This window comes from Paenibacillus sp. NPDC057967 (assembly GCF_042887015.1).
GTDB lineage: Bacteria > Bacillota > Bacilli > Paenibacillales > Paenibacillaceae > Pristimantibacillus.
Map to the genome: position 1 here is coordinate 173,015 of NZ_JBHVQB010000009.1, position 57,671 is coordinate 230,685.

Below are 57,671 nucleotides of genomic sequence, written 5' to 3' on the forward strand. Positions count from 1 at the left end.
CATGTTAATGGCCGGTGCAGTCAACGAGCAGGCTATCATTTCTCATAAGCTGACCTGCGAGCAGGCAGCCGAGGGTTTCCGTCTTGTCGACAAGAAAGAAGATCAATCCATGAAAGTGCTGGTCAAATTCGAGGACGCGAATTAATCGCGTCGATGCGAAGGGTATATCCGGGCGGCGCCTGCCGCTCCGGCAGCCATACATCATAAGACTAACTCATAGGGGGATGTATCATGTTCAAAAAGCTGGCAACCATCATGGTCATTACAGCGATGTTTATTACTGCCGCTTGCGGCAACGGCGGGTCCGCTTCCGGCGGCAATGGCGGATCGTCTGAAGAAAAAACAGTAAAGCTGCGTCTCGGCCATATTACGGGCGAAAGCGACGCATGGCATATTGGAGCAATGAAATTCGCGGAGCTGGTGAAAGAAAAAAGCGGAGGCACTGTAGAGGTCGATGTATTCGCAAGCTCCACGCTTGGCAATGACCGCGACTTGATCGAAGGCATGCAGCTCGGCTCCGTCGACTTTGCGCTTGTGGCAGGCGTATTGTCCAACTTCCATGAACCTTATTCGATTCTCGAAGTCCCATACCTGTTCCGTGACCAGGATCACCTGGAGAAAGTATTGTATGGCGAAGTCGGCGACAAGCTGAAAGCTGACCTGCTGGAGGATGCAAGCATTCGCGGCCTGGAGTTTTGGGTGCGTGGACCGCGTCAGCTGACGACTAATAAAAAAGTTGAAACGGTTGATGATCTGAAAGGCGTTAAAATCCGCGTACCGGAAATCCCGGCGTCGATCGAGGCTTGGAGCGCAATGGGCGCCTCTCCGATGCCGATGGCCTTTGGCGAAGTGTATTCCTCGCTGCAGACGGGCGTCATCAACTCTCAGGAAAACCCGCTTGCCTTTATCTCAAGCAACAAGATGCAAGAAGTTCAGGATTATTTGGTTATGACTAATCACGTCTATGGCTACGTGCAGCTAGCGATGAGCGACATCACGTATAAAAAATTATCAGAGAGCCAACGCAAGGCAGTGGAAGAGGCTGCCAAAGAAGCGACTCAGTTTGAAAACGCTTTAGTAGCGGAGCAAGAGGAAGAGCTAATGAAATCTCTGCAGGAACAAGGCATGGAAGTCATTGAAGTCGATACGGCTGCTTTTGCGGAGAAAGTGAAGCCGGTTCTGGAGAAGTTTGCAGCCCGTTATGGCCAAGAGCTGTATGACAGCATTATAGCTACGAAATAAATTTCATTTAAACCTGAATTTGGCCGGCCTTCATCCTCGGTCTGCGTCTGGAGGAAAGTCGGCCTATATTGTGAATTTTCCGTATGAAGACGGGAGGATATAGGATGAAAGCGATCATCAAAGGATTTGACGTGGTCAATAAGCTTGTCGGTTATATCGTTGGAACTATGCTTATGGTCATGTCAGTCTTGGTTATTGTACAGATTATTAGCCGCTTCGTCGTTGATGTTCCGATTCACTGGACCGAGGAGCTTGCGCGGTATCTGATGATTTACACTGTATTTCTAGGAGCAGCCTTGGCGCTGCGCCATCATAAGCTCATTGCCGTAGAGGTTCTGGCAGAGACGATAAAGCCGAAGCCGCGTAAAATCCTGAAAATTGCGGTCATGCTCATTACTATCGTCTTTATGGTCATTCTGACTGTTAAGGGTTTTGAAATGATGCCGATCGTCAGTAAGCAGACTTCCTCTGCGATGGGCATGCCGATGAGCATGGCCTACATGGCGATTCCAATCGGGGCGATCTTGATGATTATGAATGCGATTGTCGTCATTATGGAGTTTTTGACCAATGAGCATGTAGAGACAAGTGAAGCAGCACGCGAGCTGAAGGCAATTGAACAGCAAGAGAAAGGGGAGCAGCTGTAATGGGTCTGATACTATTTATATTTCTGCTGCTGTTTTTTGCAATCGGCGTCCCTGTTGCTGTCGCAATGGGCTTGGCATCTGCAGTGGCGATTTGGTGGGATGGCGGCACGCCGCTGATCGTTCTCGTTCAGCGCGCGTTCACCTCGATTGATATGTTCCCGCTCATGGCGATTCCGTTTTTTGTGCTTGCAGGCGTGCTGATGGAATTCGGCGGTATATCCAAGCGCTTGATCAACTTCGCCAATGCGCTTACCGGACACTTTTCAGGAGGGCTGGCATTCGTTACGATCGTAACTTCCATGTTCTTTGCTGCAATCTCCGGTTCGGCTGCCGCCACGACGGCGGCGCTAGGCAGCATTCTGATCCCGGCGATGATTCGGCGCGGCTATCACCGCAACTTTGCCGGTTCTGTACAATCGGTATCCGGAGAGCTGGGCGTTATACTGCCTCCAAGTATTCCGCTTATCCTGTATGGCATTTCGACCGAAACGTCGATTGGCGACCTGTTTATGGCAGGCTTTTTGCCTGGGCTGCTGATTGCGGCATCCTTGATGATAACCGTCGTGATTATTGCCAAGAAAAGAAAGTACCCAAGCGAGAAGAAGAAGTCCGGCAAAGAATTGTGGGTTGCGTTCAAAGAATCGTTCCTCGCTTTGCTTATGCCCGTTATTATTCTTGGCGGCATCTATGGCGGTATCTTCACACCGACTGAAGCAGCAGGTGTAGCAGTACTCTATTCGTTTATCGTAGGTGTATTCATCTATCGTGAGATCAAGTTCAAGCAGCTGATGCATATCTTCACGTCGTCTGTCGTTACAACATCCGCCATTATGTTCATTCTCTCCAGCGCGGGCTTGTTCGGATGGATTCTGACGCGTGAAGGCATTCCGCAGCAAGTGGCCCAATTCTTTATCAACTTCTCGGACAGCGCGGTCGTCTTCTTGCTGCTCGTTAATTTGTTCCTGCTATTCATCGGGATGTTCATGGAGACCAACGCTTCGGTTATTATATTGGCTCCGTTGCTCTTGCCTGTCGCAGTGCATTTGGGCGTTGACCCAGTTCACTTCGGCATGATTATGATCGTCAACCTGGCTATCGGCATGTGTACGCCGCCGCTCGGCATTAACCTGTTTATCTCGTCTTCGATTGCGAAGATTAACCTGCTGCAGATTACGAGGGGGATGATACCGTTCTACATCGCCATGATTATCGCCCTTATGCTAATCACGTATATTCCACAAATTTCGTTGTTCTTACCTAGTATATTGAAATAATAGGGGCGGGCAAGCAGTGGAACTCGCTCTCACTGGATATGAGGCGAATAAGTAACGAGAGGAGATGCTCCCTGTGCCGTCAGTCGACATCATCATGAAGCAATTGCAGCATACCGGCCAATATATGATGCAATACGGCCTTGCCTGGGGCAATGCCGGTAATATTAGCGCCCGCACAGAAGGGGACCGCTATATGATTACGGCTAGCGGAACTTTCCTGGGAGAGCTGGAAGATCAGGATCTCGTCGAATGCGATATGTCCGGTGCTGTTAATGGAACGGAGAGGAAGATGCCGTCCAAGGAGACGCCTATGCACCGCGCAGTCTATGAGAGCCGCCCGGAGATCGGTGCTGTCTTGCACGCATCGCCATTTTATAGCACGCTCGTAGCTTGCTCCGATATCGAGATTCCGTCCAATTGGTTCGTGGAGACGATGTACTATTTGGAAAAGATAGAACGTGTTCCTTATTATCATCCAGGCAGTGCAGCGCTAGGCGAGGGTGTCCGAGAGAAGGCGAAGCATGCGAATATATTGCTGCTTGAGAATCACGGCGTCCTTGTCTATGATACGTCGATCCGCGAAGCGCGCATGGCGCTCCAGACACTGGAGATGGCTTGCCGAATGCTGGTGGTTTCCCAATCGGCGAATATCGCGATGGCAGGGTTGTCACGTGACACGGAGATGGATTTTTTGGAGAAAGCAGGCTATAAGCCGAGAAGGAATTGGGATCTGTCTTAGCAGATTGTGACGTAAAAGATAAGGAGATGTCTCCATTAGGCCATAAGCCTGATTCGAGGGATCTCCTTTTTACGCAGGCGCATAACTCCATTCGTAATTTGAGCTGCTTGCATGGCTACACTTAACCCCATTAAGCATATAAGGGAAGAGATCTGGTCTCTCAGGCCAGGTCTCTTTCAGTTGACTTGGCTGCTCATGAATGGACGCTTGTCCGTCAGGGGGAACGTTATGATAAGTGATCCAGCTGCAGCTTGAGCTTTTGGACAAAAACGCTGGAAGCATGGGGAAGATGCTGCTCCTCTGAATGTATCCATCCCAGATAGACCGGCTTATTGCCCTCGATATCCAGCTCGATAGTCGTTATTCCTTTGGAGGAAGCGGACTGATCAGAGAAGGAGAAATTTAAGCCGACGGTAATGGCGGCACCGTCCTCCACCGCCTTAATAATAGCGTCTTTGTTGTTGGTGTAGAACAATACATGGAGAGGTCCATAGTGGGACTCGAAGTCTTGAATGAACCACTTCAAATAATCGTCGTTGTATAAGACTAGCGGCTGACTTCTTAATTGCTCGGAAGACATAGATGACTGTCGTGCGAAGGGGGAGTACCGGCTGACACCCGCGATCAGCTTGCCCTCTAGCAGCCGCTCGAACGATAGGCTCATATGCCGATGAAGCTCCTCGTTCCAAATAATAAGGCCGAGATCGATTTTGTTTTGCCGAATGTCATTTACAATTTCGGTTGTTCCTTTTTCGGTAATCTCCATTTCGACCCGGGGATAGTCCCGTTTGAAGCTGATGATCGTATCGACGAATAAGGAGAGGGGGACAGGAATCGCAGCCAGTCGTAACTGTCCGCTTAAGTCAGAGGTGTAGCTCTTGGCCTCATCTTCGATTTCATTAATTTTAGCCAGCACCTCGAATGCTTTCTGAATAATCGACTTGCCTTCCGCTGTCGGAATCGTTCCGGTTCGGGAGCGATTGAAGAGCGTGACCCCCAGCTCCGACTCCAGATTGGAGAGGGACTGGCTAACGGCCGAGACGCTAAGATGCAAGTTTTGCGCCGCCCCGGTAACAGAGCCGGTTTTGGCTACCTCTACAATACAAGCCAGCTGCTCCAGCTGCATGGTTACCGCCTCCACTTTCCTTTAGCTGAGCTTAAGGATGGTTTAATACGTTTAAATTTACTTGAATATGAAACGGCAGTACGATGATGACAAGGCCATATTCAATAAATGTTCACAACTAGATCAACGGGAGGTTGTTCAGATGACAACAACAAAACGTGTAGCGGTAATTACAGGCGGAGCCAGCGGCATTGGCCGTGAGACGAGCCTTCACTTTGCCCGCAAGGGAGACCGTGTCGTGGTAGCTGACTTTAATGAGACGGGCGGACAAGAGACGGTAGAGCAAATCATTAAAGAAGGCGGAGAAGCCGTTTTCATCCAAGTAGACGTATCGAAGCAAGAGGAAGTAGACGCGCTTGTCGACAAAGCGGTAGAGGCTTACGGCAGAATCGACGTCATGTTCAATAATGCCGGTATCGGAGGCGCAGGTCCCGTACTGGATCAAAATATGGATCTATACCATCGCACAATCTCCATTAACCAGCATGGGGTTGCGTATGGCATAATGGCAGCAGGCAGAAAGATGCGAGAGCTAGGCATCAAGGGCGTCATCATCAATACCGCATCCGTATTCGGCTTCCTGGCTTCGCCTGGAACGTTCGCTTATCATGCGACCAAAGGTGCTGTCATTATGATGTCCAAATCAGCGGCGCTTGATCTGTCGCCGCATGGCATTCGCGTCGTTGCGGTTGCTCCGGGCGCTGTGGATACGCCGATTATTCAAGGCTACAAGGATCACGGTATGCTGGACAGCATGAGAGCGAAAGTAATGGGCGGCGAGCTCACCAAACCCGAAGCGCTGGCTAAGACGGTATACCTGGTATCGCTGGACGATGCCGAAGCGATCAACGGCAGCGTCGTCATGGCCGATCAAGGCTACGCTTCCTTCAAATAAGTAAGGATTCTGAAGGCATCGGTTCAAACTTGTAACCAGAAAAAACACCACAACGCTGAACGGCATCCCATTTGTTCGACACATCTAACAAGTGGGGGCAGTCCATAACAGCGTTGTGGTGTTTTTCATGCAGGGCGGTTACTTCTCCTAGATGATCCGAGTGGATTCATATTGTTTCTTGGCCTAGTAGGAGAAGATGCTGGCAAGAGCGATCATGAGCGGAATGATCATCCAGAGAGAACCTCTTTCTATACAGTTGAACTGTATATAGAAAGCGGGCTATAGATTTTTGGGTGTTCAAGTGCTAGGCTGAAGAGAGGGTTTAGTGCGTGATCCATGTCGCGAAGGAGGCAGCTCATGAATGCGAACGGCTTAATATTGGAAGGCGGAGGCATGCGCGGGATTTATACGGCGGGCGTGCTGGAGTATTTTTCAGAGCATGGACTTTATTTTCCATATACAATCGGCGTGTCGGCTGGCGCCTGCATGGGAGCGAGCTATTTGTCCCGGCAGTTGGGACGCAATCGCATCGTGAATGTGAACTGGGTGAGCGATCCCAGATATATATCATGGGGTAATCTGTTGAAGAAGGGTCAGCTGTTTGGGATGGATTTTATATTCGATGAAATTCCGAACAAGCTGGTTCCGTTTGATTATGAGGCTTTTCAGAATAGTCCCGAGGAATATGCCATCGGCACGACGGATTGTATGACAGGCGAGGCAGTCTATTATCATAAGAATGATCCCGATTATGACTTGTTAAGGCTGTTAAGGGCTTCAAGCTCGCTTCCCTTTATTGCCCCGATCGTCGAGTTCGGCGGCAGGAAGCTGCTTGACGGGGGCATTGCCGATCCCATCCCGCTGCGAGAAGCGGAGAGACAAGGCCACAAGCGCAATGTGCTCATTTTGACGCGCAATAGCGACTATCGTAAATCCCGCTCGCGGTTCCCTTGGCTGATGAAGCGCGCTTATGCCAAGTATCCGAAGCTTGTGGAGACAATGCTGCGCAGGCATGAGGTCTACAATGAGACTTTGGATTATATTGATAAGCAGGAGAAGTCGGGGAACGTATTCGTCATTCGGCCCCAAGAGACCTTGACCGTAGGCAGAATGGAGCGGGATAAGGAGAAGCTGGATGCGCTCTACATGCAGGGCTACCGCGATGCGGGCAAGTTGATGCCGTCTCTTCAGGAATGGATGGGCGATTATTAACTGTATCGTTAATCATGAGAAATTTCATGATTTTCCCTAATTCGCCCCAGTAATTATGAAGGATAGCTTTTATACCGAGAGACATGAAGTCTATAAGAAACGCTGGAGTGAAGAAGGGGTGTCTTCTTATCCGACTGTAGGAAACCTAAGTATCGGACGGATGGAGCAGAATGCGGTAAAGCTGATTTCGGCTTTAATGAGTTTTCTCGGAATAATTCAGAGATTGAATTATTCAGTTGGATTGGTAGATGTGAGTAGAGTGGATCACTGCTTATTTTTGTTGTTATTATTGAAGTACAATCTATATATAATTACAACTAATAGAGTGATTATTATACCTATATTTAATTGGTTTATAAACAAAAGTCCTGACATGCGTTCTAATGCAGTTGTAATCATGGCAAAAGCAAATGGGAATAATATAGCAAGAAATACAAGAAAAATGTTGTTGGGTCTGATATTGTCCATCTCCTTAATATGCAACATATCCAGCCTGCCTTAACAAAGAGCAGGCTGGATATGTTGTACGATTACTATTGTTTATCTTAAGCTGGCAATACCTAATAATTATATCTTATATTTCTACTGTTTTGCATAGTATATGTGCTTGTACCAAACTCTAGCTTTGCTTTATTAATAACATTTATACCAGCTAGGGAACTGCCTGCAGACGACCATGCGATTCCTGGTTGAATTCTGGAGGGGCTTGGCATGGTATATTCAGTATTATGAAAAGGAAAGATACCTGGCTTGAATAGCTTCCAGTGGATGTTTTTTGTAGCACTATCCCCACTGTTCGTAATCTTCATCGTATCAGGAGAGACAGTGAATGCCCAAGATACATTCCAAGGGAGTCCAACGGTTATTAGACTTGATGTAGTTGTGGCTGATGGGCCCCAAGAGAGAAGTTGATCTGCTGGAAAGGGTAAAATATGATTTGCTTCAGCATTTTTCATAAGCCCACTATTATAGGATGTGGTTTCAACATTATTTCTCAAATAGAAATAATCATAATTTGGATCAGTATCACTTCTTGTATTTTGAAATAAAATCATTTGGGAAAGTAGTTTACCTCTCAGGATAGGTTGATTACTTGCATTTACTACGTAGGTGCTATCAACTATGTCACCTGGGTTCCAGACTATTGTATCCGACCCATAATTCAAGGGGCTGACAGTTGATTCATTAGAACTTTTAATATTCAATAAAATGGAATGAACAAATGAAGATGCAGGAGTTTCTAGAATCGTACCCTCTAAATCAAAAACATTAATTGATGCATTAAGAACAAGTTTTTTATCCTTGAAAGATATCAGGTTATACTGTGGATTATTTTCAGCAAGAGATGTATCAATTTCCTTTAGGTTTTTTGTCACTGTTTGTTCATCATCATAATGTTGAAGAACCAACTTTATTAAGGAATCTTCCCCGTAAAAATACAAATTTGCACCACTTTCAATCATTGGAAAAACTCGATTGATATTTTCTCTGAATTCACTAATATTGTATATAAAAATACCGTCATTAGAGTTGTTAATTTTGAATTTTTTATCATCGTTAACGTCAATTCTGTGCAAATAATCGGATATTTTAGAAAAAGATTCATCCACAGAAGATAATTCTTTTAAAGAAACTAATAAATCATCATTTTCACTGTCAATTAGAGTTATTTGTAAATCATGGTTTAATGTGATTTTAGTGCCCGTTGATGCTATAACAGTGGAAGCATTTAGTGTCAGTGTGAAAACTAATAGTAAACTCAAGTAGATTTTTTTCAAAAATGACATCTCCTTTTAAAATGGATTAATATTCCTTAGTTTGTTAATATACATGAGATACAGCCATTATGCAGGATAGTTTGATAAGATGATTTCAGTCTAAGCCTCGTTCGTAGTAAAGGAAACTATGTCAGAATGGTAGTATATAATCCCTCCTTTCATATTGTCCATCTTAAACATAATAACACAATTTAGTAGTATATACATATTTTTGGTTAATTTAGTTCAGTCTACAAGAATGCTTGGTGGCTATCGGCGATTGAGATTCATTTCGAAGCCTGCTCAACACTGCGAAGCTGATGGAGGAGAACGGAACGCTGTACAGGCTGAAGGAGCTGGAGTATCTGGAGAAGATATGCGATCGGGTAGGCAGCATTTCGCTTACCGGCGGGGGCAACCTGCTGGAGCAACTGAACGCTTTGGTCGGCGCGAAGAAAGCCGGAGATCATTCGTGATATAATGATCTCTGGCTTTTTTATTGATTAGAAATATCCCTATAAAGGAGAATTCTCTCATGCCGGTTTATCATAAGCTTGTCCGTGACCGTATCCCTCATATGATTAAGGCTAAAGGCGAGAGCTGTCGTACGCGAATTCTGGAGCCCTCGGAATACAGCAAGGAATTGAAGGCCAAGCTGCAGGAAGAGCTTCGCGAGTATCTGGAGGCAGCCGAGCCTGCCGATGCGCTGGAGGAGCTGGCGGATATGCTGGAGGTTATACGCGCCTTGGCACTGCTGCACGGAAGCGATGCCGAGGAGCTTGAGGCGATCAGGGCGAGGAAAGCGGAGCAGCGGGGCGGCTTTGCGGATCGCGTTTATCTCATCGACACAGAGTAGTCATGCAGCGGTGAAAGGAGGATCGGACCCGTGGAAATAGACAAAATAGTCCGTGTGAACAGTCCATGGAACGGAGAAGCTGAGCGGATTACCTTGGGCATGGGCTGCTTCTGGAGCCCTGAGGCGCGGTTCGGCGCCATGCCAGGCGTAGTTCGCACACGGGTAGGCTATGCGGGTGGCACGACCGATAAGCCGATATACCGTGAGATGGGGGATCATACGGAGTGCGTTCAGCTTGAATATGACAGCGACACAGTAGCCTTTGAGGAACTGGTTGCAATCTTCTGGGAGCGGCATCAACCCGTCAATATTAATGGTTATAAAGGTAAACAGTACCAATCGCTGCTCTTCTATGAGAACGAAAGCCAGCGGTCGGCGATTGACCGGGTGCTGCTTAAGCGGGAGCGGAGCGGGCTTGGCAGGCCAGAGACGGACATTGTGCCTTGCAGCGCCTTCTATGCGGCAGAGGAACGTCATCAGAAATATTACCTAAAGCGGTACCCGCAAGCGATAGAAGCGCTCAGCACCCGATATCCTACGCAACCCCAATTGAATGATTCCACGATTGCCGCCAGGCTGAACGGGTTGGCAAAAGGCTATACCAGCATGGAACGCATCAAAAATGATATAGAGACATGGCAGATTAGCGATGCGGAAAGAAGCGGCATTTTGGGTTTGATATCCTCCATCCGGTGGTAATAACAATAGCTGGGCCCGATAAGAAATGCTATAATTTGTTAGCATTAATCCAGCAATCGAAGGCTGAGGGCAAACGGTGTGCTCAGGTTTTCGTTATCCGCGAATAGGGGAGATACACATGAAGGTTTATCTGATTCTGACTCAAATCGTATATGTCATTGGTTTGCTGCCTTGGTTTGTGTTCTGGGGCTTGTCTTTCATGAGCTTTGACAGCGGCATCGGGGTTGCCAATACGTCTTTTGTGCTGGCTATTACCGTGTATCCTATTGCGGTCGTGGCATGCTCCTTAATCGCTTGGTTCATTCATAAGCAGAAGAAGCGGACAGCGGTTATCGTCAATTTGATACCGATGCTTTGGGTGCTGGGACTGGGATTGCTTCTCATATTATAAAAAAAAGATTCTTTCAAACCGCTAGGGTGAGGAACTCACCGCTGGCGGTTTTTTTGATAGCCATCTATTACTTGTCACTGCCGGTTGCTGCATCATTTATGGCGTTAACTGCTAAGAGGTCTGGTGACATTCCACACTTGCAGACGCGGGGGAATGCGTTATTGTTCTTTTGCCGAATGGCTTGTCATCCTTCCCTGATCATAATACAGTTAAGGTAGTGAACTAATTCGGAGGCTAATCATCGATGAACATGCCGCGCGCAGAGGTTAAGAATCGTTTTGTAGGACGGGCAAGGGAGAAAGCATGGCTGGAGGAGTGGCTGGATGATGCGGAAGCGCCGCTCTCCTTGCTGGCCATTACGGGAATCGGCGGAGTCGGCAAGTCGACGCTTCTGTCGGAATATATGCGCATAAGCTCGGAGCGAGGCGTGCTGTGCCTATGGCTGGACGGGAGACATCTGCTTCCTTCTCCACTGGCCTTCATGGATCATTTGACAGCGGCGCTTGCACTGGAGGCTGGGGGCTATCATGCTGCGGCTCCGTTGGCTCCTCTCTTAAAGGCAACGCCAAAGAAGCGCGTTCTGGTCTGTATCGACAATTATGAGGATATGCGGATGCTGGAGCGATGGATGATGGACGCTTTTATTCCGAAGTTGTCCAGGCAAGGTGTAATGGTCGTGCTAGCGTCTCGGCCCGCATTCTCCATTGACTGGTCAAGCCATCCGCAGCTTGGGGAAGCGTACAGGTTAATTAAGCTAGAAAATTTCAACCGTGTCGAGACGGAGCGCTATTGGATCACAGTGGACAAGGGACAAGGGGATCATCCGCTTCGGGAAGCCAGCTTATATGATCTAACGGACGGCCATCCGCTAACGCTGGCGCTTACGATGGATACGCTCGGACAGAATGGGGAGCTGCATCTGCTTGCGCAAGGAACATGCCATATCTCCAGCCAGCTTAGCGCACGGATGTTGCAGGAGCTGGCCGGTTCCGGCCTGCTTCCGCTTGTGGATGTATTGTCTGTACTGCACACCGCGAATCAGGAGGAGCTGGTGCATGTAAGCGGCAGCGGAGTTTCCATAACAGAGTTCCAGGCGCTTGCAGGGTTTTCGTTCATTCGGCAGACACCGGGAGGCATTACGCTGCATGACTCTGCGCGCCTTCATCTTCTGCGGGACTTGAAGCTGCGCGAACCCGGCCGGCTGCATGCGCTGAGGGATCGCGCTATGAGCATGCTGCATAGCCGATTGCAGCAGTATGAGAATCCCGCCATGCGGCTGCGAATCGCTACCCAGATGCTGCAGATTTGCAGGGAAGCGCTGCCCCTGCTGAATCGTCAATACGCGGATATTTCAGCGGAGCCTTTCACCGGGAGCCTGGATTTGCCGTGCAAGGAAGATCTGCCGATGCTTCATGAGCTGCTGAGGCAATGGTGTGAATATAGCATCGATCCCGAACAAACCGTGAAGTATTATAGGTTGCTGGATGAGCTGTATCTCCATTCGCCGGAAAGCATTGCAGTGCTTCGCGATCGCGAAGGAGAGCCGATCGGCATGATTATCGTGACCCTCCTGCACCGGGAGACCAGTGCGCTGCTGGCGCGGAGTGAGTTCGATGAATTGGAAGAATGCGAGGCGGTGATGGATGTCTTTGTCACGCCGGAAGAGGCTGATACGCATCTGGCTGTCCTGGTTGCTGCCCGGGGAGATCATCCAGGTTATACGAGAGAAGAGCTCATCGGCCATATGATTCTGGACCGGCTGTCACTTCTAGGCGAAGGGACAAGAGTGCTGCTCGTCGCAACAAACAATCATTTGAAGGCATTCTTATTGGGATTAGGGTTCGTAGCGAGCCCTGCTGTCACCGGCAAATGCGATACGTCATTCGCCGAATCCGAGCTGTTATCGCTCGACCACCGGAGCGGAGGATTCGGCATTTGGGCGATGAACTTTTGGCGGAAGGCCCATTCAGCCGCCAAGGAGCCAGCTGGCTTGCCGCTTGAGCTGACGGAGCGAGAGAAGGAAGTGCTGCAATGGATGGCTGAAGGCGCCTCCAACAAAGAAATTGCGACCAGGCTGATCGTGACGAGCGAAACCGTGAAGACGCATGTCCGCAACATATTCAGAAAGCTGGATGTCGACCGCCGGATGAAGGCGGTAGCGAAGGCTGAGAAGCTGAATTTGCTGAAGCCTTAAGCGTGCCCAAACAGTTATAGTCATTTATTACATTGAAGCTGCGAAATGCATGAAGTATGATTGCTCTATTACATTTGGAAAGGGGGCCGAGGGCCGTGATCGTAAAGTTGATGAGAACACGCAAAGCAAACCGAAACTTCCATAATTTTGTCCTTCGGCCTCTACGGGCCTGAGCTGAAGCGGCAGCGCGCATCCAATCGGGTGGCGCCCTTGTGCCGGTTTATTCTTTATGCTTGAAGACCGTAAGCTACTGGGCTTACGGTCTTCTTTTTTATTTTTCCAAACAAGAGAGGATACACGATTATATGAATAACAATCAAGAAACCTATTATCGACAGATCGACCTTCCGGCTGGCGATCTGCATATCTACGCCAGCGACCGGCTGTTCCGCGACATGGGAGCCAAGGTGCTGGAGATGGCGAACAACAATTTGCAAATCCCGAATATCCGCTATATGAGCTATACGCCGGATGCGCATGTAGGCGTCGGAACCTGCATCGGCACAACGGCGGTATGGGGTGAGGCAGATGGCTTTGTCTCTCCTTCCATTGTAGGCAGCGACATTGGCTGCGGCATGCGTGTCCATGTGACGAATCTGAATGCGGAGCAAATCAAGGACGTCAGGCTGCGGCGGAAGCTGGTGAAGGCGATCGAGCGGCTCATTCCGGTGGAAAGCCATACGAGAGGCCACTTCTCCGACATCAGACTGGAGCATGTGCTGCGCAAGAGCCTCCATGGCCTGCCGGGCAAATATGTGCCGGATGCCTATACGCCAAGACGCGCCACTTCGCTTACTCATGTGGAGAGCAGCGGCTTCCGCTATGACGAGAACGCGCTGAACAGGCTGCCCGAGCCGGTATGGCACCGGGCGCATCGCCAGCTTGGCACGCTGGGCGGAGGCAATCACTTCATCGAAATTCAATCGTTGCAGATCAACCCTGAGAATCGGGAGGTCGCCGAGCAATGGGGTCTCTTCGACGGGCAAGTCATCGTCATGATTCATAGCGGGTCCCGGGCCTGGGGCGGAGCGGTGAATCAATATTGCAGCACCGATGTCGCCAAGACGATGCGCAAGCTGGGCCTTGGCACAGCAGATCCCAAGCTGCAGTTCGCGCCGCTGGACAGCGAGGCCGGGGATACGTATACGAATCTGATGTACTCCGCACTGAATTATGCTATTGTGAATCGCCACTTGCTGGCTTATGCGGTGCGGGAGGCGTTCCGCGACGTCCTTGGTCCTGCCGTGGAGCTGAAGACGCTGTATGATTTGATGCACAATTATGCTTGCAGCGAGGGCCAGAAGGATCGTTATTTCGTCCATCGGAAAGGAGCGACAAGGGCGCTTCCGGGGGGGCATCCCGGCAATCCGGCGCCTTATGCAGCGACTGGCCATCCCGCGCTAATTCCGGGTTCGATGGGAACCTCCTCTTATCTGATGGTAGGAGCGCCTGGCGGCGTAAGCAATTACTATTCCATCTGCCATGGAGCAGGACGCATCCGTTCCCGGAACGCGACGAAGCAGCTGGTAACCGTCGATGAATTCGCAGCCGCCATGCGTGTGGGGCAAGAGGACGAGATCGTCGTCAACCATCGCGCACTGGAGTCAATTCTGGACGAGTCTCCCCAAGCCTATAAGGATGTTGACCAAATAATCGAAAGCGTCGTAGGAGCCGGCCTTGCCACTGTCGTGGCCAAATGCAGCCTGCTCGCGACAGTAAAAGGAGTATGACGATGAGAGCAACCGCACCATTCACACAAGCCGTCATAAACGCAGCCACCAATACCGATTCCGTCCCTTTCCTTGCCCCTCGGGGCAAGGGAGCTTCCTTGGCAGGGAAGGTGTACTTTGACTATCCGGAGACCGTGCGCCGTATCTTCCACTTTCTGCAGGAGCGGTTCGGCTGTCCGTTCCGCCTCTATTATCAGGAGGACAGCAATGATATGTGGGATTCGCTTGAGGAGGATATCCGCAGAGCGCATCCCGGCGTCGAGCATGCAGCCAGCTTGTATGATCTGGTAGAGACTGATATGTTCCGTTATGAATCGGACCCGGCCTTGGCCTTGCGCCAGGGCGCATACGAAATCAGGCCGTCCGTGCGCAATAATCTGTTCCTGTACCCGGACTTTAAGGTCGCGTTCGCCCGCATTCCAAAAATGCTGAATCACGGATTGGGCTACGAGGATCTGATCTTCGCCGAGCATGACGAAGGGATGACCGCCTTCCTGTCGGATATGAGGGAGCGACAGCTCGCCAGCCGGAAGATTATGCTCTACAGCGATACGAGAGACGGGCTGGAACGGGAGCCTATTAGCGCGACCACTCCTGTCGAGCGAACCGATGTTTTTATGGACGAGACGCTGAAGACGCATATTTACCGCTCGGTAGACGAGTTTTTTAACGAAGAAGGCTCTTTCTTCGAGACATACGGCATTCCATATAAAAGAGGGATACTGCTCTACGGCAAGCCTGGCAATGGCAAGACGACGCTGGTCAAGTCCATCTCCGGCACGGTGGGAGCGCCGGTCGCCTACTGGCAGATTACGGAGTATACGAACAGCGAATCGATCAGCGAAGTGTTCTCGGCAGCGGTACGGATGGCGCCGATGGTGCTCGTCATTGAGGATATCGACTCCATGCCGGAATCCTGCCGCTCGTACTTCCTGAACATTCTGGACGGCGTCGCTTCCAAGGAAGGTGTCTTCCTGATCGGCACGACCAACTATCCCGAGCGGATCGACCCGGCGCTGATGAATCGCGCCGGCCGCTTCGACCGGGCGTACGAGGTGAAGTCGCCGGACGAGCCCCTGCGGCTTGCTTATATGCAGCGCAAGGGAATCGAGAAGCTGGTAGACGGCGAGACGATGCGCGAGGCGGCCAGTCGGACGGACGGCTTCACCTTCGCCCAACTGAGCGAGCTGTATGTGTCGGCGGCGCTGCAGAAGCATTACGAAGGCGAAGTGCGGCTGATGGGCATCATCGACGAGATGAAGTCGGACTATTCGAAGAGCCGCAGCGGCGATTGGATGAAGGAAAGAGGCTCCGTAGGTTTTATGTAGGATGTGAGAGATCATCTTCACCCGTCTTATCGTTATACATGTAGGATCATACAAGGCCATGCAGGGAAAGTTCCGCTGTATGGCCTATTAATCGTTAATTTGTCACCTTATTCGGGCTGAAGTTATTTGCTACCATGGAGGAAGAATGCAATGCAAGACGCTAAGGAGAGTTGCGGATGCAGTGGATAGACCGCTATCACGAACTGATGGACGAAGAGCTGGTCCGGCTTGCGCAATCCGGCAGCGACACGGCCTACAATGAGCTGATCCAGCGGCACCGCGGCCGTATGCTGCGATGGTCGCTGGAGGTGACGCGCGAGACATACTTGGCCGAGGATGTGCTCCAGGAATCGATGCTGCGCGCTTATATGATGCTGGGCACGCTGCGCATGCCGGAGAAGTTCCTCGGCTGGATGAAGCGCATCGTGCGCAATCGCGCTTATCGGGCGGTCCGAAGGGGAGGGCCGTATGCCAAGGAATTGCCTTTCGCCGCCTATGCGAATGGAGACGGTTCCTCGGGCTATGACGAGGAGACGACGGAGTGGCGGCTCCATGCACGGCTGTCCGCATCCGGTACATTTCAGCTGGATGACAACCCGCTTGAACGGCTGATGCGCAGGGAGAACGAGCAGTCGCTGCATCGTCTGTTGCGCCAATTAAACCGGAAGGAGCGCGGTATGCTGGAGGAATTCGCGTTCTATCAGCGTACTCCGCAGGAAATCGCAAGTCTGTATGACACCTCCTCTAACAATGTATACACGACGTTGTCAAGGTCGCGCCGCAAGCTGCAGATGCTGACCTATCAGACAAAGCTGACTCATTACTTGAAGGAGAGATCCGGCGGCGGGGAGACAGGGCGCAGCAAACAGCTTGGCATCGACAGCCTGTATTTCGGGGAAATTTGGGATTCATTCGCCCTTTGCGTGCTGCATGCGACCCAATATAAGGAGAACGTCCCGTATACACTGCCCCAGATTATGGGCCGGACGGGCCTTGCCTTCCGACTGCAGGTGAAGCGTACGGTCATTGATGACAATGCCGTGAAGGGCATTCATTGGCCTGCCGTATACCAGAAAGCGCTTCGGCGGCTGGGTTTCCAGCCTGCGAGCATCGGAGACGGGCAGAAGGTTTCCTCAGCCAGCGATAAGCTAATGGAAGCTTATTCATTCGTCCAGCAATCGCTGGACGGAGGGCATCCCGTTATCGTATGGGGGATTCGAGTGGGATATTTTGCCCTGATTCACGGGTACGATGACAACCTCCGCTGCTTCCATATGACGGGGCTGTTCGAGGGGACGCGCATTCCGTACGAAGAGCTTGGTCCTGCGGGCAGCTCGGAGCTGTTCGTGTTGTCCCTTGGCCGATATGCGGGAACGGCGCAGCAGGATACGCTGATTGCGGCCTTGACTGATATTATCGAGCATGCGGAAGGGATGGAAAGCTCGCGTTACCCGGAATATGAATACGGGCTTGCTGCCTACAGCGTCTGGATGAGCGGGCTGGCCGCAGGGAAAGCCGACCCCTGCGAGCATGCACATCTCGTCTGGAGCACGGCAAGCAGCCGTTATTTTGCTTATCAATTTTTAGTGGAATTGAAGCAGGAATGTACTCGCTACAGAGCGGTAGGCACCAGACTCGCAGAGCTGGCCGGCGAAGCGGCAGCGGCATATATGGAAGCGCTTTCCGATTATCAGAAGCTGAAGCGGCTGTTTCCTTTTCCCCATGGGGGGCTGATCGATCGGCATGAGGTCAGAGATGAAGGTGTCGAGTTGCTTCGGTCTATTCGGGAAGCAGAATGCAGGGGGATCAATAAGCTCAAGTTGATGCTGCAGCTTTTGTCATAAAAAAAGTGTAAGAAAATGAGCCGTGCCGGGATCATCCTATTGGGCGCCAATGCGCTATTGATGACGATGGAGGGATACCGATGGCGAAGAAGTGGTTGGTTATACTGGCGATGTGCGCGACGCTTGCTGCGAGCTGCGCAAAGGCTGGCGGCGAATCGGCTGTGCAAGACGGAGCGAAGGGGCAGTATCGGGGAGATTTGCATAATACAGGCGTATTCGAGGTGAGCGGTTTGCCGGAGCTGACGGGCGAGAAGTGGCGCATGCAGCTGGGAGGGAAGACAAACAGCTCCCCGGTTCTGGCGGGAGAGACGTTATATATCGGGGATGAAGCGGGCGCGTTCTATGCGCTGAATGCCGACGATGGGAGCGAGATATGGACGTTCCAGGCGCAGGGCGGCATACGCTCCTCTGCATTTGTGGCGGGCGGATATGTCTACTTTCTGGACGGGAAGTCCAATTTGTATGCTTTGGATACGCGAGAAGGGAAGCAGGCATGGTCGGTGGAGCTGGATAATCAATTTGCAGAGAAGAACAAAGACTACTGGGATTACTATTACAGCTCGGCCGCTGTGGCTGGCGATACGCTGTATTTGGGTTCGGAAGGCAGCTTATTTTATGCGATTGACCGCAAGGACGGTTCGGTTATTTGGTCATATGCGCTGGGGTCTACCGTACATGGGAAGCCGGTTGTGACCGAGGACCAGGTCTATGCCGCTGACAATCAGGGCAAGGTGACAGCGCTGGATCGCAAGACTGGCGAGCTGGTGTGGTCGGTGACGCACGGATCAATACACGGAGGGCTTGCCTATAAGGACGGCGTACTGTATTACGGTTCCCGGGACCAATATGTCTATGCGACGGATGCCAATACCGGCAAGCAGTTGTGGAGCTATCGCTCGCCGAGCGGCTCCTGGCTCGGCTCGTCAGCTGCCGTGAGCGAGGAATATGTCACTATTGGCTCTTCCGATGCCAAGGTGGTGCATATATTCAAACGGCTCGGCGGCGAGCATCACCTTGATTTCCGGCTGCCCAGCAGAGTATTTGGCTCGCCGTCCATCGCAGGCAAAATTGCCTACTTCGGCTCGGCGTACACCGATAATTCACTGGGTATTGATGCGTTCTATGCTATAGACTTGGAATCCGGTCAGGAGCTATGGCGTTTCGACGGGACCAAGGCGCCTATTCTATCATCCCCAGCTATCGGGGACGGCGTGGTTTATTATGCTTCACAAGACGGCTTTGTGTATGCGTTGCATTAAGACATCGGGATGGTTTTTTTCATCTACCAATAGGCATACGCCGTGCAGCGGGCATTCGCCCGTACATATGCTGGCGGTAAGCATCATTTCTGTGAAGGGAAGGTAATGGCGTTATGGCTAAGAAAAAAGTCCCCGAGCCGGAGATTTCCTTATCGGACAGCTTGCTTGTTCTCTCGGCTCTGGTACTGGTCATCTCCGGCGCATTTGCAATCGCGGGATTAGAGAAGGCGAGAGAAAAAGAGGATACGAGCATTGTTGCTCCTATTGCTGCGACCCTGTAATGGCATCAATTCTCCATGCGTCAAGCGGAGATAGTCTTCCCAGATGAAATATTCTCACGGACTTGTTCACGCATCGGCCTCCGCGCGCCTGGCAAATCTCAACCGGGATGTCAGCCGCCAGCGCCGTGTCTGGAATATCCTCAGGTTGTATAAACTGATGGCGAATAGCGGCTTCCTCTACGCCGAAGTGTCTGGTATTTGCTTGGGGAGACAGACTGTCGGTAAAAACGCTGCGCATGAGCGCCCGATCACCGTATTCATTGGCCAGGAAGAACGCATTGACCGTATCATACGGATCAAGCGCGCCTATAAAGGGTTCAAGCGTCCCCGATGCCTTGGCGACCATAAGCTGATGGCCTAGATCGATATTCCCTTTGCCATGCGTAGCGCTGCCCTGGAAGTGGATGCAGAAGTGACCGCTAAAGCCATTGTCCGGAATGCCGTCTCCGCCATGCGGCATGCCATGCATGGAAGCAGCGAGCGTACGGCCATGGGCAATGACAAGGATCGCCCTGCGGTGCCAGCTCCACTTGCCGCCGTAGATTTCCTTCATTGTCTCGCTGTCTGCTTTGGTCAAAGGCTGCACATCCGCATGGCTGCTCCCGGCTCTGCGCTGGGCGTTGAAGCGAAGGCCGGTCTCCAGATCGACGACTGTCAGGTTGGCTTTTCGCGGAATGACCGATTTCGCTTCCTGCCATGGAAGCAGCTCGCCATAATGCTGGGTGCGCAGCTGCCGGGCCTCATGCAGGAGCTTGCTGCGAGCTGCAGGCCGCAGGAGAAGGATTTGTCCGTCTTCACGGTGGAGATTGCCAAGTGTATCTACGGTATAGATGAGGGTACTGCTCCCTTTAGCCTGAGGGACCGAAAGATAGAGATCGGAGGCAGTTTGCGGCCCGCTCCCAATGCTCATCGCTCCGTCCAGCAGCGTGGGCGGCAGAGGCTTGACGGATTCATGCCGGGCATCGGGGGAGGACCGGACATGCAGCTCTGCGCGGGAAGGCGCAGCGATTGCATAATTGGCAGAGTAGGCCAGGCAGATGATGACGGAGAGAAAAGCGAATAGGGCCGTTTTCCGCGTCACGGATTGTAAGCTTTGCAATGAACGGTTCATGATCATTCTCCTTTGTAAAGTATAGTTTTGCGCTGAACAAGGCAATCTACTCGTTAGGCATCTTGAATCGACGAGTAGGAGTGAGTATGGTGAAATGGAAAGCGGCTGCGGCTCTATGCTGCGTTATGCTGATGATGTCTTCGACTTCCAACGCAAGCCCGGCAGCAGGTGCGAAGGAGCGGAAATATTATGAGACAAGAGGCGAGATCGTCTGGGAAGTGCCAACGGAGGAGAAGGTGATCGCTCTCACGTTCGACGATGGACCTAGCCCGGAGGATACGCCTGAAATCTTGAAGCTGCTGGCGGAATACGATGCGAAAGCCACGTTTTTTATTATTGGAAAACATGCGGAGCGCTATCCAGATATCGTGAAACAAGAGGTGGAAGCAGGGCACGAGCTGGCGAATCATACGTTTAATCATCCTTTTTTCAATAATCGCTCTTCTCTGGACGCCATGAAGAAGGAAATCGAGCAAACCGAGGAGACGCTTACGCGTATTACAGGACAAAAACCGGCCTTATTCCGTCCTCCAGGCGGCTATTACAGCGACCGGCTGATTGATGCGGCGAAGGCTTTTCACTATCAGGTCGTATTATGGTCCTGGCATCAGGACACGGAGGACTGGAAGCGGCCCGGCGTACATAAGATTGTGAACAAGGTGCTTCGTAATGCAAGGAACGGAGATATCATTCTCTTCCATGATTTTGTGGGCGGGAAGTCCCAGACGGTGTCTGCACTAAAGCAAATCTTGCCTGAGCTGAAGGAGCGAGGCTTCCGGTTCGTAACCGTATCCGAATTGATTGGTTATGATCAAGTGCCGCATGTAATTCAGTAGCGCAAGCGGAGGACCCGGCGGAAACGCCGGGTTTTTTCGTATGGGCCGTGATGAAAGCTGGAGACTGATGGCAAAGGAGGCGATGTGCGAGAATGACAATGCCCATGGTATGATGAAAGGGACTAACACGATGAGAGAAATAACGCTGTCATAGACGAGTCTCGGTCAAGGTTGATGACAAGCTGACAAGTGCATTACGCATTGCTGGGGGGAGAGCAAGTGTCTGCGACATTGCTGTACATAGAGGATGATCGGGAGATTGGGGAATTCGTAAGCGGTCATCTGGAGGACCGCGGTTATGTAGTGAAGTGGCTGAGAAGCGGAGAACGGGCGCTTGATGAAGCGCCGAATTGCGACCTGGTTATTCTGGACGTTATGCTGCCGGGACTAGATGGATTTACAGTGGGACAGAGGCTGAAGAAATCGCTGCCCGCGCTGCCTATTCTGCTGCTGTCGGCCAGGACGGCTATTGACGATAAGCTGCAAGGGCTGCAATTCGCGGATGATTATGTCACGAAGCCATTCCATCCGGATGAGCTGACCGCCCGCATTGAAGTGTTGCTGCGCCGCTCCGGTTCGGCGGCGCCTGAATGTCTAGTCGTTAAGCATTTGCTGATCTATGAACGGGAGAATCGGATCGTAAATCAGGATACAGGCGAGGAGGTCGGGCTTACCGGAAAGCAGTTTCATATATTCCATTATTTGCTGAGGCATCTGAATCAGATTATGACAAAGGAACAAATCTATGAGGCGGTATGGGGGGAGCCATATCTCGACGGAGATAAGACGCTGATGGTTCATATCCGCTATTTGCGCGAGAAGATTGAGAGAGAGCCGGCCGCCCCCGAGATCATCGAAACGGTGCGAGGCATCGGCTATCGGGTGAGGGCGTGAGCGGCCGCCAGGCTCAGGGCAGAAAGCGGGGCTGGCTGTCGCGGCAATCCTTGCTTACTCGGTACCTGTTTATCGTGCTGGGAGCGTTTCTGTTTATTCCGATTATCATTCCGCTCGCTAGCGTGCTTTACATGCTCGCGCAGGTGGCGATGGACCCTGATGCGACAAGAGAGATGAAGTACGGGGGTGCGAGCGAAGTAGAGTCCGCATGGCATGCCGAAGCAAGAAGGATGGACGGCTTGTCGTACGCTGAGATCGACGACCGTCTGCACGCGTTGGCGATCAATTATCCGGACGCCACGCTTTTCTGGGTCGACCGGGAGGGCAGAACCCGGTTGGAGCTCCCGGAGGGAGCTGCGAGAGGAGAGCAGTGGACAGTGGATGGTGCAATCCGGTTCATGAAAGCGAGCATTAACGGGGATCCGTTCACCGTTGTCTCCTTCCTGGGCAAGGAGAACGCTGATACCGCCTTTATGGTGCTGCAATTGCCGCGAAGTGAACTTCATGCATCTACCGGCTCTGCGTCGGGCACACCATTCATCGTTGGCTTTATCTTTCTGATGTTTGCCTTTCTGGCGGCGGTATCGCTGCTGTTCTTCATGCATATCCGCAAGCGTCTTCTGGCGCTGCAGGCAGCCATGTCGCTGAAGGATGAGCATGGATTGCCTGCTCCTGTAGAGGAGAAGCGGCAGGATGAGATCGGCGGCCTGGAGTCCGCCTTTAATGGCATGGTGGAGCAGTTGAAGGAAGGCCGAATCAGGCAAGCGGAGGAGGAGGAGCTGCGCAAGCGGCTTATCTCGAATTTGTCGCATGACCTAAGAACGCCGCTAACGGTGATGAGAGGGCATCTCTATACGCTCAAGAACGAACCGTTAACCGGCAAGGGCAAGGAAGCGGTAACCGTTCTGGAGCAAAAGACGGAAGGGCTCGGAGGCCTGATCGATAATCTGTTGTCGTACACGCTTATGACCAGCGGGCGATACCAGCTGTCGCTGAAGCCACAGGATGTGCTGCGGCTGACGCGCGAGAGCGCTGCATCCTGGTACCCGGTATGGGAGAATGCAGGGATTGAGGCGGATATCAGGCTGCCAGAGGAACCTCTTATCTGGAGTGTGGACCGCGAGGGCTTCCGCCGCATACTGGATAATCTGTTCCAGAATGTGGTCCGGCATGCTGCCGAAGGCCGTTATGTCGGGATCGGTCTGGGCCAGCGCAACGGCCAGACGGTTCTTATCATTGAAGACCGGGGGCCCTGCCTTGATGCAGGTAACGGTCATGATGCGGCCAAGGGAGCAGGCATTGGGCTTGCGATCGTGGAGTATTTGCTGCGGGAGATGGGGCTTTCGTGGCAGCGGGATAGCTTGGAGCAAGGGACGCGTATCTTGATCTATGAATCTCATACAAGTAATGAAGCCGGGGGCTGATGCCGGCTTTTTTTAAACCAAATTTAAACTGGGCCGTCTCTTCATTTAACCTGGCGCCGGTATGCTGGTAGTCGAGGTGATGGAGATGAAGGAATGGATTATCGAGACGAGCGGTCTTAGCAAGAGATATAAAGGACGTTATGCCGTCTCTAACTTGAATTTGAAGATCGGCAAAGGGGAAATATTCGGTTTTCTCGGACCGAACGGAGCGGGCAAAACGACGACCATTCGGATGCTGCTTGGCTTGATTCAGCCAAGCGGGGGGAATATTCAAATCTTCGGTCAGCCGCTGCGCCGCAATCGTATGCACATTCTTAGAAGAGTAGGCTCCCTGGTCGAATACCCGTCCTATTACGGGCATCTGAGCGCAACGGACAATCTGGAGGCCATTCGCCGAATTATTGATGCGCCGAAGAACAGAATTAGCGAGGTGCTGGGCATTGTCGGTTTGGCGAAGGAAGCGAAGCGGCCGGTCAAAGGGTTCTCGCTCGGCATGAAGCAGCGGCTCGGCATCGCCAGCGCCTTGCTCGGCAGCCCGGAGCTGCTGGTGCTGGATGAGCCGACCAACGGCCTGGACCCTGCGGGCATATTGGAGATTCGCGAGCTGATTAAGGCGATGCCGCGCGAGCATGGGATTACGGTGCTGATCTCCAGCCATCTGCTCAGCGAGGTGGAGCAAATGGCGAATACGGTAGGTATTATCCGCCAAGGCGAGATGGTATTCCAGGACTCCATGGAAGGCCTGCAGGAGCAAGCGCAAGGCAGCATGGCGCTGCGCGTATCCGATTCGATGGCGGCGATGCGGGTGCTGGCGCGCAGCGGCATCCAATCGGAGCATGACGGCTCCTTGCTAACAATCGGGAGAACGGATGACGAGTATGTCGCGAAGGCAGTCAGGGAACTGGTAGCAAGCGGTCATGCTGTCTATCGGGTGGAGGAGAGACGGAAGTCGCTGGAGGAGCTCTTCCTGCGCATTGTCGGGGAGGGACGGGGCTTATGATACTGAAAGCCATGCGTTCCGATTGGCTCAAACTTAAGGGAAAAGGTCTTTGGTTTCTCGTCTGTCTCGGTCCCGTCGGCCTTGTCGCGATGCAGGCGCTTAATTTCGGCTTGCGCTACGACTACTTGAAGAAAAGTTATGCGGACGACCTATGGGGCGGCTTGCTTGACAATATTGCTGTTTTTGTGCCGATAGCCCTGCTGATGGGCATTACAATTCTATGCTCGCTTATCGCGAATATCGAGCATCATACAAGCTCGTGGAAGCAGCTTCTGGCGCTGCCTATCTCGCGGACGGCTGTATTTTTCTCCAAGTTTGCAGTTGCCGTCATTATGCTCGGCGTGTCTTGCATGCTGCTTGCGCTCGGGAGTGCGGCGCTTGGGCTGGGACTTGGCTTCGGCTCGCCGCTTCCTCTGGCTGATCTTGCCAAGCTGGGCTTCTACCCATTCATCGCAGCGCTGCCGCTCCTGGTCTTGCTGCTCTGGATGTGCCTGACGCTGCGCAATCAGGCGATTCCCATTACGCTTGGCGTCGTGCTCGCCGTCTTGTCCATGTTCGCCATCGCAGAATGGCTTCCCCTCACCTGGCCGCTGCTTGCCTATAAGGCGCAGAAACAAGAGATTTTTTTGGCGGCAGGGGCTCTGGGCGGATTCATTGTGCTGCTTGCGGGAATGGTTCATTTTGCGAGAAGGGATGTGAACTAGATGAAGCTGAAATCCTTTATAGGGCTGCTGGCCTCCGAGCGGCTGAAGCTGGGGCGTTCCCCGATCTGGCTGCTTATTCCGGTCAGCCCGGTGATCGGACTTGTCATCGGCATGCTCGCATCGCTTGATGGCATGACCGCTGCAGAGCAGTATGCCGTCCTTCAATCGGCCGTGCTTACGCTCCACGCCATGCTGCTGCTTCCGATTCTGACCGGCATCTTCGCTTCGTTCGTATGCCGCTTCGAGCATGGAGGCGGTGGATGGAAGAGCATGTTGTCACTTCCCGTAACGAGGACGGGTCTGTATATGGCGAAGTTCGTGACGGTAGCCGTGTTGCTGGCTATTACGCAGCTGCTGATTGTGGCTGCGCTGGTTCTGGCAACCTATTATCATGACATAGCGGGCGGGATAGACTGGGCAATCGCGTGGCCTTCGCTCCTCAGCGGATGGATAGCCTGCCTGCCACTTGCGGCTTTGCAGCTGTGGGCTTCTATCGGCTGGAGCAGCTTTGCCGCTCCGCTTGCGATCAATGTGGCGTTTACGCTGCCGAATATACTGATCGTGAACTCCGCAGATTACGGTCCGTTCTACCCGTGGGCTCAGCCTGCACTAGCGATGCTGTCAGTCAACGGCGGAGGCATGGACTTCGGAGCGTTTACATTGCCGCTTGAAAATGTGCTCTTCACAATCGGAGGAAGCTTCGTCGTGTTTCTGCTTGGGGGCCTGGCTCATATGCAGCGCAAGGAAATTTAAGATATCTATCATTGGAAAAGAGAAGCTTTTCAATTCATCATTGAAAAGCTTCTCTTTTTCATTTAGACTGGACATTGAAAGACATTGATAATCATTCTCACTAATGCGGCATAACACCGTCATTTTCTTATACAACTAATCAGGAAGGAGCCTTTCTCGTGATCGATAGAGACAAGCACCTGTTAATGTGGAATTATGCCTATATCAAAATATTGGACATTCGGCATATTCGGATGGAGAGGGGCCAAACGCTGCCCCTCTATCACTTGCCAGCCCATTCATACATCTTTGCCATTAATGGATCGGCTTATATTGATTTGGGCGGCGAGCGGCATAAGGCGAGCAGCTTTCAACTGCTGCATGGCGGCAAGGGGCTGGCGATAAGCATTGAGGCTTTAGACGATTTTGAATACTACATGATCATGTACAAAGCGATACTGCCGTTCACCTTCAGGGCTGATATTATGCAGCTGTGGCAGAAACAGAATCCATTCTATGACCACTATGCGATCCAGCCCAGCCATCCGCTGCCTCTATACAACCTTGCAGAAGGCATGTTCAATCATTGGCAGTCCAGCCATTCCTGGCACAGGCTGCAGGTCAAATCGTCCATGTATCAATTTGTTGTCGAGTTGATGGATCAATTGGAGAAAGACAATACGGCGGTCATCAAGCCCGATCTGCTTGCTCACGTACGGAACTATATGCATGATCATTATTATGAGCCAATCTCTCTGGATTCGATCTCGACAGCGACAGGCTATAGCGCCGGGTATATATCCAGGCAGTTCAAGGAGCAGCTGAATATGAGCCCGATCCATTATTTGGGCAAGGTTAGAATCGAGCATGCCAGCCGGCTGCTCCTGCAATCGAATGCTACGCTGCAACAGATCGCCGAGCAGGTCGGATACCCGGACGGTTTTACGCTTAGCCGCAGCTTCAAACGTTACAAAGGGGTATCGCCCGCCCTGTTCAGAGAACGGAAGAGCGTTCAGCATGATGAAGAATTGCTATACAACAGATCAAAAATTGCTATTCTCCCAAAACGTTCAAACCGCTATAGTGTGTTTGAGGGTGATAATCATTATCAATTAAAGGGAGATGTGAGTAAGACCATGTATAAGAGCTTTAAACGGACAGCAATGACAGTTATGCTGTGCATTACATTGTTATTGAGCGCGTGTTCCAGCGCTGCCAATAATACGGTGAATCCCGGAACGGCAGTGAATTCGCAGACCAGCGATCAAGGAGGGCAAGAGCAGAAAGACCCTGCCCAGCAGAAGGCGACAAGAACAGTATCTACGCCGAGAGGCGATGTTGAGGTTCCGCTCAATCCCGAGCGCGTTGCGGCGGATCAATATATGGGCCATTTGATTAAGCTTGGCATTATGCCAATCGGCGTCAGGGAGGATATGCTGGATGAAGCCTGGATGGAGAAAGCAGGCTTAACCGACGAGATTCTCTCCAAGATTGAGAACCTTGGCGCCTTCCCGATGAATCCGGAGAAGCTCATTATGCTTGAGCCGGACCTGATTATCGGTTCCATCGAAGACAACATTGAACAGTATCAAAAGATCAGCACGACTGTATTTGTCCCATACTGGGAAGAACTGTCGACGGCCGGCCCGATTGAGAAGTTCAAAAATATTGCCAAAATATTCGGCAAGGAGCAAGAAGCCGATGAGTGGGTCAAAGGGTACGAGCAAGAAGTAGCCAAAGCAAAAGAGCAAGTCGCCGGTGTGATCAAGGAAGGCGAGACGGTGTCGGTTGTACAGCTCGCTTCTAAGGCTATCTATGTACTGGCTGCCGACGGCGGCAACTATGGCAGCTCTACCATTTATCAAATGATGGACTTGCCTCCAACGGAGCAAGCGAAAAACATGCCACAAGGCTTTGCAAACATATCTCTCGAGGCGTTGCCGGAATATCTAGGTGATCATGTCTTTGTCTATATCAATACGTTGGAGGATGCGAAAGATATTATGGATAGCGCGGTGTGGAAAAATGCCGAAGCGGTCAAAAACGGCAACGTCTATATGTACGGCGAGTTCGGTGACGAGTTCGTCATGGAAGATCCGTTCTCCCTGGAGATGCAGCTGCAGAAAATCACTTCGTTATTGCTGGAGAAAAAGCAATAAAGCCGTCTGATTAACAAAAGGAATTTGTCCATATGGAGGGAAGTGGTTGCCCTAGCAACAGAGCTCCGCCTTCCGATAGGAGCAAATTCCTTTTTGTTTTGCACGTCGTATCAGGTCGGAGTCGACGACTGCAGGGTGGCGGAACAGCCCACCATATCCTTGCGCCTATACACGCTGAGCATAAGACCGACCAAGGCGAATTCCAGGACGGATACGGAGCTGAGATGCAGGAACGGCAATTCAATGCCCATGATTGGCAACAAACCGAGACACATGAGCAAATTCCAGAAGAGACGAATACCGAACACGGCGCATAAGCCGATGACGAGGCCTCTTCCGTAGAAATCGTTAGTCTTGAAGCCCATGCGGACAATACGAACGATAAAAGCCAGGATCAGAAGGGCAATCGCAGCTCCGAATACCCAGCCGAGGCTGTAGACGAGGTAGGAGTACATCATTTCGCTGTGAGAAAACGGTAAACGTGTATAGGGCGCGCCTAGTCCTTGTCCCCACATGCCGCCAGATTGGATGGCTTCGATGGAGCGTACGGTTTGGTAATTGGAATTGGTTTCTTGCCCCCATAATCCTGCAATTCGCTGCCAAATATAATGCAAGCGATAAGGGTTCAAATCATTCAAAAGAACAAGAAATACACCTGTTGCCAGTGTAGCGATAGACATCCATAGAAACCGAAGTTTTCTGTAGAGAATGAGCAGGATGATCAAACTGAAAGAATATACGATGAGCTGAGCCAGCCCAGGAGCGCCTATGTACAAATAGGCTGGTATCAGGATAAAGGTAACAAGTTGTTTTATTCCTTTAATGAATTGACTGTATCGACCAAGGCTTGCACCAGGCATTGCGTTTTCCTTTTGCCTATAGAGAATGCCTGCAAGTGCTATGATGAGCAAATAAGGAGAGTGGGAAAAGATATTAAACCCTACGTTACCTATTAAGATCCATTGTCTCGAACCATTAATTTGAGGCCCGTACAGTTGGGCAAATGCCATCAATAGGATAGTTACCCAATACAGGGGCCACGACAACTTCAACAGCTTGCGATAGTTAGCGAAGTAGAGTACAACCAGCAAGAGGACTCCTATTATACTAAAAACTACCTTTGAGTAAATAAATGTGCTGACTTGCGTCGATTCCGGCAAGGCGAATAAAATTGTAAACAACGCAATGCCAATCATAGCCGCGATAATGCCGATAACGCTCCATTCCGGCTTCGGCTTATGCGCGGCATTAAGGCCAACGCCCACCTGCTTGGCGTCGCCCATTTGCTTAACAGCTGCCTTGATGGCTTCTTCCTCGGATAATGACTCGGCTTCCATCAGCTCTTCGATTCGTTCAGTGAGATGCCCAAGCAGCTCCAGCTTGATATCCTCATGCACATCTCTGGCTCTCACATGAGCGCAAATTTCTTCTATGTAAGCGACAACCAGAGGGCGGCTGGCAATATGGCCGGTCATAGGCTGCCCTCCCCGATTACGCGGTCTACCGTTGTGCGGAACAGCGTCCATTCCTTATGCTTCTCCTCCAGCTGGCGCCGTCCTTCCTCTGTGATGCGATAATATTTGCGTTTTCGCCCGCCTTCCTCGTTCCAATAGGCCTCAACCATACGCTCCACCTCAAGCGTATGCAGAATCGGGTACAGCGTACCTTCCTTGAAGGTGAACACATTGGCCGAGCTCCGTTCGATTTCCTTCGTCATTTCATAGCCGTACATATCCTTCCGGCCAAGCAACGACAGAATCAGGATGACGGTGCTTCCTTTCATCAATTCCTTGTTAATTTTCATGGTTACGTATCATCTCCTCCTACACCTATATTATCAATGCATCGAATATCTAGGTATAAGTATATAACCATGATAAAGAGATTTCAAGCCATAATAAGGTGACTGTATCTAAAAGCAAGAGAGACATGTCTGGAGCTAACCGGAGGGCGGAGGTATTAACAGCTAGGAGGGAGCTGGCGCTCCTGTTAGCATATCTTGCACGCAAAGTTGTTTTGACAAGAATGAACCCGATCCGGCAGATGGAGGGATCGGGTATGATCGAGCGGTTCCCGGCTTTATCCGATGCGAATAAATACGCGAACCGCTCACTACTACAGGCATAATTAGCCGCCGACGAATGAATCTTTAGCCGAGCGGCTGCCTGTCCGGGTTTTGGCTGCATCTTGTGCCCCCTAGGCTGGATGCCAGGCCAGAGATGGGGGCGTGCGAATGAAGACGCCGTAAGGAGAGTCATTTGGCATGAAGTTCACCATTCTGAGACTTTCGGTTGCACTAATACGCTAGAGGAATGAACATCCGCTTCATGAATGAAAGTTTGTTGGCATACGATGACAGAATGAATGGAGCGTCGTTAGACGAACCAGCCACTCGGCTGTCCCATCCAGACGTAGATCGCCATGAGGCCGAATAATAGCAGCGCGAACGATACAAGCACGCTCGTATGCCGCAGTATGGCGTTAGGCACAAGGCGATGAAGCGTTGTGGAGGCGTCTCTGCCGCCGATGATGAAAACAAGGAGAAGCGTGTGGACAACGGCATGGCCGATAATTTCGGTTACGCCGAATATCATTGTAGTCGTCAGGAAGAGACCCGTTAACATAAGCGCGCTGAACCGATTCAACAAGCCGGCTATAAAAGCCCAAGCCAGTCCGATTTCAATAAAGGCGCTGATCAAGACAAAATCTTCTACCGTAAAACCTAGAGAAGGAATGCCGTATTCATGCATCAGCGAGCAAGCGAGCTTGGCGAGCGTGAATTTCTCCATTGCCAGCCAGGCGAGCGAGATTCCCGAGAAGAGATAGAGTACGATGGGGTAGGTGTAGTGAAAGCGGGTATTCGCAACGAACAATGTGTAGATGATGCCGAGGTAAAACATATAGTCGAACGCATGGAACAATCCATATTGTCGTGAAACGATAAGGTAAAGCGTAAGAATAGCGGCCCCGCTTATGACAAGCGTTCGCTTGTGTACCAAACCTAATATGGCGATCGTTAGGATGACGTAGACGCCGGGGTCATTGGATACAAGCGTCGGCGCCAGGTAGGTGCCGGTGGCCAGCTGCATAATCAGCCCGATGCCAAGGCCTACGCGAAGGACGGTAAGCATATGGGGCTTAAGCCGGTTCATAAAGCGGTCGATGGCCACGCTCCATGGATGGCGGTTAAAATAAGGGGTGCTTAAAGAAATGATTAACAGTACTAACAGGGTAAAGCCTAGCCAAAAGAGAAACGTAGGGGTTATAACGCGAGAAATAGCCTGCGGTGTCCAGTCATGGTCCCGAATGAACCATTTTACGTGTAAGAGTACCGGGACATAGGCCGGCGAAGCAGGGAACATCTTGTATACCTCCTTCAATCATCAGATTCGAGCATAGATGGAATGATCGGCATGGTTTATACATTATGTTGGACTCCCTCTGATGGTATGGACCGTGCAATCCGAATACGCGAAAGCACTCCCTCCTTTTCAAAAAACAGTTATAAAAAAACGTAATTAGCATACCTCCTATACAATGCCATTTTCAACCGCTAAAATGACTAATTCATGCAAAATGATTGAAATTTCCCCCAATTCTCACAAAAATCTCCCTTACAAAAGTCGGATGCATTCACTACGATAGGGGTGGGACATGTGTAATGGATATATGTCCAAAGGCCGACATTGAGCGGGGGGTGTTTGACAAGTTGAATGTTGAAATCATTGTATTGAACATACCATCCGTAATGGGGATGGATGATTATAACTGGCTGCTTAATCAAGTATCTGAGGAGAAGAGGGGGAGAGTAAAGAAGCTGCGGTTTCTGAAGGATGCATACCGGACACTGCTGGGCGAAGCGCTTGTGCGTGCTGCAATTGTGAGCCGGCTTGGGCTGGGCAATGAACATATTCGTTTTGCAAAAAATGAATACGGCAAGCCGTCATTAGTCAGCCATGGCTCCTTCCATTTTAACGTGTCTCATTCGGGAGAATGGGTGGCGGTGTTCGTAAGCCAAGCCCCTGTGGGCATTGATGTGGAGGAGATTAAGCCCATCGATATGAATATTGCGGAATCGTTTCTGTCCGAAAGGGAATATCAGCGGCTGATGTCCTATAACCACGGTGAGCGATTGCCGCACTTCTACGAATTGTGGACACTCAAGGAAAGCTATATTAAGTGCAAGGGGGAGGGGCTCTCTATTCCGCTTCATTCCTTCTCCATTATGGTGAATGAAGATCGCAGTATAACGTTGGAGCCGGAGGGCGAGCATTATTTCTTCAGGACGTACGAGCTGGATGAGCATCATAAGCTGGCGGCTTGCTCTGAGGCTGATCGTTTTCCTCCGAATGTGAAAAGATGGAGCTTCGATGAGCTTCGCATGATGCTGGAGTTGGACTGGTCGAAGGGGATTATCTGAAGAGGAGCAGCGATAGCTGGCATATCGGGCTTTGACTTGATGGATCATTTAATGAATAAGAGCCTCGCCCGTTAAGGGAGAGGCTCGCTTGCTTCATATCTCATGAGTGCCTTAGTGGAGGCCTCCAGCATCCGTCTTCTCATATAGCCTTGATCAATCACTTTGACACGGAGCCCCAGAAAACGGATTTTGGAAAGCAAAAATTCGCTTTCGTCCGCGAGATGCTGAATATGGATGCGGTACGTATACGTTGCTTCCTCATAGGACACATTCTTATCAAAGCAGGAGAATGCTGACAGGATACGGGACAGCTCCGCATTGTACAGCGGATTGACCTCGACGAGTGCCGTTCGCTTGCGCGCCTCCAGCAGTTGGAGAAGTCTTGCTTTGGCTGCTGCTGTACGCTCTGCTGGCAGCTCCCACGGATGCAGATCGACAATATTACGAAGCTTGGTGGACATGAGGTTATGCTGCCTTGTGCCGTACCATAGCAGGTACCACTCCCGTTTCACCATGGAATACTCCAGCTTGTAAGGAATGCCGGTCTGATCGGCTTTATGTCCTCCGTGCTTAAGCTTGGTAGTCAGCTTTATGCCCTGGCCCTGAATGATGCAGCGTCGAAGCTGGCGCAGCAGGGGATGGTATACATGCCGATCCTTGTTCCGGCCCTTCTCGACAATGATGCGCTGAAGATGAAAGGGAGCCTCGTTCTGCAGCAGAGCATTCAGCTTATCCAGCGTTTCCGGCGTAAAGGCATGCCCGGCTGCATCCAGCTCAAGCATGGATTTGAGCCATATCCGCTCCTGAGAGGTAAGGGCGAATGCGCCGCTCTCATTCAGACGCGATAGAATTTGATAGTTAAATATCTTCTCGAATGGGTTCATAATACGACTGGATCTCCTTCCATTCCGCGATGAATTCCTTGCGCAGCCATAAGGGGGCGAGAACCTCGCAGCTGGAGCCGAAGCTCCTGAGCCAAGGCTTGATCTCCGTTATGCCATTCACGATAATCTGATAGATAAAGGTTGTCTCCGACTCCTCCGTAATCGTCCCCCACTGCCCCTGCGACTCTACACGCTCCCGGACAAAATCATGGGCTGAGCCCTCCGGCCGGAAGAAGCGCGCTTTGATGGGAATCGGCTTCATAGAATCGATCACCCAGCTTTGCTGCAGCTGCATCTCGGCATGGGCAAGCCGCATATTGAATTCTTCTTCTGCCACGGCATCGCTTAATTCCACGCCCGTTAATCCTTCCATACGGAATTTCATGACGCCTTGCTTGCCATGGGCGATTAAATACCATCTGCCATACTGATGGTCATAGATCGCACGGAGCGGCAGGACGGTCAAAAGCAAGCCCTCCGATTCACGCTCGAAGAGCGGATTCGTGTTTTTGGCGGCGTACCGTTTCTCCTTCTTGGGTGACAGATAGAGGAAAGTCAGCTTGCGCCTTGCCTCGATCGCTTGATAGATCGTATAGAGATGCGCCTCGTCCAGAATGCGGGAATGGTAGTGGTATTTGTACACATGCGACTCAGTGATGTCCGTCTCAAGCCCTCTTAGCCGCAGCGCTTTCTTAAGCGTATCCCGCAGCAGATAGCCCTGTACGGATGGGATCTGCGTATTCGCTAATATATCAACATAATCATAGAGATCGATTAATTCGTCATCTGACAGCGCATCTACAAGTTCGGTTGAAGCGCGGTAGCGGTAGGGGCGTTTGCCGTCTGCACGGTAGATGACCCCGATCTCCTCCAAATATTTCAGATCCCCGCGAATCGTTTTTTCATCGGGAACCGGATAGTCAGCTGGCATGGTATCGCTACATAGGTCCATCAGCTCCATAACGGTTAACGCTTGCTCGCGCATAGCTGAGAGCAGCAGGGTGAGACGCACGCTCTCCGAAGCTTTAATGGACTTCGCCCGATATAGAAACAGCAGCAGCGGGTCGGCCGATTCATAGTGGTTGTACCTGATGGCTTCGGTCAATGCTATGCCCTGTTCATTCGTAAGGCCTTGTTGGTTGGCGTTCATCATTTCCTTCAAGTACCGCAGCGTTTTGTCATAGGTATGTACGGAGATGCCGAGCCGGGCGGCGAATTGCTGCCGGTTGTACGCATCCCCAGTCAGAGCGAGCAGCCGAAGAAACTGGATTTCCTTATCGAAGCTCTCTCTTGCCATAGCAGCATCTCCTCGCTGGTTGAATTGTTGAACGGTTTACGCTTTATTCTATCAAAAGGATGGAGTGGTGGAAATGGAGGTTTTTTCTTCGGGTCGCCATACTTTCGCCCTGTTCGCGCACGCGTAGATGAAGGACAATAGGGTCAACAAGAAGAAGCGAATGGACGGGAGAGTGGGTACAATGACCGAAATGACAACGAAGATTAGACGCGAGCTGGAGCGGCTGGAGCAAGAGGAAGGGATTCGTATCCTCTATGCGTGTGAATCGGGCAGCAGAGCGTGGGGCTTTCCGTCGCAGGACAGCGATTATGATGTGCGTTTCATCTATGTACGTCCTGTTGATTGGTACCTCTCCATCTTTGAGAAGCGGGATGTGATTGAGCGGCCGATCAGCGAGATGCTGGATATAAGCGGATGGGATCTCCGAAAGACGCTGAACTTGTTCCGCAAGTCCAATCCGCCGCTGATGGAGTGGCTGGACTCACCGATTATTTATTCCGAGGCGTTCCAAACGGCGGACCGGCTGCGTGAGCTCAGTTATGAAGCGTATTCGCCGAAAGCGAGCATCTATCATTATTTGCACATGGCGCGAGGCAACTATCGGACCTACCTGCAAGGCGAGGTCGTTCGGATTAAAAAATACTTCTATGTCCTTCGGCCGATTCTCGCCTGCGAATGGATATTGCGAATGGGCAAGATGCCTCCCATGGCATTCGAGAGCCTGGTAGATGAGCTTCTCCCAAAGGACGGCGAGCTCTACCGGTTGATTGGGGAGCTGCTTGCTCGCAAGAAGGCAGGAGACGAGCTGGACGATGAGCCGAGGCTTCCGTTGCTCAATGAATATATTGAAGATCGTCTGGCTTCATTGGAGCAAGCCGCAGCGCAATTGCCGGGCGCAAAGTCCGATATTGACGCTAAGTTGGATGAACTGTTCCGCGAGTTGTTGAAGGAAGCGTGGAGTGAATCGTTATAATAATTCCTATAATGTATATGTAGCAATGAACGAAAGTATCTAAATTAAGGAGAGAAACAAAATGGCTTACCAAACCATAGACGGCGTGCGCGTATGGGGCAATCCCGAGGACGGCGCGCTGTCGCAAGCGAAAACCTGCGCCGAGCATGGCCATGTCGTGCAGGCGCTGCTTATGGCCGATCATCATAAAGGCTATAGCCAGCCGATCGGCGGGGTCGTCGTGTACGACGGACAGATCTCGCCATCGGGTGTCGGCTACGATATTGGCTGCGGCAACAAGGCGGTCCGTACCAATCTGATGGCGGCAGATATCTTCCCGCGATTAGACGGGATAATGAACGAGCTGGCTCGCACCATCTCCTTTGGTGTAGGCCGCGTGAATAGTGAGCGGGTGGACCATGAGCTGTTCGATGATCCCGATTGGAGCGTCTACGCGCAGGTAGGAAAGCAGGAGCATGACAAGCTGAAGGCGCTGGCTCAGAGCCAGCTGGGAACAGTAGGCAGCGGCAATCATTATGTCGATTTGTTCGTGGAAGCGGAGAGCGGCAGACTATGGGTGGGCAATCACTTTGGCAGTCGGGGCTTCGGCCATAAGACGGCAAGCGGATTTCTGAATCTGGCAGCGGGCCGCGAGTTTCTGGGCAAGGCGCCGGGCGAGAGCATGGATCAAGCTCCCGTATTGCTCGATCTGGACAGCGAGCTTGGCGACATGTATTACCGCGCTATGAAGCTGGCAGGCAGATATGCTTATGCGGGGAGGGACTATGTCATCCGCGAGGTGTTATCCATACTGGGGGCAGAAGCCGATTTCGAAGTGCATAATCATCACAATTATGCTTGGAAGGAAACCCATGAGGGAGCTGAGCGAATCGTCGTCCGCAAGGGCGCAACGCCTTCCGCGCCGGGACAGCTAGGTTTTATCGGAGGCAGCATGGGCGATATCTCCGTCATCGTAAGGGGCAAGGATACAGAGGAGAATAAGGATTCCTACTATAGTACGGTGCATGGCGCCGGACGAATCATGAGCCGGACGCAGGCAGCGGGTAAGATGAACTGGAAGACGCGGAGCCGCTCAGGGGGAGCGATCTCACCGGAGCAGATGCGTGGCGCTGTACAGCAATACGGCGTTATGCTTAGAGGCGCCGGCACGGATGAAAGCCCGTTCGTCTACCGCAAGCTGCAAGACGTGCTCGATGCACACGCTGAGACGATAGACGTGCTCCATGTACTGAAGCCGATTGGCGTCTGCATGGCAGGGGCGGATGAGTTCGATCCTTATAAGGATTAAGAAGAAGCCTCTAGGGGCTTCTTTGTTATTTTCCTTTACTTCCCAGAACTTTTTGTTACTATGGTCTTAGGACATAGGTATGGTGTGCTAGGTTTTCACATGCTTATATGATGTTTGCCGTAGGAGATGAGCTGGTGTACTTAGATTGGATGAATAAGGATCTCTTCAATAAATTACAACACTTGAATGAAGAGATCCAAGAATTGAAAAAAAATAGCGATACGATAGGCAATAACTTTAAGATTGAAAGTATTGCGGATCTGAATCGAAGTTACCTTCATTCACACAAAGAACAGATAACTGAGCTAGAGAATATAGCCAGGGAAAAACAAAGTATGTTCGGCTCCCAAGCTAAGCTATATAAATCCAGTCCTATGCAAATCATCAATGGCTTTGGACAGGTCGTCAGAGATTCCTTGTCCTCCGGTATTAGTATTCGTTTAGGAGATGGTTTTTCGCTACGGTTTATTTGGACAATCGATAAGAATGGTGCTCAACTTCAATTTGGACACTTTCTATCCCCAAATTCTGTGAGCAAAAGTTTTCAGTTGTTAGATCATTTTGTCAATGTATTAATCTCTCAACAGAATAGAATATTGACTTTGCTAGATAACGGCTATCAAATCGAACATATAAAGTCGAAGCGTGTAATCCGTTTTGATAAATACATAGACGGATTTAAATATGACGGAAACATAAGAAATACGGCATTTGTTTATCGATTAGATAAAGAACAGCTCATTAACAACCCTGATTTGTTTGTTAGGCAGATCAGATGGATGATTGAAGAGTTCTTTCCTGTTGTTGATGACATGCTACGTTTTAACAGATATATGGAAGACATGTCATCACCCGATATTCCAAATATCCCTTCTAATCTAATGGAAAAGATAGAACGAGTAGAGGTAAGAGAACTAGCATCCACTAGCGAGGCTACATTAGATCAAAGAAGCCATACTTCAGGCATTCAATTAACGCCATATTTAAGCGATCAGAATTTTCGTCAAGATCTACTCAACATTGGTGAAGATGTAGGTTCTCTTGCCCGGTTGGTATCGATGCGGGATGTGGATAACATGGCGATCGGTTTATTTGGATCCTGGGGTGCGGGCAAGAGCTTCTTTATGAAGCAGATGCAGCAGCAAGTGACGGAGTTGTCGCAGCGAGAAGATAAACTTTTTCATAAAAAGATTGTTCAAATCGAGTTTAATGCATGGCACTATATGGACACTAACCTATATGCAAGTTTAGCCGATCACATATTTAAGAGCATTCATGAATCCTATTCCGACCATAACGATTCGGTAGACAAGCTTTTCGAAAGCTTACCGGTAGTTAGTAAGTTGAACGAGGAATTGAAGGAGCTTGAACAGAAGAAGCAAGAACAAAAATTAAAGGTAGAAGCGAAATCCCAAGAATCTGTGTGGGGCAAACTGGCTGCCAGCAGCCCGCAATTTATTAATGAGCTGGAAGCAATTGATCCTCAAATTCGGCTTAAGGACCATGTGCAGAAGGTAATCGAGTTGAGGGAAGCTGGGAGGCAGTGGTCTTCCGACCTCAAAGAGAATTTCTTGAAAGCCCAACTGATTTACAGGTTTATGCCTAGATGGGTTTGGGGCATGCTTTTGGTGCTCTGTTTGTTAATCCCTATCGCTTATATAACGCGCCCTCTTTGGGGAGACATAGTGACGAATGCATGGCATCAAACGATACTTTGGTTCTCTCCAATTGCAGCAACCATGATGTTTCTCATAAACCTTTGGAATAATAAACATGTCAAGGTTATGCGGAAGAGTTGGGGATACGTTTTCGACTCCCTTGCGGCACAAGCCAAGGAACGTGAGGAGCTTCATTCCGAAATGGAAGCGATAGAGGAAGAGCGGCTGAGTGTGGTTGCTGAGTTAGACGAAATTAAGTCAGGCAACATTATTAAATATTATCTGGAGGAACGATTGACCTCCGAAGCTTATAAAAAAGAACTGGGCATTATTCATATTCTCCGAAATGATTTTGAAAAGCTGAGCCAATTTATGCAAACCACGCAGGGGCAAAAAAATAGCGTTGACCGTATCGTATTATATATTGATGATCTGGATCGATGCAGTCCACAGAAGGTCATCGAAGTGCTCCAGGCTGTTCATTTGATGCTGTCTTCAAATCTGTTTATGGTTGTTGTAGCTGTGGATATTCGTTGGGTTACAAAATGCTTAAAAGAAGAGTTTAAAGTATCCTTGGAGAATCATGAGAACACGCATATTGCTTCAGCATTCGATTATTTGGAGAAAATTTTTCAAATTACGTTCCAAATAAAACCGCTAACCGAAGAAGACGGTCGTACTTATTTACAGGGGTTATTTGAGTCTGATAACCGTCAGACCATGAATGATGAGGATGTAGAAGAGGAAGAATCCGAGATCATCGAGATGGACGATGAAGAATATGAAACCTTTGAGTTTGATGACGATATCATTCATTCGGATCCCTCAGTCCAAGAGACCGGCGGTGCGTCGGATGACTATAAACGTCTGCATCTGAGTGAAACAGAGATCATTAGCGCTTCTGCTTATGCTGCACTAATAGGTTCATCACCTAGAACAATGAAGAGATTTGTGAACATATACCGATTAATGAGATCCAGATATTTTAATGATTTTAGTCAGGAAGCTGCGTTGTTCATGCTTTCATTAACGCTGGGTTATCCGCAAGTGTCTCGTGAGTTGGTGGTCTCCATTCAACAATCGGCAGAACAAATAAGCTTATTAGAAGCATTAAGTAAATTGGACAGTGCTTTAGACGGAATGAGTCGCGTGGTTTCATTTGTGGAGGACCGCGGGTTAAGAAGATTACCGAGTACCGATGTGCTGAAGAGTGCGGTAAGAGTAAGCCGGTATACATTCTATTTGAACGAGATTTAAATAAAATCAATAAGTTGAAACGGTCGACGCTATTCTGAAACAGGCGTCGACTTTTTATTTTCATAAGGTAAGGTAAAGCTGGAAATAATCAGAAAATTACAAATATATCCTGTTGCCGAATGATAGAAATTATGACATATTGGTGTATACGTTAAGCGGTTTCATTAAAACAGGCATAGCGGAGGCGAAATCGGATGGAGTCTAGTCTGCGTGAAGGGGCAATTCCGAAGGAAAAAGTAAAATTAGCTCAAAAATACCCCCTTATTGTCGTAGAGACAGTCGGTGTCACGAGCCTCTATCAGAGGCTGCATTGGCATGATGTGCTGGAGATCAACCTGATCAAATCCGGGACAGGCCATTACATCATTAACGGTCAAAGCTATCCATTTCAGCAAGGCGATATTTTCCTCATGAACTCCAACGATCTGCACTGCGCGTACGAGTCGAATGATCTTGTGATGCTGGTCATCACCTTCGACCCCTCCTGGTTTATCCACGGCCTGCGCATCGACCCGGAATTGCTTAGTCCGTTCCGAGAGATGGGAAGGCACTTCACGAATCGTCTCGATCGAGACCATCCACAAATGGCCATGCTGCGAGAACTCCTTCTGGAGCTTCAGCAAGAACATGATCAAGAACGGCGCTCCTACGCCACTTTGGTGCATTCCATCATGCTGCGCTTCCTCGCGATTGTGAACCGCGACTTCCGCAGCGACGGCATCCATCACCATGATAACGGCATCAGCGAGCAGCAGCTGGAGAAGATGAGGCAGGTCATTATGGTCATGGAGCAGCATTACGCCCATCCTTGGACGCTAGAGGAACTCGCATCGCTTGCCTTTCTCAGCCCCTCCAGGTTCAGCGATCTCTTCAAGCGATCGGTCGGTATGCCGCCTCTCTTATATCTGATCCAGATCCGGCTGGAGAGGGCCGTGACCCTGCTCGAGAACGGGAGCATGAAGATTACGGATATCGCCCTTGAATGCGGTTTCCGTACCCTCACCAATTTCAATAGGCTCTTCAAGAAGCATGTCGGGGTCACCCCGAAAGCGTCGAGAAAGCACCAATGTTAAAAACCAGTGAAATAGTGCTGGTTTTTAATTGTTTAGGCAGAGAAACAGGTGAAGGTCTCCTTTACAATAAAAATACAGACATCACGAGATTATGTCATGAATGCTGACGCTAATCTCACTTGTTAATAAGAGAGGGGGAAGCCGATGCCACAAGCCAAATTGGTTGTTGAGAGGCAGACGCATCGCAAAAAGAGTCCTTTCATTCGTTTTCTGAAGCAGTGGGACATTCAACTGATGGCATTGCCGGCTCTGCTATTTATTTTTGTTTTCAGCTACATTCCGATGTACGGTGTCCTGATGGCATTCCAGGACTACAGCTTGTTCAAAGGTTTCCTTCAGAGCCCGTGGGTCGGGTTCAAGCATTTCGAGATGTTCTTCAACGCACCTGAGTTTTGGACGGTTATGCGCAATACGCTTGTCATTAGTATTCTGAAGCTTTGTATTGGCTTTCCGGCTCCTATCCTGCTGGCCCTTATGCTTAATGAGATTGGCAGGCGGTTTTTCAAGCGGATTGTTCAGACGGTCAGTTATTTGCCCCATTTCTTGTCGTGGGTTATCGTCTCGGGCTTTGTCACATCCATTCTGTCTACGGATAACGGCAGTCTGAATTTGCTGCTGCAGAAGCTGAGTCTGATCGACGATCCGATCAACTTCTTGTCCGAACCGAGCTACTTCTGGAGCATTTTGGTCGCCACGAATGTATGGAAGGAGATTGGCTTCTCCTCCATCGTATATTTGGCAGCGATTGCAGGAATTAATCCTCATCTCTACGAGGCGGCGTCGATTGACGGGGCCAGCCGGATCAGACAGATTGTAGCCATCACGATTCCTTCTATTATGCCGGTTGTGATCGTCTTCTCCATTTTGGCTATCGGCAACTTCCTGAATGCGGGCTTCGAAGATATCTTGTTGCTTGCGGGCAATCCTGTACTGCGAGAAGTCAGTGACGTTCTGGATACATACGTGTACCGGATCGGCATTCAGAACAGCAGGTTCTCGTACGCCACGGCGGCCGGATTGTTCAAGGCTGTCATCAGCGTAGCGATGCTGGCGGGAGCCAACTACTTGGCGAGAAGGTCGGGGAACAGCTTATGGTAGCAGGAAGGGGCGAGTGGCAATGAAGCTGTCTTACGGAGACCGATTATTTGTTGGCGTAAATTATACATTGTTGTTTTTACTTGGTTTTGTTGCGTTCTATCCGTTCTGGAATGCAGCCGTCATTTCATTCAACTCCGGCAGCGATACAATGCTGGGCGGCATTACGTTTTGGCCCCGCGAATTCACGCTATCCAACTATGAGGTTGTGTTCAAAGACAAGCGTTTGATCGACGGGTTCGTCATTTCGGTCCTTCGCACGAGTGTCGGGACGCTATTGTCCATTATCGCAACGGCGATCTTCGCTTACGGGATGACGAAGCGCGACATGATGGGACGCAAATTTTATATGGTCATGTGTATTATTACGATGTACTTCAGCGGTGGTCTCATTCCAAGCTACCTGCTGATCCGCGAGCTGGGACTGATGAATTCCTTCTGGGTCATGATCATTCCAGGCATTATCAGCGTGTGGAACATGATCATCTTCCGGACCTTTTTCAAAGGCATTCCGGCTGGTCTCGAAGAGTCAGCATCCATTGACGGCGCTTCGAACTGGGGGATCTTCTTCCGGATTGTGCTTCCGCTATCCGGCCCTGTTATTGCGACGCTGTCGCTATTCACGGCGGTTTATCACTGGAACGACTGGTTTGCGCCAAGCATCTACATTTCCAATGTCGATCTGCTGCCGATTCAGACCAAGCTGCAGCAAATCCTGAACTCCAACATCATGCTGGAGCAGATGCAGAACATGGACTCCGCAGCGCAAGGCCGAATGGGTGCAATGAGAGCTGTGACGACCAAGTCACTGTCGATGGCAACGATGATGGTGGCAACCGTGCCAATTCTATGCGTGTACCCGTTTGTGCAGAAGTATTTTGTGAAGGGCGTATTGATAGGTTCACTGAAAGAGTAGCAGAAGGGTATGGAGCCACTGGCTTTGACCATAGATGAACTTGTGAAGGGAGCGCATGCAATGAAAAGATGGAAACGTAAGCTTCTCGCATCATTGTCAGTCACGCTTGTCATTGTCACAGCTTTAGCGGGGTGTTCGAGTTCTAAAGACAAAAACAATACGGAGGGGTCATCCAATAAGCCTTCCGAGCCGACAGAAAGTGCTTCCGGCGCATTCGAGCTAGGCGCAGAGCCATTGGAATTTTCCTTCTATGGCCATTATGACTGGTATACGATGCCGGAGTGGGGAGCCGATCTTGCGACGAAATGGATCAAAGAGAACAAAAAGGTCAACGTCGTACCGATCAGCTCCGGCGGCGCAGCCAAAAACAAGCTGAGCACGATGATTGTATCCGGCGAGCTGCCGGACGTCATGTGGATGGAGCGTGGAGCTGACGTCGAGAAGCTTCGTGCAGAAGGCATGCTGGTGCCATTCGATGACTATCTGGACAAGTATCCGAATCTGAAGAAGTGGGCCGGCGAATCCACACTGGATATGCTTCGTTCGCCGGACGGCAAGCTGTACCAGTTCCCGAACTGGTATACGACGCAGCCGAACGGAAATGCAGGCTATCTGGTCAACAAGAAGATCTACAATGAGCTTGGCGCGCCAAGCCTGGAGACGACAGACGACCTGTACAATTATTTGAAGTCGGTAAAAGAAAAGTATCCGGACGTCACTCCTTTGGAAGTGGGTCAGACGGCATCAGGCGTTGATGTCATGGTATCAGCCTTCGCGGAGAACAGACCGTATACGTTCAACTCGATGATCGCGGTGCCGCAAGGCAATGAACTGGTATCACTGTTCACAGATCCGGTCTATCGCGAACTGATTCAATATACGAGCCGTTTGTACCGCGAGAAGCTAATGACTCAGGATGCATTCACGCAGAAGCTGGAGCAGGTAGAGCAGAAGATCGTTACGGGCAAAGTAGCGGTATATGTGGCATCCAGTCCGACGGAATTCGGTTCCAAAGGCAATATGGAGCTGTCCTCGCATGATCCGGAAGCAGGCTACATTATGGTATGGCCGGTTCATAAGGAAGGGCTCGACCGTAACAAAATTTTCCCTGGCGATTACAAGCAGCTAGGTTGGAATGTTAGCGTCATAACGAAATCCGCAGACAATCCGGAAGCGATCTTCGCATTCCTGGACTGGCTGACGGGTCCGGAAGGCCAACGTACGATTATGTGGGGACCTGAAGGTCTGTACTGGGAAGGTGTAGACGGCGAGGAAGTGCCGCTCTTCACGGAGAAATTCACGAGCGATCCGAAGGGGCGCGACGAGCTGATGAACTCCACCGTCAACTTCCAATGGAACGGCAACACCGTATACGTCGACAATTCCAAGATGAAATTCGAATCGACGCTTCCAGCTGACAAGCGCAACTGGGAGACTTATTGGCAGTCGGAGATTACGTGGAAGACCCAGTTCAATACGACGGCATACGTCAACTTGGACCCGGCAGGCGATACCGATGAAGGCATCATCGCACAGCGCGTGCTGGAAATTCACGAGCAAGCAAGAGCGAAGGCGATCAGCACTGCCTCATCGGATGCAGAGGTGCTCGCCATTCTGGATAAAGCAGAAGCCGATGCACAGCAAGCCGGCTATGACAAGCTGCTGAAGTTCAAAACAGAGAGATGGCAAGAGAACGTAAGCAAGCTTGACGCAGCAAAATAATGACCCTGGCTGAGGCCGGCGTACATTGGGCGGACCATGCAGATTAAAGCGCATGTAAGCTGATGGAGCCGGCTTCATCAGTCAGGTGGTATGGGAGAGATCATACTTGACGTATTACTTGGGTATCGATGGCGGCGGGAGCAAGACGCTCGCTGTCGTGTCGGATGGAACGGGCCGCATCTTAGGCAGAGGAATAAGCGGCTGCGGCAATCATCAATTGGGTGTGGAGCTGGCTGACCGGAATATTAGGGAAGCGGCGGAGATGGCCTTGGCGGCTGCCGGTCTGAAGCAGGACGATATCGCTTATGCGATGTTCGGGCTTGCTGGCGCGGACCGTGAGGCGGACTTTCAAATCTTGAGGCCGATGGTCGCAGCAATGGGGTATGCCAAGTATGGCATTGTATGCGACACGGTCATTGGACTGCGCGCGGGTACAAGGCAATCGGATGGTGTCGTGCTGATCTGCGGCAGCGGGACGAATTGCTACGGTATGAATGCAGCAGGAGAAGAATTGCAAGTAGGCGGGTTCGGCTATGAATTCGGCGATTTTGGCGGAGGCACCGAGCTGGCGAAGGAGGCGTTCCGTGCGGTCATTCGCGCGTGGGAAGGCCGGGAGAAGCCCACTGCGCTGACGGAGCTAATATTGAATGCTGCAGGCTATGACAATGTGTCTGATATGTTCCATGGTTTTCTGGATGAGGGCAAGCGGGCTCCTCACACGTTCGCGAAGTTATTATTCCAGGTCGCCGATCGGGATGAAATGGCGAGAGCCATATTGGAGAGACAAGGACGGGAGCTAGGATGTGCGGCAAGCGCCGTTATTCATAAGCTGAAGATGGAAGCAGATACGTTCGAAGTGGTGCTTGCGGGCAGTATTCTTACCCGCGGAGACGGGCAATATGTTGTGCCGTTTATTGAGCGGCAGGTCAAGGAAGCGGCGCCGGATTGCCGTCTGCGCACGCTGGATCTGGAGCCGGCAGCCGGCGCATTGCTGCTTGCGATGGATAGAGATGGAATGAATGTAGCGGCAATGGTATATGAGAACTTGGAGAATGATTTATCGGTGAAGGAGAGGAATGTCGAATGGGTAATGGACTAAAGGTAGCAGTCATCGGAGGAGGCTCTTCGTACACGCCGGAGCTGATTGAAGGATTTATTCAAAGGCATGAATCGTTCCCGGTCAGCAAGATCGTACTGGCAGACATACCGGAGGGACGACATAAGCTTGCCATTGTAGGCGCGCTGGCACAACGCATGGTAGAGAAAAGCGGCTTGCCGATTCGTATCGAGCTTACGCTCGACCGGAGGGCCGCACTTGAAGGAGCGGATTTCGTCTCCACGCAGATGCGTGTGGGACAGCTCCAAGCAAGAGGATGGGATGAGTCGATCCCGGTCAAATACGGAATGCTCGGACAGGAGACGACCGGCGCTGGCGGTATGATGAAGGCGCTGCGCACAGTTCCCGTCCTGCTCGATATATGCAAGGACATGGAGGAGCTCTGCCCGGATGCCTGGCTCCTTAATTTCACAAATCCTGCGGGCATGGTGACGGAAGCGATCCTAAAACATTCTAGCATTCGCTCTATTGGCCTGTGCAATTCACCCATTGCGGCTTACAAGTGGCTTTCGTCCCTATACAATGTTCCGATTGAGCGCATTTATTGCGAGTTTGCGGGTCTTAACCATCTGCACTGGATTAGCCGGATTGAAGTCGACGGCGAGTCGAAGCTGGAAGAGCTGCTGGATCGCCAAAGCTCCTATTCCGCATCCAACGTGCCGCAGCTGGCCTGGAACGACAGGCTGGTGCGGGAGCTGGGAGCTATTCCGTCCTATTATTTGAAATATTTCTATCTGCACCGGGAAATGGTAGAAGAGGGCAAGGCGGCTGCGACCAGAGGCGAGAACCGGGCCGAGATGGTCAAGCGCCTGGAGGAGGAGCTGTTCGAGATTTACAAGCAGCCGGAGCTGGCGGAGAAGCCGAAGCAGCTGGAGCAGCGCGGCGGCGCCTATTATTCCGAAGCGGCGGTCAAGCTGATGCATTCCATCTACAACAATACGGGCGATATTCAGACGTTGAACGTTCGCAACAACGGCATATTGGACTTCTTGCCGGATGAGGCGGCGATTGAAGTCAATTGTGTCGTCACAAGCGAAGGTGCTGCTCCGGTTCCAGTGCGGCGCGTACCGGAAGGGACGAAGGGGCTCATTCATGCCGTCAAGACGTATGAAAGCCTGGCGATCGAAGCAGCCGTCACAGGCAGCAAAGATAAGGCGCTACTGGCGCTGGCGAGCCATCCGCTCACAGATTCGGCTAATGTAGCCGAGGCGCTGCTGGAGGAGATGCTGCTCAAGAACAAGCAGTATTTGCCTCGGTTTTTCCAAACTTAATATCATTAACGATAAGGCGATCCTCCTCCCGGTTATGATTAACCGGGAGGAGGATCGCCTTTTTATTTAAGCCTTTACGTCTACGGAATCCGCTATCCGTTGCTTCGGCTTTCCGTTCCAGCTCCAGTACGTCCATATCCGAAGCAGCCATTCGACGGGACCGATTCGGAACCGCTTCAGGTAAAGCGCACTGCCTAGCAGCTGGAGCGTATAGATGGCAATGCCAATGCCGACACCCGCGATAATGCCAAGCTTGCCGTACCATCCAAAGCCATAGCCGTAGAAGAGCGTTGTGCAGATGACGGTCTGCAGTAAGTAATTAGTGAGCGACAGCTTGCCGACGGACTTGAAGCCGTTCCGCAGAGCCGTTGCTTTCCCCAGCGAGAGCAGCAAGGCGAACCCCATTATATAACCGAGTGACAGGATCAACATCCCGAGCGCGCCACTCACTCCGCCAAAGATCGTATCAGGCCAAATCTGCTTTATCGATTTCATGATCAAACCTGAGATTAGAAAGACGGAAGCCCATTTGAAGTAAAAGGCACGCTTGGTCTCAGGCTGATAGAACCAGTCTTTTCTGGCCGCATACATGCCGAATAAAAACATGGGGGCGGTCATGAACGGGACGAGCAGATAAGCGGCAACTAGAATCAGGCCATCGGCTTCGAGCGGTTTCGGCTCGTCATGGCGGAAGGCGAATATCTCCGAGTAGCTTCCGTTCTGATACACATCGATAGATTTCATGACATAAGCCTCTGTTTTTTCCTGGATGATTTTCGTTTCTTCAATCAGCGGGCCTGTTGAGTCCATACCGGCCAGACCGATAACCGGCAGAAGCGCAATGCCCCAGATTAAGACCGTTTTGGCCTTGCGTCTTAGGAACAGGAGGAGGAATAGGCTCATTCCGCCGTACAACAATAAGATGTCACCTTCCCAGAGAAAATAGGAATGCAGCATTCCAAGCCCGATAAGCATGATCGATCGGCGTACGATGACCATCCTGAACCCGGCTCCCTTCGCCTCAAGTCCCTCCATCAGCTTGAGCATTCCGAAGCCGAATAGAAATGCGAAGATGGGCATGAAGCTGCCTTCAATCACGATCTTTACAAGAGTGTGCGCAACGCTATCCGCACCAGTGAGTCCGAATAGATCGATCTCGTCCTTGCCCCACATGCCATACTGAAAGATGAGCAAATTGGAAAGCAGAATGCCGAGCAAGCTCAAGCCGCGAATTTCGTCTACGATGCTTTGTCTTCCTATTTTTTGAATCATTTTCCATCACCTCGGTCCCATTATAGAAACCGTCATTTACTTTCTGTTAATGCCGGTCTTATTTTTTGCTGAAGAGACGGGCATCCGTTAAACGGAAATTAAGGTTTCTATAGTAAAATAAGGATGGAGGGGATAGAGATTGGATGTATCGAACGCGAGAATTATAATGATAGACGATGAACGCGCCATTACGAAGATGCTGGACATGACGCTTCGCAAGGAAGGCTTCCGTTATCTGTTCACCGCCCATAATGCCGTAGATGCTCTCAAGTTGATTGGAAAGCATGGCGCTGATATTGTGCTGCTGGACGTGATGTTGCCGGATCAGACCGGCTTTGATCTCTGTCCCAAGATTAGAGAGCTGTCCGATGCCCATATCATCTATTTGACTGCGCGGGCGTCTGATCTTGATGTGCTGACCGGTTTTGCGACAGGCGGAGACGACTATGTCACAAAACCGTTCAATCCGCTTGAGATTGCAGCCCGAATAAAAGCGCGGCTGCGCCGCGGCGGCGTGACGCCTGTCTCGGTAATGGAGGAGAAGCGACAGCGTTATGACTTCGGACGGTTCGTGCTCGACGATGCGGCGGGTGAGCTGCTGGTGGAAGGCAAGGAGGTCGCTTGTCCCGCGATGGCGTATCAGTTGCTTCATTTCTTGTGCAAAAATCCAGGTATTGTTTTTTCCAAAGCTCAGCTGTATGAGGCCGTATGGGGCCTCGATGGCGATGGCGATGACAATACCGTTATGGTTCATATCCGCAAAATCCGTGAGAGGATTGAGCGCAATCCAAGCGAGCCTAGCCATCTTCTGACTATTCGCGGACTCGGCTATAAGCTGGCGAAGGGAAAGCAGTCATGAAGACTCGCAATGTAAAGCGAAGGCTGACCCTTCATTTTACCTATCAGATGTTATTGCTGTTCGTCTTTGTTCTGCTCATGGTATTTACGATATTGCTTGTCTTCATTCAATTATTAGTCAATGAGGATATGAAACAAAGATTTCCGTTCGGGTCGCTGGATGTCATCATTATGGAGACGGATGTGACGGAGCAGAAAGCCGTAGTGCCGAAGCGTTGGGTGGAACAGCTGGCAGAACAACATTACTGGCTGCAAGTGGTGAATAGCCAAGGCGATGTGATCTATGAAGTGAATACGCCTGAGGATGTGCCGCAAGCTTATACTACGGGAGAGCTGCTCGTTATCGAGCAGACGAAGCGGTACGGTCCCTACGAAGTGATGATGTCGCTGGACGATTCGGTGCCGAACATGGCTCTATTCATGCTAGGTTATGTGAATGATCGTTCGGTTGAGGTCCAGTCCATTTATGCCAAATATGCGAGAGACGGTGTTGTGAGGGAAGAGGCAGCCGAGCAGCTTAACGAAGAACTGGCGAAATCTCGGCATACGCTGCAAATTATAGATGGCAACGGCCAAGTGCAGCAATCGGTGGGCATGCCAATGGAACGGAAACGGTACGCTCCGCTTGAGCTTATTACAATGGAGAAGATGAAGGGCAATTTTCCAACAATCGTATCCGTCCATGCGGATCGTGAAACGGATTCATTCTGGGTATTGCACCAAAGCAAACGGGGAGGCTACGTCAAGCAGCCATTCATGAAAGAAGTAATCATCACGGCTTCCTTCATTGGAGGAGCGATTCTAATCGCAACACTAGCCTTCTCCATTTATCATGGCTACCGCTATGGCAGGCCGCTGCTGCTGTTCATTGATTGGTTCGCACGGCTTGGCAGAGGTCAATATGAAGAGACGTTGTCCGCGAAGGATCAGAAGCGGGTCTATCGCAAGAATGGCAAGCTGCGCCGAAAGTATAAGCTCTATAAGGAAGTCATTGACGGATTCCGCGAGATGACATTAAGGCTGCACGCTGCGGAGCAGGATCGCACTCGGCTCGAGAAGACGAGGGAAGAATGGATGACGGGCATCTCACATGATCTGCGCACTCCGCTTAGCTCGATACAGGGCTACGGCCATTTGTTGGAGAGCGGGCAATACAGCTTTACAGAGGAAGAACTAAAGGAGATGGGCGGTACGATTCGGGATAAGAGCGACTATATGATCGATCTGATCCAGGACTTCTCGCTGGCATTCCAGCTTAAGAACAAGCAGGTTCCGTTTGAAGTAAAGCCAATCGAGCTGCAGGAATTCGTCAGACGGATTGTTCTTAACTACGTGAATGACATGACGATGGAGGGCACGACGTTCCAATTCGAGAATGAAGACGAGGCGACGCGGGTTCGGGTGCTTGCGAATGACAAGTGGTTCGCGAGGATGCTGGACAATATTATCATTAATGCCGTCAAGCATAATCCGGAAGGCACAACCATCACGGTGAGTGTCGCGGTATCGGTTGGTTATGCCGTTCTGACCGTGAAGGATGACGGAATCGGAATGGATGAGGAGACGCTGCTGAACCTGTTCGAGCGTTATTATCGCGGCACCAATACGGAGGAGAAGACCGGTGCGGGTCTAGGCATGAGTATTGCCAAGTCGATTGTTCTTGCGCATAACGGCACGATTAAAGCGGAATCCGAGGTAGGCCGCGGTTCGACGGTTATGATAGCTCTTCCGATTCTGTTGCATTCGCCTTAGCCGACAGACAAAATAGCTTGAGGGTAATGAGTGTCTAAAAATGATAAAAAGGACCGGCTGCATCGCAATAGCGAAGCGGCCGGTTCTATTTGCGCAGGGGAAATTTCATTCCTGGCCGATTGTGAAGACAGCGATCTCAGGCGGGCAGCCTAGACGAACCGGAATTTTTACCGTTCCCAAGCCCCTATTGATATAGAAACGTCTGCGTTTGTCCACATTTTTAATGCCTGTGTGGAAATGCTTATAGGCCCCTATCGTATGGTCTCGCAATCGGATTTGGCCGCCATGGGTGTGGCCTGTGAGCAGTAAGTCATAGAGGACGTTGTTTTCCTGCAACAGCTTGATGATGCTTGGAGAATGAGCCAGCATGATGATATAGTCTTGCTTCTCCAATTCGGCAGGGCTTATCGTCAGCAGCTCGTTCCCGTAGATGGAGTTGTCAAATCCGTAGATTAGGCCTCCATCCGGTTGATGGAGGATCTTGCAGGCGCGATTCACCAATACAGTCACGTTCATATCCTGAAGCGACTGGAGGATGTCCTGGTATTCCTGCTCTGTGTATCTTTTTTTGCGAAAGCCGTTCCAGCCTTCGCGTTCGTAATTGCCTGGCACGAAGGTGATGCGGGGAACTTGCAGCTTTCCGATTTCCTTTAGCACACGCTTGAACTGGCCCTTTCTTGACGCAAGGTCTCCGGTAATGATGATATGATCGGGATTTAACCGGTTCACCTTGCGACTAATCGAGCCGTTCAAAAACAAGGTACGCCCATGAATATCCGTTAAATGAACTACAGTAGCCTTGAAGCGGGACGGAGCAGGCGGGCGATGCCATGTCGTTCTGACCCAGCAGGTTTCGAAAATGATGTACAAGACAGTCAAACAAACGATTATCCAAATGATGATCACTACGGTTACCTTTCCCTTTCTCCGGCAAGCAGATTCCTATGGCTTCAACCTTAATTCTACAAGCTTGGTGTCGATTCCTGTGTCCGCGAATGGTGCAACATGAGCTGTCTTCCTGCCGCAGGTTGACAATCAGATCATAAGGACCTATTATTATACCCATACAGGTATATGTATAAATAATAAACTGAGGTTTATGCGTACACCCCAACTTGATAAAGCGAGGTGCTCTTGAATGTGGAGATAAGCTGGATTATCCTGTTATTCGCGATTGGCTTTATCGGTTCTTTCTTATCCGGTATGGTCGGCATCGGCGGTTCGATTATCAAATATCCCATGCTGCTCTATATCCCTCCGGCACTGGGGTTCACGGCTTTCTCGGCCCAGGAGGTGTCCGCGGTTAGCGCGGCGCAGGTGTTTTTTGCTTCATTGGCGGGCTTGCTTGCCTACCGGAAGGGCGGCTGGATTCATAAGCCGTTGGTTATGTATATGGGCATACCGATCGTGCTTGGCAGCTTTATCGGCGGCTATGGATCGAAGTTTCTGTCTGATTCGGTCATTAACGTGACCTATGCCGTACTGGCTCTCATCGCGGCAGTGATGATGTTTATGCCCAAGCGCGGGGGAGAAGGAGATGGCAGCATCGCGGCGTTCAACAAACCGCTCGCGGCAGGCTCCGCGGCAGCGGTAGGCATCTTGTCAGGAATTGTAGGGGCAGCAGGCGCGTTCATAACGGTTCCGATCATGTTAGTGCTGTTGAAGATTCCGACACGCGTGGCGATCGCATCGTCGCTTGCGATTACCTTTCTGTCTTCCATCGGATCGACCGGAGGGAAGCTGATGGGCGGTCATATGCTGCTCATTCCATCGCTTGTCATGATTGCAGCCAGTATTATCGGTTCTCCCATTGGCGCAAAGCTGGGACAGCGAATGAACGTGAAGATACTGCAGGGACTGCTTTCGATATTGATTACCGCAACGGTTATTAAGATTTGGTGGGATTTGCTGATGTAATTTTTTTTGCTATTTTTAATACCCTACGGGGTATAAAATTAGAATGGAGGAAAGATAATGACGATGAACGTACAAGCGGATACGACGCTCGACTGTATCGGATTGGCGTGTCCAATGCCGATTGTGAAGACCAAGAAGATGATGGCTGAGCTGGCAGATGGGCAGGTGCTGGAGATCCAAGCTACGGATAAAGGCTCGCTTGCTGATCTGCAAGCTTGGTCACAGAAGGCCGGGCATCAATATGTAGGGACGATAATGGACGGCGGCGTGCTGAAGCATTACGTTCGTAAAACCCCTTCAGAAGAAATCAAACCGGAAACTCGTTATCCGCATACGGCTGGCAATGAGGAATTGGCTGGGCGGTTGGCAAGCGGTGATGAGCTTACAGTTCTGGATGTCAGGGAAGCGGCGGAATATGCCTTCCGTCATGTGAAGGGGGCTATCTCGATCCCGCTGGGACAGCTGGAGAGCCTGCATCATACACTCCGTCCAGACTCCGAGCTATACGTCATATGCAGAACCGGAACGCGCAGCGACATGGCATGCCAGTGGCTGGCTGATCACGGCTACAGCCGGGTGAAAAACGTAGTGCCGGGCATGTCAGACTGGACGGGCGAGACGGAGTCTGAGGTAGAGGGGGAAACGCCATGACGACAACTGTGAAGCCAATGGCTGCAAGCGAGCTGGCTCATAATATCACCCAGCGCGAACCGCTATTTATTCTGGATGTGCGCAATGAAACGGATTATGCCGATTGGAAAATAGAAGGGCAGAGCATAGAGAGCATGAATATTCCGTATTTCGATCTGCTGGACGGCGTGGAGGAAGCTGTGAAGCGGATACCATCCGGCCGCCAAGTGTTGGTCGTCTGTGCGAAGGAAGGCTCATCCGTGTTCGTGGCGGAGCAGCTTGCGGAGGCCGGTGTGAGGGATGTTCATTATTTGCAAGGGGGCATGAAAGCATGGAGCGAGCATCTGGAGCCGGTGAAGGTAGGCGAGCTGCCAGGCGGCGCGATCTATCAATTCGTGCGTCTGGGCAAAGGCTGTCTGTCTTACATGGTCGTATCCGGCGGTGAAGCTGCGGTCATCGATGCGATGAGAACGACCGAGGTCTATGAGGAATTCGCACGGAATCTGGGTGTGACGATCAAGCATGCGCTGGATACGCATCTCCACGCCGACCATATCTCGGGAGGCCGCAAGCTGGCTGAGCGCATGGGAGCGAAGTATTGGCTGCCGTCCAAGGATGCGGGAGAAATAACCTTCGAATATGAAAAGCTGGAGGATGGCGATCGGGTAGCGATTGGCGCTACGGAAATCGGCATCGGCGCCCTCTATTCACCTGGACACACCATAGGCAGCACTTCCTTTGTTGTGGATGGCAACTATCTGTTGACCGGCGATATACTGTTCATTACATCGATCGGGCGGCCCGATCTTGCCGGGCAAGCGGAAGATTGGGCGGGCGATCTGCGCCGAACTCTGTATGAAGGATATCGTGCTCTGTCGCCGGATCTGATTGTGCTTCCAGCACATTTTGGGCAGATGGACGAGTTGGGCGAGCAAGGTCAGGTTGCGGCTAGACTTGGCGATTTGTTCCGCGATAATCCGGGCCTTCATCTGGAGGATGAATCGGAGTTCCGCAGGGCGGTCACAGAGAATCTGCCGCAGCATCCTAATGCGTACCAGCAAATCCGCCAAACGAACATGGGCCGTATTAGCCCGACAGATGAAGAGCAGCGGGAGATGGAGATCGGCCCGAACCGCTGCGCCATTCATGACCAATAACGATAACAGGAGGAATTTACGATGAAAACAGATGCAGTGGTTGTCGATACGAAGGGACTGGCATGTCCAATGCCGATCGTGAAGGCGAAGAAAGCGCTGGACAGCATGAAAACAGGACAAATGATGAAAGTATTGTCGACAGACCAAGGTTCCCTGAACGACTTCCGGGCTTGGGTAAGAGGAACCAATCATGAGCTGGTGCAGCATGAAGAGAAGGACGGCGTGTTTACGTTTTACGTGAGGAAGCAGTAACAGCCTTTAGCAATTGGCAGTTGCTATTCCGGCAGTGACAAGCTATATTACCTCTAGGGGTATCATTTCGACAATACCAATTCCAAACAGGCTGGAGGTTGTGACATGGAGTACGATGAGAGCGTCATCCGAAGATTGAAACGAATGGAAGGCCAGATTCGCGGCGTGATGCGAATGATGGAGGAAGGCAAGGACTGCAAGGACGTGGTTGCTCAATTGTCCGCCGTGCGCAGCGCAGCCGACAAAGCGATGGCTTATATCGTCGCTCATAATTTGGAGCAATGTATTACGGAAGAGAAGGAACGGGGCGGAGACACCAGCAAGCTGGTGAAGGAAGCTGTAGAGCTGTTAGTGAAAAGCCGCTGAGGCTTTGCCATAGATAAGCGGGGGAGCGCTTCTTGCAGGCAGTTTCCTCGGGCAAGCGGGATGGATGAGCGGGGGAATTCTCCGGGATAACATTCCTCTTTTTTTCAACACTTTAATACTATTACGGGTATAAGTATAAAGGAGAAGAGGCAAAACAATGACATCAGCGATGACTGAGAAGGAAAGAACGACGATTGTGCTGTTCAGCGGGGATTTGGATAAAGCGATTGCCGCATTCATCATTGCGAACGGGGCAGCGGCCTACGATCATGAAGTGACAATCTTCTTCACCTTCTGGGGTCTGAATACAATGCGCAAGGACGAGATTGTCCAGACGGACAAAGGTTTGCTGGAGAAGATGTTCGGCTGGATGATGCCGCGCGGTCCGAAGAAGCTCGGGCTGTCGAAGATGAACATGGCGGGTATGGGCCCGAAAATGATCAAACATGTCATGAAGAAGCATAATGCCCTGACGTTGCCGCAACTGATTGAGCTGGCTCAGGAGCAAGGCGTGAAGCTGGTCGCTTGCACGATGACGATGGATTTGCTGGGCCTTCAGAAGGAAGAGCTGATTGAGGGCATGGAGTATGCAGGAGTAGCAGCTTATCTGGGCGATGCGACAGAAGCCAAGGTCAACTTGTTTATTTAATCGGGCAAATAAAGAAGCCCCATGGGCCGTTCATCGGCGCATGGGGCTTTTTATGCTGCAAGTCTGACGATTCAGAAAAGTTATCAACAGCCTGCGTGTCAATTTGCGAAAAAATAATTATCAACATGTGCATAACGCATTTAAGCTATTCATCAACAGCTTCATCCACATATCCATAGCCGGCTTGGATTACTTGCTCCAGATGCGGTCGCCATTCAAATATTTTTCGGTCAAGATGGAGAGCAGCTGGATGCCGACTTGATTATGCCCGCCTTCGGGCAGGATGATGTCCGCGTATTTTTTGGACGGCTCAATGAATGCTTCATGCATCGGCTTCACCGTATTCAGGTACTGGTCGTGAATCGACTGAATCGTGCGCCCGCGCTCCTCAATGTCGCGCAAGACGCGGCGCAGAATGCGCACATCGGGATCAGTATCGACGAATACTTTAATATCAAGATGCTCGCGCAGCGATTCGTCGGACAATACATGCAGTCCTTCCAGGATGACGATGCGGCTTGGGAGAAGCTCGACTTGCCGATCGGTGAACCGGGTATGCTCCGTAAAGTCGTAGACAGGGGCGTATGCAGGGAGCCCTTGCTTCAGCAGAAGCAGATGCTCAATGAGCAGCTCGTTGTCGAAGGCCAGAGGATGGTCGTAGTTCACGATTTCCCTCTCCTCCATGCTAAGCTGCGAATGCCCCTTGTAATAGTTGTCTTGCGAGATAAAGGTGACTTTATCCGTTCCTTGGTTGTCGATGACAGAACGGGCGACGGTCGTCTTGCCCGATCCCGTCCCGCCTGCAATTCCTATAATAAGCATGAGCGTGTTGAAGCCTCCTGGGACTATATTCGGTTCATAACTTACGTATTGTAGCACAGCGCGCCGACGTTTTCATCCCCGGAATGAACAGGCAAGAAGTTCCGGCTTGGATTCGCTCGTACATCCGTGACGAGGCTCGTTTGAAGGAAGCAGATGAAATCCCGTTTGAATTTTTGTAAAATAAGGTATACCTTTTATAACTTTATTGTAAGCGTTCTTATAGATGGGGGAGATCGGAATGGGGCCATATATGCTGGCGATTGATCAGGGAACGACAAGTACGCGGGCGCTGCTTGTGGATCGGAAGGGGAATATTGCGTCCATCGCACAGGAGGAGTTGCCGCTGAGCTATCCGGTGCCCGGCTCGGTAGAAGCGGACGCTGTGTTCATATGGGACTCCACACAACGAGTGCTGAAGGATGTGCTGGAGAAAAACGCCGTAAGTGCGGAGCAGATCGCAGCGATCGGCATTACGAACCAGCGGGAGACGACAGTCGTGTGGGACAAAGCGACCGGGGAGCCGATTCATCCAGCCATCGTATGGCAATCCCGGCAATCCTCCGATATTTGCGAGCGTCTTCGTGCGGATGGACGCGAGGATGAGATTCGGGCGCGGACGGGCTTGCTTATCGATCCGTACTTTTCTGGCACCAAGGTCACTTGGCTGCTGGAGCAGGTGGAAGGCGCGCGG

General features: G+C 50.9%; 53 protein-coding genes and 1 pseudogene (2 of these 54 running past the window's edge). 43 read left to right on the plus strand and 11 right to left on the minus strand.

Going from position 1 to position 57,671, the window contains the following annotated elements; all coding sequences use genetic code 11:
* The 5 genes from ACFVSO_RS22920 to ACFVSO_RS22940 form a co-directional block, all read left to right on the plus strand.
* On the plus strand, positions 1–145 hold the 3' portion of the coding sequence (locus tag ACFVSO_RS22920; RefSeq protein ID WP_387477988.1) for a zinc-dependent alcohol dehydrogenase. The gene continues 890 nt to the left of window position 1, outside the view; the window shows 145 of its 1,035 coding nt (coding positions 891–1,035); its start codon lies off the left edge, out of view; the stop codon is at positions 143–145.
* Positions 146–231: 86 nt separating this feature from the next.
* Positions 232–1,242 carry a TRAP transporter substrate-binding protein gene (locus tag ACFVSO_RS22925; protein WP_387477991.1) on the plus strand — a complete coding sequence of 337 codons (1,011 nt, stop codon included), beginning with the start codon at positions 232–234 and terminating at the stop codon, positions 1,240–1,242.
* Between the two features lie 104 nt (positions 1,243–1,346).
* The gene (locus ACFVSO_RS22930) at positions 1,347–1,889 is read left to right on the plus strand and encodes a TRAP transporter small permease (protein WP_387477994.1); all 543 of its coding nucleotides are present in this window, start codon (positions 1,347–1,349) and stop codon (positions 1,887–1,889) included.
* Positions 1,889–3,163 (plus strand): TRAP transporter large permease, encoded by a 1,275-nt coding sequence (locus ACFVSO_RS22935; protein WP_387477997.1) that lies wholly within the window; start codon positions 1,889–1,891, stop codon positions 3,161–3,163. Before ACFVSO_RS22930 ends, ACFVSO_RS22935 begins: the two co-directional genes overlap by 1 nt.
* A 73-nt stretch (positions 3,164–3,236) precedes the next feature.
* Positions 3,237–3,902 (plus strand): class II aldolase/adducin family protein, encoded by a 666-nt coding sequence (locus ACFVSO_RS22940; RefSeq protein WP_387478000.1) that lies wholly within the window; start codon positions 3,237–3,239, stop codon positions 3,900–3,902.
* Positions 3,903–4,128: 226 nt separating this feature from the next.
* On the opposite strand, the gene ACFVSO_RS22945 is transcribed toward ACFVSO_RS22940, so the two are convergent.
* Positions 4,129–5,028 carry a LysR family transcriptional regulator gene (locus tag ACFVSO_RS22945; protein ID WP_387478003.1) on the minus strand — a complete coding sequence of 300 codons (900 nt, stop codon included), beginning with the start codon at positions 5,026–5,028 and terminating at the stop codon, positions 4,129–4,131.
* A 142-nt stretch (positions 5,029–5,170) separates the two neighbouring features.
* Here ACFVSO_RS22945 and ACFVSO_RS22950 point away from each other — a divergent pair, with 142 nt between their 5' ends.
* The gene (locus tag ACFVSO_RS22950) at positions 5,171–5,923 is read left to right on the plus strand and encodes an SDR family NAD(P)-dependent oxidoreductase (protein WP_387478005.1); all 753 of its coding nucleotides are present in this window, start codon (positions 5,171–5,173) and stop codon (positions 5,921–5,923) included.
* A gap of 336 nt (positions 5,924–6,259) precedes the next feature.
* Positions 6,260–7,135 carry a patatin-like phospholipase family protein gene (locus ACFVSO_RS22955; RefSeq protein ID WP_387478007.1) on the plus strand — a complete coding sequence of 292 codons (876 nt, stop codon included), beginning with the start codon at positions 6,260–6,262 and terminating at the stop codon, positions 7,133–7,135.
* A gap of 560 nt (positions 7,136–7,695) precedes the next feature.
* Here ACFVSO_RS22955 and ACFVSO_RS22960 read toward each other — a convergent pair.
* Entirely contained in the window at positions 7,696–8,913 is a 1,218-nt protein-coding gene (locus ACFVSO_RS22960) for a hypothetical protein (RefSeq protein ID WP_387478010.1), read from the minus strand.
* 266 nt (positions 8,914–9,179) lie between these two features.
* Between ACFVSO_RS22960 and ACFVSO_RS22965 the strand changes: the two are divergent.
* The 10 genes and pseudogenes from ACFVSO_RS22965 to ACFVSO_RS23010 all read left to right on the plus strand — a co-directional run.
* A pseudogene (locus tag ACFVSO_RS22965) lies at positions 9,180–9,368 on the plus strand (slipin family protein); the annotation flags it as partial.
* Positions 9,369–9,427: 59 nt separating this feature from the next.
* Positions 9,428–9,748 (plus strand): pyrophosphohydrolase domain-containing protein, encoded by a 321-nt coding sequence (locus tag ACFVSO_RS22970; protein WP_387478013.1) that lies wholly within the window; start codon positions 9,428–9,430, stop codon positions 9,746–9,748.
* 30 nt (positions 9,749–9,778) lie between these two features.
* Positions 9,779–10,447: a peptide-methionine (S)-S-oxide reductase MsrA gene (gene msrA / locus ACFVSO_RS22975; protein ID WP_387478016.1), complete on the plus strand. Its 669-nt coding sequence runs from the start codon at positions 9,779–9,781 to the stop codon at positions 10,445–10,447.
* A 118-nt stretch (positions 10,448–10,565) separates the two neighbouring features.
* Positions 10,566–10,838 (plus strand): hypothetical protein, encoded by a 273-nt coding sequence (locus tag ACFVSO_RS22980; RefSeq protein WP_387478018.1) that lies wholly within the window; start codon positions 10,566–10,568, stop codon positions 10,836–10,838.
* Between the two features lie 244 nt (positions 10,839–11,082).
* Positions 11,083–13,032: a LuxR C-terminal-related transcriptional regulator gene (locus ACFVSO_RS22985; protein ID WP_387478020.1), complete on the plus strand. Its 1,950-nt coding sequence runs from the start codon at positions 11,083–11,085 to the stop codon at positions 13,030–13,032.
* A 305-nt stretch (positions 13,033–13,337) separates the two neighbouring features.
* Positions 13,338–14,762 (plus strand): RtcB family protein, encoded by a 1,425-nt coding sequence (locus tag ACFVSO_RS22990; RefSeq protein WP_387478022.1) that lies wholly within the window; start codon positions 13,338–13,340, stop codon positions 14,760–14,762.
* A 2-nt stretch (positions 14,763–14,764) separates the two neighbouring features.
* Positions 14,765–16,090, plus strand: a complete 1,326-nt coding sequence (locus tag ACFVSO_RS22995) for an AAA family ATPase (protein WP_387478024.1) — start codon at positions 14,765–14,767, stop codon at positions 16,088–16,090.
* Between the two features lie 176 nt (positions 16,091–16,266).
* Complete coding sequence (locus ACFVSO_RS23000) at positions 16,267–17,934, plus strand: RNA polymerase sigma factor (RefSeq protein WP_387478026.1); 1,668 nt, start codon at positions 16,267–16,269, stop codon at positions 17,932–17,934.
* Between the two features lie 80 nt (positions 17,935–18,014).
* Positions 18,015–19,193: an outer membrane protein assembly factor BamB family protein gene (locus tag ACFVSO_RS23005; RefSeq protein ID WP_387478029.1), complete on the plus strand. Its 1,179-nt coding sequence runs from the start codon at positions 18,015–18,017 to the stop codon at positions 19,191–19,193.
* A gap of 113 nt (positions 19,194–19,306) precedes the next feature.
* A complete protein-coding gene (locus ACFVSO_RS23010; protein ID WP_387478032.1) occupies positions 19,307–19,474 on the plus strand; it encodes a hypothetical protein in 168 nt (55 codons plus the stop codon).
* On the opposite strand, the gene ACFVSO_RS23015 is transcribed toward ACFVSO_RS23010, so the two are convergent.
* A complete protein-coding gene (locus ACFVSO_RS23015; RefSeq protein WP_387478035.1) occupies positions 19,455–20,585 on the minus strand; it encodes a hypothetical protein in 1,131 nt (376 codons plus the stop codon). The two genes, ACFVSO_RS23010 and ACFVSO_RS23015, sit on opposite strands and share 20 nt — an antisense overlap.
* A gap of 86 nt (positions 20,586–20,671) precedes the next feature.
* On the opposite strand from ACFVSO_RS23015, the gene ACFVSO_RS23020 reads away from it, so the two are divergent.
* The 7 genes from ACFVSO_RS23020 to ACFVSO_RS23050 all read left to right on the plus strand — a co-directional run bounded on the left by ACFVSO_RS23020 (position 20,672) and on the right by ACFVSO_RS23050 (position 28,334).
* Entirely contained in the window at positions 20,672–21,421 is a 750-nt protein-coding gene (locus tag ACFVSO_RS23020; RefSeq protein WP_387478037.1) for a polysaccharide deacetylase family protein, read from the plus strand.
* 219 nt (positions 21,422–21,640) lie between these two features.
* A complete protein-coding gene (locus tag ACFVSO_RS23025; protein WP_387478039.1) occupies positions 21,641–22,315 on the plus strand; it encodes a response regulator transcription factor in 675 nt (224 codons plus the stop codon).
* Positions 22,312–23,739, plus strand: a complete 1,428-nt coding sequence (locus ACFVSO_RS23030) for a sensor histidine kinase (protein WP_387478041.1) — start codon at positions 22,312–22,314, stop codon at positions 23,737–23,739. Before ACFVSO_RS23025 ends, ACFVSO_RS23030 begins: the two co-directional genes overlap by 4 nt.
* Positions 23,740–23,824: 85 nt before the next feature.
* Positions 23,825–24,739: an ABC transporter ATP-binding protein gene (locus tag ACFVSO_RS23035; RefSeq protein WP_387478043.1), complete on the plus strand. Its 915-nt coding sequence runs from the start codon at positions 23,825–23,827 to the stop codon at positions 24,737–24,739.
* Positions 24,736–25,443, plus strand: coding sequence for an ABC transporter permease (locus tag ACFVSO_RS23040; RefSeq protein WP_387478046.1), 708 nt, complete (start codon positions 24,736–24,738; stop codon positions 25,441–25,443). The genes ACFVSO_RS23035 and ACFVSO_RS23040 overlap by 4 nt, the downstream gene beginning before the upstream one ends.
* The gene (locus tag ACFVSO_RS23045; RefSeq protein ID WP_387478049.1) at positions 25,444–26,196 is read left to right on the plus strand and encodes an ABC transporter permease; all 753 of its coding nucleotides are present in this window, start codon (positions 25,444–25,446) and stop codon (positions 26,194–26,196) included. It abuts the gene before it with no gap.
* A 158-nt stretch (positions 26,197–26,354) separates the two neighbouring features.
* Positions 26,355–28,334, plus strand: coding sequence for an ABC transporter substrate-binding protein (locus ACFVSO_RS23050; protein ID WP_387478052.1), 1,980 nt, complete (start codon positions 26,355–26,357; stop codon positions 28,332–28,334).
* Between the two features lie 110 nt (positions 28,335–28,444).
* On the opposite strand, the gene ACFVSO_RS23055 is transcribed toward ACFVSO_RS23050, so the two are convergent.
* From ACFVSO_RS23055 to ACFVSO_RS23065, 3 genes are all read right to left on the minus strand, one after another.
* Positions 28,445–29,809, minus strand: a complete 1,365-nt coding sequence (locus ACFVSO_RS23055) for an FtsW/RodA/SpoVE family cell cycle protein (RefSeq protein ID WP_387478055.1) — start codon at positions 29,807–29,809, stop codon at positions 28,445–28,447.
* The gene (locus ACFVSO_RS23060; protein WP_387478058.1) at positions 29,806–30,138 is read right to left on the minus strand and encodes a PadR family transcriptional regulator; all 333 of its coding nucleotides are present in this window, start codon (positions 30,136–30,138) and stop codon (positions 29,806–29,808) included. The genes ACFVSO_RS23055 and ACFVSO_RS23060 overlap by 4 nt, the downstream gene beginning before the upstream one ends.
* A gap of 571 nt (positions 30,139–30,709) precedes the next feature.
* Entirely contained in the window at positions 30,710–31,696 is a 987-nt protein-coding gene (locus ACFVSO_RS23065) for a hypothetical protein (protein WP_387478060.1), read from the minus strand.
* 347 nt (positions 31,697–32,043) lie between these two features.
* Here ACFVSO_RS23065 and ACFVSO_RS23070 point away from each other — a divergent pair, with 347 nt between their 5' ends.
* Positions 32,044–32,754, plus strand: a complete 711-nt coding sequence (locus ACFVSO_RS23070) for a 4'-phosphopantetheinyl transferase family protein (protein ID WP_387478062.1) — start codon at positions 32,044–32,046, stop codon at positions 32,752–32,754.
* A gap of 71 nt (positions 32,755–32,825) precedes the next feature.
* Here ACFVSO_RS23070 and ACFVSO_RS23075 read toward each other — a convergent pair whose 3' ends face one another.
* A complete protein-coding gene (locus ACFVSO_RS23075) occupies positions 32,826–33,638 on the minus strand; it encodes a WYL domain-containing protein (protein WP_387478064.1) in 813 nt (270 codons plus the stop codon).
* Positions 33,613–34,935 carry a helix-turn-helix transcriptional regulator gene (locus ACFVSO_RS23080; RefSeq protein ID WP_387478066.1) on the minus strand — a complete coding sequence of 441 codons (1,323 nt, stop codon included), beginning with the start codon at positions 34,933–34,935 and terminating at the stop codon, positions 33,613–33,615. The genes ACFVSO_RS23075 and ACFVSO_RS23080 overlap by 26 nt, the downstream gene beginning before the upstream one ends.
* Before the next feature lie 181 nt (positions 34,936–35,116).
* Here ACFVSO_RS23080 and ACFVSO_RS23085 point away from each other — a divergent pair, with 181 nt between their 5' ends.
* From ACFVSO_RS23085 to ACFVSO_RS23125, 9 genes are all read left to right on the plus strand, one after another.
* A complete protein-coding gene (locus ACFVSO_RS23085; protein ID WP_387478068.1) occupies positions 35,117–35,908 on the plus strand; it encodes a nucleotidyltransferase domain-containing protein in 792 nt (263 codons plus the stop codon).
* A 61-nt stretch (positions 35,909–35,969) separates the two neighbouring features.
* The gene (locus ACFVSO_RS23090) at positions 35,970–37,196 is read left to right on the plus strand and encodes an RtcB family protein (protein WP_387478070.1); all 1,227 of its coding nucleotides are present in this window, start codon (positions 35,970–35,972) and stop codon (positions 37,194–37,196) included.
* Between the two features lie 134 nt (positions 37,197–37,330).
* The gene (locus ACFVSO_RS23095) at positions 37,331–40,111 is read left to right on the plus strand and encodes a P-loop NTPase fold protein (RefSeq protein ID WP_387478073.1); all 2,781 of its coding nucleotides are present in this window, start codon (positions 37,331–37,333) and stop codon (positions 40,109–40,111) included.
* A 194-nt stretch (positions 40,112–40,305) separates the two neighbouring features.
* A complete protein-coding gene (locus ACFVSO_RS23100) occupies positions 40,306–41,184 on the plus strand; it encodes an AraC family transcriptional regulator (RefSeq protein ID WP_387478076.1) in 879 nt (292 codons plus the stop codon).
* A 144-nt stretch (positions 41,185–41,328) separates the two neighbouring features.
* Positions 41,329–42,282 (plus strand): ABC transporter permease, encoded by a 954-nt coding sequence (locus ACFVSO_RS23105; protein WP_387478079.1) that lies wholly within the window; start codon positions 41,329–41,331, stop codon positions 42,280–42,282.
* Between the two features lie 19 nt (positions 42,283–42,301).
* Positions 42,302–43,195, plus strand: coding sequence for a carbohydrate ABC transporter permease (locus ACFVSO_RS23110; RefSeq protein WP_387478082.1), 894 nt, complete (start codon positions 42,302–42,304; stop codon positions 43,193–43,195).
* Between the two features lie 60 nt (positions 43,196–43,255).
* The gene (locus ACFVSO_RS23115; RefSeq protein ID WP_387478085.1) at positions 43,256–44,917 is read left to right on the plus strand and encodes an extracellular solute-binding protein; all 1,662 of its coding nucleotides are present in this window, start codon (positions 43,256–43,258) and stop codon (positions 44,915–44,917) included.
* Positions 44,918–45,023: 106 nt separating this feature from the next.
* The gene (locus ACFVSO_RS23120; RefSeq protein WP_387478089.1) at positions 45,024–46,016 is read left to right on the plus strand and encodes an N-acetylglucosamine kinase; all 993 of its coding nucleotides are present in this window, start codon (positions 45,024–45,026) and stop codon (positions 46,014–46,016) included.
* Positions 46,001–47,305: a 6-phospho-beta-glucosidase gene (locus ACFVSO_RS23125; protein ID WP_387478092.1), complete on the plus strand. Its 1,305-nt coding sequence runs from the start codon at positions 46,001–46,003 to the stop codon at positions 47,303–47,305. Before ACFVSO_RS23120 ends, ACFVSO_RS23125 begins: the two co-directional genes overlap by 16 nt.
* Before the next feature lie 66 nt (positions 47,306–47,371).
* Here the strand turns inward: ACFVSO_RS23125 and ACFVSO_RS23130 are convergent, their stop codons facing one another.
* Complete coding sequence (locus ACFVSO_RS23130) at positions 47,372–48,577, minus strand: DUF418 domain-containing protein (RefSeq protein ID WP_387478095.1); 1,206 nt, start codon at positions 48,575–48,577, stop codon at positions 47,372–47,374.
* 166 nt (positions 48,578–48,743) lie between these two features.
* On the opposite strand from ACFVSO_RS23130, the gene ACFVSO_RS23135 reads away from it, so the two are divergent.
* Positions 48,744–49,436 (plus strand): response regulator transcription factor, encoded by a 693-nt coding sequence (locus ACFVSO_RS23135; RefSeq protein ID WP_387478415.1) that lies wholly within the window; start codon positions 48,744–48,746, stop codon positions 49,434–49,436.
* Complete coding sequence (locus ACFVSO_RS23140) at positions 49,433–51,187, plus strand: sensor histidine kinase (RefSeq protein WP_387478098.1); 1,755 nt, start codon at positions 49,433–49,435, stop codon at positions 51,185–51,187. The genes ACFVSO_RS23135 and ACFVSO_RS23140 overlap by 4 nt, the downstream gene beginning before the upstream one ends.
* A 105-nt stretch (positions 51,188–51,292) precedes the next feature.
* Here the strand turns inward: ACFVSO_RS23140 and ACFVSO_RS23145 are convergent, their stop codons facing one another.
* Entirely contained in the window at positions 51,293–52,093 is an 801-nt protein-coding gene (locus tag ACFVSO_RS23145; RefSeq protein WP_387478100.1) for a metallophosphoesterase, read from the minus strand.
* A gap of 228 nt (positions 52,094–52,321) precedes the next feature.
* On the opposite strand from ACFVSO_RS23145, the gene ACFVSO_RS23150 reads away from it, so the two are divergent.
* The 6 genes from ACFVSO_RS23150 (at position 52,322) to ACFVSO_RS23175 (ending at position 56,158) form a co-directional block, all read left to right on the plus strand.
* Entirely contained in the window at positions 52,322–53,104 is a 783-nt protein-coding gene (locus ACFVSO_RS23150; RefSeq protein WP_387478103.1) for a sulfite exporter TauE/SafE family protein, read from the plus strand.
* Positions 53,105–53,167: 63 nt separating this feature from the next.
* Positions 53,168–53,755 carry a sulfurtransferase TusA family protein gene (locus ACFVSO_RS23155; protein ID WP_387478417.1) on the plus strand — a complete coding sequence of 196 codons (588 nt, stop codon included), beginning with the start codon at positions 53,168–53,170 and terminating at the stop codon, positions 53,753–53,755.
* Positions 53,752–54,891 carry an MBL fold metallo-hydrolase gene (locus ACFVSO_RS23160; protein WP_387478106.1) on the plus strand — a complete coding sequence of 380 codons (1,140 nt, stop codon included), beginning with the start codon at positions 53,752–53,754 and terminating at the stop codon, positions 54,889–54,891. The genes ACFVSO_RS23155 and ACFVSO_RS23160 overlap by 4 nt, the downstream gene beginning before the upstream one ends.
* A 21-nt stretch (positions 54,892–54,912) precedes the next feature.
* Positions 54,913–55,143, plus strand: a complete 231-nt coding sequence (locus ACFVSO_RS23165; protein WP_387478109.1) for a sulfurtransferase TusA family protein — start codon at positions 54,913–54,915, stop codon at positions 55,141–55,143.
* 105 nt (positions 55,144–55,248) lie between these two features.
* Entirely contained in the window at positions 55,249–55,509 is a 261-nt protein-coding gene (locus tag ACFVSO_RS23170) for a metal-sensitive transcriptional regulator (RefSeq protein ID WP_387478112.1), read from the plus strand.
* Between the two features lie 169 nt (positions 55,510–55,678).
* Positions 55,679–56,158: a DsrE/DsrF/DrsH-like family protein gene (locus ACFVSO_RS23175; protein WP_387478419.1), complete on the plus strand. Its 480-nt coding sequence runs from the start codon at positions 55,679–55,681 to the stop codon at positions 56,156–56,158.
* 189 nt (positions 56,159–56,347) lie between these two features.
* On the opposite strand, the gene udk is transcribed toward ACFVSO_RS23175, so the two are convergent.
* Positions 56,348–56,980 (minus strand): uridine kinase, encoded by a 633-nt coding sequence (gene udk / locus ACFVSO_RS23180; protein WP_387478115.1) that lies wholly within the window; start codon positions 56,978–56,980, stop codon positions 56,348–56,350.
* 238 nt (positions 56,981–57,218) lie between these two features.
* Between udk and glpK the strand changes: the two genes are divergently transcribed.
* Positions 57,219–57,671: the beginning of a glycerol kinase GlpK gene (gene glpK, locus ACFVSO_RS23185; protein ID WP_387478118.1), read on the plus strand. Its footprint extends 1,041 nt past the window's final position; 453 of the gene's 1,494 nt are visible here — the first part of the coding sequence; its start codon is at positions 57,219–57,221; its stop codon lies beyond the right edge, outside the window.

Coding starts and splice junctions, on each gene's coding strand:
- ACFVSO_RS23110 (WP_387478082.1), top strand. CDS start 42,302: ATGAAGCTGTCTTACGGAGACCGATTATTTGTTGGCGTAAATTATACA.
- ACFVSO_RS22980 (WP_387478018.1), top strand. CDS start 10,566: ATGAAGGTTTATCTGATTCTGACTCAAATCGTATATGTCATTGGTTTG.
- ACFVSO_RS23080 (WP_387478066.1), bottom strand. CDS start 34,935: ATGGCAAGAGAGAGCTTCGATAAGGAAATCCAGTTTCTTCGGCTGCTC.
- ACFVSO_RS23075 (WP_387478064.1), bottom strand. CDS start 33,638: ATGAACCCATTCGAGAAGATATTTAACTATCAAATTCTATCGCGTCTG.
- ACFVSO_RS22995 (WP_387478024.1), top strand. CDS start 14,765: ATGAGAGCAACCGCACCATTCACACAAGCCGTCATAAACGCAGCCACC.
- ACFVSO_RS22990 (WP_387478022.1), top strand. CDS start 13,338: ATGAATAACAATCAAGAAACCTATTATCGACAGATCGACCTTCCGGCT.
- ACFVSO_RS22950 (WP_387478005.1), top strand. CDS start 5,171: ATGACAACAACAAAACGTGTAGCGGTAATTACAGGCGGAGCCAGCGGC.
- ACFVSO_RS23105 (WP_387478079.1), top strand. CDS start 41,329: ATGCCACAAGCCAAATTGGTTGTTGAGAGGCAGACGCATCGCAAAAAG.
- ACFVSO_RS23140 (WP_387478098.1), top strand. CDS start 49,433: ATGAAGACTCGCAATGTAAAGCGAAGGCTGACCCTTCATTTTACCTAT.
- ACFVSO_RS23160 (WP_387478106.1), top strand. CDS start 53,752: ATGACGACAACTGTGAAGCCAATGGCTGCAAGCGAGCTGGCTCATAAT.
- ACFVSO_RS23090 (WP_387478070.1), top strand. CDS start 35,970: ATGGCTTACCAAACCATAGACGGCGTGCGCGTATGGGGCAATCCCGAG.
- ACFVSO_RS23015 (WP_387478035.1), bottom strand. CDS start 20,585: ATGAACCGTTCATTGCAAAGCTTACAATCCGTGACGCGGAAAACGGCC.
- ACFVSO_RS23055 (WP_387478055.1), bottom strand. CDS start 29,809: ATGACCGGCCATATTGCCAGCCGCCCTCTGGTTGTCGCTTACATAGAA.
- ACFVSO_RS23100 (WP_387478076.1), top strand. CDS start 40,306: ATGGAGTCTAGTCTGCGTGAAGGGGCAATTCCGAAGGAAAAAGTAAAA.
- ACFVSO_RS23000 (WP_387478026.1), top strand. CDS start 16,267: ATGCAGTGGATAGACCGCTATCACGAACTGATGGACGAAGAGCTGGTC.
- ACFVSO_RS23005 (WP_387478029.1), top strand. CDS start 18,015: ATGGCGAAGAAGTGGTTGGTTATACTGGCGATGTGCGCGACGCTTGCT.
- ACFVSO_RS22930 (WP_387477994.1), top strand. CDS start 1,347: ATGAAAGCGATCATCAAAGGATTTGACGTGGTCAATAAGCTTGTCGGT.
- ACFVSO_RS22925 (WP_387477991.1), top strand. CDS start 232: ATGTTCAAAAAGCTGGCAACCATCATGGTCATTACAGCGATGTTTATT.
- ACFVSO_RS23125 (WP_387478092.1), top strand. CDS start 46,001: ATGGGTAATGGACTAAAGGTAGCAGTCATCGGAGGAGGCTCTTCGTAC.
- ACFVSO_RS23040 (WP_387478046.1), top strand. CDS start 24,736: ATGATACTGAAAGCCATGCGTTCCGATTGGCTCAAACTTAAGGGAAAA.
- ACFVSO_RS22945 (WP_387478003.1), bottom strand. CDS start 5,028: ATGCAGCTGGAGCAGCTGGCTTGTATTGTAGAGGTAGCCAAAACCGGC.
- ACFVSO_RS23135 (WP_387478415.1), top strand. CDS start 48,744: ATGATAGACGATGAACGCGCCATTACGAAGATGCTGGACATGACGCTT.
- udk (WP_387478115.1), bottom strand. CDS start 56,980: ATGCTTATTATAGGAATTGCAGGCGGGACGGGATCGGGCAAGACGACC.
- ACFVSO_RS22955 (WP_387478007.1), top strand. CDS start 6,260: ATGTCGCGAAGGAGGCAGCTCATGAATGCGAACGGCTTAATATTGGAA.
- ACFVSO_RS23020 (WP_387478037.1), top strand. CDS start 20,672: ATGGTGAAATGGAAAGCGGCTGCGGCTCTATGCTGCGTTATGCTGATG.
- ACFVSO_RS23155 (WP_387478417.1), top strand. CDS start 53,168: ATGAACGTACAAGCGGATACGACGCTCGACTGTATCGGATTGGCGTGT.
- ACFVSO_RS23035 (WP_387478043.1), top strand. CDS start 23,825: ATGAAGGAATGGATTATCGAGACGAGCGGTCTTAGCAAGAGATATAAA.
- ACFVSO_RS22935 (WP_387477997.1), top strand. CDS start 1,889: ATGGGTCTGATACTATTTATATTTCTGCTGCTGTTTTTTGCAATCGGC.
- ACFVSO_RS23130 (WP_387478095.1), bottom strand. CDS start 48,577: ATGATTCAAAAAATAGGAAGACAAAGCATCGTAGACGAAATTCGCGGC.
- ACFVSO_RS23010 (WP_387478032.1), top strand. CDS start 19,307: ATGGCTAAGAAAAAAGTCCCCGAGCCGGAGATTTCCTTATCGGACAGC.
- ACFVSO_RS23170 (WP_387478112.1), top strand. CDS start 55,249: ATGGAGTACGATGAGAGCGTCATCCGAAGATTGAAACGAATGGAAGGC.
- ACFVSO_RS23065 (WP_387478060.1), bottom strand. CDS start 31,696: ATGTTCCCTGCTTCGCCGGCCTATGTCCCGGTACTCTTACACGTAAAA.
- ACFVSO_RS22970 (WP_387478013.1), top strand. CDS start 9,428: ATGCCGGTTTATCATAAGCTTGTCCGTGACCGTATCCCTCATATGATT.
- ACFVSO_RS23060 (WP_387478058.1), bottom strand. CDS start 30,138: ATGAAAATTAACAAGGAATTGATGAAAGGAAGCACCGTCATCCTGATT.
- ACFVSO_RS23165 (WP_387478109.1), top strand. CDS start 54,913: ATGAAAACAGATGCAGTGGTTGTCGATACGAAGGGACTGGCATGTCCA.
- ACFVSO_RS23115 (WP_387478085.1), top strand. CDS start 43,256: ATGAAAAGATGGAAACGTAAGCTTCTCGCATCATTGTCAGTCACGCTT.
- ACFVSO_RS23085 (WP_387478068.1), top strand. CDS start 35,117: ATGACCGAAATGACAACGAAGATTAGACGCGAGCTGGAGCGGCTGGAG.
- ACFVSO_RS23045 (WP_387478049.1), top strand. CDS start 25,444: ATGAAGCTGAAATCCTTTATAGGGCTGCTGGCCTCCGAGCGGCTGAAG.
- ACFVSO_RS22985 (WP_387478020.1), top strand. CDS start 11,083: ATGAACATGCCGCGCGCAGAGGTTAAGAATCGTTTTGTAGGACGGGCA.
- ACFVSO_RS23175 (WP_387478419.1), top strand. CDS start 55,679: ATGACTGAGAAGGAAAGAACGACGATTGTGCTGTTCAGCGGGGATTTG.